At 71.1% G+C, this 57,404-nt stretch carries 50 protein-coding genes and 1 pseudogene; 27 read left to right on the top strand and 24 right to left on the bottom strand.

Going from position 1 to position 57,404, the window contains the following annotated elements; all coding sequences use genetic code 11:
* Window positions 1–476: 476 nt before the first annotated feature.
* Window positions 477–4,361 (bottom strand): type VII secretion protein EccCa, encoded by a 3,885-nt coding sequence (gene eccCa / locus AB0M02_RS46275; protein ID WP_364238910.1) that lies wholly within the window; start codon window positions 4,359–4,361, stop codon window positions 477–479.
* Between the two features lie 88 nt (window positions 4,362–4,449).
* Between eccCa and eccD the strand changes: the two genes are divergently transcribed.
* The 3 genes and pseudogenes from eccD to AB0M02_RS46260 all read left to right on the top strand — a co-directional run bounded on the left by eccD (window position 4,450) and on the right by AB0M02_RS46260 (window position 7,819).
* Window positions 4,450–5,838 (top strand): type VII secretion integral membrane protein EccD, encoded by a 1,389-nt coding sequence (gene eccD / locus AB0M02_RS46270; RefSeq protein ID WP_364238909.1) that lies wholly within the window; start codon window positions 4,450–4,452, stop codon window positions 5,836–5,838.
* A 6-nt stretch (window positions 5,839–5,844) separates the two neighbouring features.
* Complete coding sequence (gene eccB, locus AB0M02_RS46265) at window positions 5,845–7,143, top strand: type VII secretion protein EccB (protein ID WP_364238908.1); 1,299 nt, start codon at window positions 5,845–5,847, stop codon at window positions 7,141–7,143.
* Window positions 7,140–7,819, top strand: a pseudogene (locus tag AB0M02_RS46260) (SAM-dependent methyltransferase). The gene eccB and the pseudogene AB0M02_RS46260 overlap by 4 nt, the downstream one beginning before the upstream one ends.
* Window positions 7,820–8,065: 246 nt before the next feature.
* Here AB0M02_RS46260 and glnA (AB0M02_RS46255) read toward each other — a convergent pair.
* Window positions 8,066–9,490, bottom strand: coding sequence for a type I glutamate--ammonia ligase (gene glnA, locus AB0M02_RS46255; protein ID WP_364238907.1), 1,425 nt, complete (start codon window positions 9,488–9,490; stop codon window positions 8,066–8,068).
* Between the two features lie 191 nt (window positions 9,491–9,681).
* Between glnA (AB0M02_RS46255) and AB0M02_RS46250 the strand changes: the two genes are divergently transcribed.
* Entirely contained in the window at window positions 9,682–10,065 is a 384-nt protein-coding gene (locus AB0M02_RS46250; RefSeq protein ID WP_364238906.1) for an RDD family protein, read from the top strand.
* On the opposite strand, the gene AB0M02_RS46245 is transcribed toward AB0M02_RS46250, so the two are convergent.
* Together AB0M02_RS46245 and AB0M02_RS46240 are read right to left on the bottom strand one after the other, a co-directional pair.
* Window positions 10,046–11,875, bottom strand: a complete 1,830-nt coding sequence (locus AB0M02_RS46245; RefSeq protein WP_364238905.1) for a hypothetical protein — start codon at window positions 11,873–11,875, stop codon at window positions 10,046–10,048. The genes AB0M02_RS46250 and AB0M02_RS46245 overlap by 20 nt on opposite strands.
* 4 nt (window positions 11,876–11,879) lie before the next feature.
* Window positions 11,880–12,803 (bottom strand): hypothetical protein, encoded by a 924-nt coding sequence (locus tag AB0M02_RS46240; RefSeq protein ID WP_364238904.1) that lies wholly within the window; start codon window positions 12,801–12,803, stop codon window positions 11,880–11,882.
* 119 nt (window positions 12,804–12,922) lie between these two features.
* Between AB0M02_RS46240 and AB0M02_RS46235 the strand changes: the two genes are divergently transcribed.
* A complete protein-coding gene (locus AB0M02_RS46235; RefSeq protein ID WP_364238903.1) occupies window positions 12,923–13,264 on the top strand; it encodes a WXG100 family type VII secretion target in 342 nt (113 codons plus the stop codon).
* A gap of 10 nt (window positions 13,265–13,274) precedes the next feature.
* Window positions 13,275–13,559 (top strand): WXG100 family type VII secretion target, encoded by a 285-nt coding sequence (locus AB0M02_RS46230; RefSeq protein WP_364238902.1) that lies wholly within the window; start codon window positions 13,275–13,277, stop codon window positions 13,557–13,559.
* 6 nt (window positions 13,560–13,565) lie between these two features.
* On the opposite strand, the gene AB0M02_RS46225 is transcribed toward AB0M02_RS46230, so the two are convergent.
* Entirely contained in the window at window positions 13,566–15,647 is a 2,082-nt protein-coding gene (locus AB0M02_RS46225) for a tetratricopeptide repeat protein (RefSeq protein WP_364238901.1), read from the bottom strand.
* 127 nt (window positions 15,648–15,774) lie between these two features.
* Here AB0M02_RS46225 and AB0M02_RS46220 point away from each other — a divergent pair, with 127 nt between their 5' ends.
* The 5 genes from AB0M02_RS46220 to AB0M02_RS46200 are packed head-to-tail and all read left to right on the top strand — an operon-like array spanning window position 15,775 to window position 18,124.
* Window positions 15,775–16,107 (top strand): helix-turn-helix transcriptional regulator, encoded by a 333-nt coding sequence (locus AB0M02_RS46220; protein ID WP_364238900.1) that lies wholly within the window; start codon window positions 15,775–15,777, stop codon window positions 16,105–16,107.
* Between the two features lie 10 nt (window positions 16,108–16,117).
* Window positions 16,118–17,038, top strand: coding sequence for a hypothetical protein (locus tag AB0M02_RS46215; RefSeq protein ID WP_364238899.1), 921 nt, complete (start codon window positions 16,118–16,120; stop codon window positions 17,036–17,038).
* A gap of 24 nt (window positions 17,039–17,062) precedes the next feature.
* On the top strand, window positions 17,063–17,335 hold the full coding sequence (locus tag AB0M02_RS46210) for a type II toxin-antitoxin system prevent-host-death family antitoxin (RefSeq protein ID WP_364238898.1): 273 nt from the start codon (window positions 17,063–17,065) through the stop codon (window positions 17,333–17,335).
* Window positions 17,332–17,733: a type II toxin-antitoxin system VapC family toxin gene (locus tag AB0M02_RS46205; protein ID WP_364238897.1), complete on the top strand. Its 402-nt coding sequence runs from the start codon at window positions 17,332–17,334 to the stop codon at window positions 17,731–17,733. The genes AB0M02_RS46210 and AB0M02_RS46205 overlap by 4 nt, the downstream gene beginning before the upstream one ends.
* Window positions 17,734–17,761: 28 nt before the next feature.
* The gene (locus AB0M02_RS46200; protein ID WP_364238896.1) at window positions 17,762–18,124 is read left to right on the top strand and encodes an RIP homotypic interaction motif-containing protein; all 363 of its coding nucleotides are present in this window, start codon (window positions 17,762–17,764) and stop codon (window positions 18,122–18,124) included.
* A 1-nt stretch (window position 18,125) separates the two neighbouring features.
* Here AB0M02_RS46200 and AB0M02_RS46195 read toward each other — a convergent pair whose 3' ends face one another.
* On the bottom strand, window positions 18,126–18,758 hold the full coding sequence (locus AB0M02_RS46195; protein ID WP_364238895.1) for an ElyC/SanA/YdcF family protein: 633 nt from the start codon (window positions 18,756–18,758) through the stop codon (window positions 18,126–18,128).
* Between the two features lie 30 nt (window positions 18,759–18,788).
* Between AB0M02_RS46195 and AB0M02_RS46190 the strand changes: the two genes are divergently transcribed.
* The gene (locus tag AB0M02_RS46190; protein WP_364238894.1) at window positions 18,789–21,833 is read left to right on the top strand and encodes a BTAD domain-containing putative transcriptional regulator; all 3,045 of its coding nucleotides are present in this window, start codon (window positions 18,789–18,791) and stop codon (window positions 21,831–21,833) included.
* A 442-nt stretch (window positions 21,834–22,275) separates the two neighbouring features.
* Entirely contained in the window at window positions 22,276–23,022 is a 747-nt protein-coding gene (locus AB0M02_RS46185; protein ID WP_364238893.1) for a hypothetical protein, read from the top strand.
* A gap of 20 nt (window positions 23,023–23,042) precedes the next feature.
* Here AB0M02_RS46185 and AB0M02_RS46180 read toward each other — a convergent pair whose 3' ends face one another.
* From AB0M02_RS46180 to mptB, 5 genes are all read right to left on the bottom strand, one after another.
* Window positions 23,043–23,804: an ABC transporter permease gene (locus AB0M02_RS46180; protein WP_364238892.1), complete on the bottom strand. Its 762-nt coding sequence runs from the start codon at window positions 23,802–23,804 to the stop codon at window positions 23,043–23,045.
* Window positions 23,801–24,736 carry an ATP-binding cassette domain-containing protein gene (locus AB0M02_RS46175; RefSeq protein ID WP_364238891.1) on the bottom strand — a complete coding sequence of 312 codons (936 nt, stop codon included), beginning with the start codon at window positions 24,734–24,736 and terminating at the stop codon, window positions 23,801–23,803. The genes AB0M02_RS46180 and AB0M02_RS46175 overlap by 4 nt, the downstream gene beginning before the upstream one ends.
* A gap of 76 nt (window positions 24,737–24,812) precedes the next feature.
* Window positions 24,813–26,939, bottom strand: a complete 2,127-nt coding sequence (locus tag AB0M02_RS46170) for an esterase-like activity of phytase family protein (RefSeq protein WP_364238890.1) — start codon at window positions 26,937–26,939, stop codon at window positions 24,813–24,815.
* A gap of 9 nt (window positions 26,940–26,948) precedes the next feature.
* Entirely contained in the window at window positions 26,949–28,061 is a 1,113-nt protein-coding gene (locus AB0M02_RS46165; protein WP_364238889.1) for a glycosyltransferase 87 family protein, read from the bottom strand.
* Window positions 28,015–29,394 (bottom strand): polyprenol phosphomannose-dependent alpha 1,6 mannosyltransferase MptB, encoded by a 1,380-nt coding sequence (gene mptB / locus AB0M02_RS46160; RefSeq protein ID WP_364238888.1) that lies wholly within the window; start codon window positions 29,392–29,394, stop codon window positions 28,015–28,017. Before mptB ends, AB0M02_RS46165 begins: the two co-directional genes overlap by 47 nt.
* 57 nt (window positions 29,395–29,451) lie before the next feature.
* Here mptB and AB0M02_RS46155 point away from each other — a divergent pair, with 57 nt between their 5' ends.
* Window positions 29,452–31,182, top strand: a complete 1,731-nt coding sequence (locus AB0M02_RS46155) for a hypothetical protein (protein ID WP_364238887.1) — start codon at window positions 29,452–29,454, stop codon at window positions 31,180–31,182.
* Here the strand turns inward: AB0M02_RS46155 and AB0M02_RS46150 are convergent.
* Entirely contained in the window at window positions 31,179–31,388 is a 210-nt protein-coding gene (locus AB0M02_RS46150) for a hypothetical protein (RefSeq protein WP_364238886.1), read from the bottom strand. The genes AB0M02_RS46155 and AB0M02_RS46150 overlap by 4 nt on opposite strands.
* 83 nt (window positions 31,389–31,471) lie before the next feature.
* Between AB0M02_RS46150 and AB0M02_RS46145 the strand changes: the two genes are divergently transcribed.
* Both AB0M02_RS46145 and AB0M02_RS46140 read left to right on the top strand, forming a co-directional pair.
* Complete coding sequence (locus AB0M02_RS46145; protein ID WP_364238885.1) at window positions 31,472–31,909, top strand: MarR family transcriptional regulator; 438 nt, start codon at window positions 31,472–31,474, stop codon at window positions 31,907–31,909.
* 82 nt (window positions 31,910–31,991) lie between these two features.
* Window positions 31,992–33,164: a hypothetical protein gene (locus tag AB0M02_RS46140; RefSeq protein WP_364238884.1), complete on the top strand. Its 1,173-nt coding sequence runs from the start codon at window positions 31,992–31,994 to the stop codon at window positions 33,162–33,164.
* A 1-nt stretch (window position 33,165) separates the two neighbouring features.
* On the opposite strand, the gene AB0M02_RS46135 is transcribed toward AB0M02_RS46140, so the two are convergent.
* Both AB0M02_RS46135 and AB0M02_RS46130 read right to left on the bottom strand, forming a co-directional pair.
* The gene (locus AB0M02_RS46135) at window positions 33,166–36,177 is read right to left on the bottom strand and encodes a bifunctional [glutamine synthetase] adenylyltransferase/[glutamine synthetase]-adenylyl-L-tyrosine phosphorylase (protein ID WP_364238883.1); all 3,012 of its coding nucleotides are present in this window, start codon (window positions 36,175–36,177) and stop codon (window positions 33,166–33,168) included.
* Complete coding sequence (locus AB0M02_RS46130) at window positions 36,177–36,962, bottom strand: type 1 glutamine amidotransferase (RefSeq protein WP_364238882.1); 786 nt, start codon at window positions 36,960–36,962, stop codon at window positions 36,177–36,179. Before AB0M02_RS46130 ends, AB0M02_RS46135 begins: the two co-directional genes overlap by 1 nt.
* 54 nt (window positions 36,963–37,016) lie before the next feature.
* Between AB0M02_RS46130 and AB0M02_RS46125 the strand changes: the two genes are divergently transcribed.
* Together AB0M02_RS46125 and AB0M02_RS46120 are read left to right on the top strand one after the other, a co-directional pair.
* Window positions 37,017–37,352 (top strand): hypothetical protein, encoded by a 336-nt coding sequence (locus tag AB0M02_RS46125; RefSeq protein WP_364238881.1) that lies wholly within the window; start codon window positions 37,017–37,019, stop codon window positions 37,350–37,352.
* An 11-nt stretch (window positions 37,353–37,363) separates the two neighbouring features.
* A complete protein-coding gene (locus AB0M02_RS46120) occupies window positions 37,364–38,509 on the top strand; it encodes a low temperature requirement protein A (RefSeq protein ID WP_364238880.1) in 1,146 nt (381 codons plus the stop codon).
* Window positions 38,510–38,606: 97 nt separating this feature from the next.
* Here the strand turns inward: AB0M02_RS46120 and AB0M02_RS46115 are convergent, their stop codons facing one another.
* Window positions 38,607–39,032 carry a DUF350 domain-containing protein gene (locus AB0M02_RS46115; RefSeq protein ID WP_364238879.1) on the bottom strand — a complete coding sequence of 142 codons (426 nt, stop codon included), beginning with the start codon at window positions 39,030–39,032 and terminating at the stop codon, window positions 38,607–38,609.
* A 154-nt stretch (window positions 39,033–39,186) separates the two neighbouring features.
* Here AB0M02_RS46115 and AB0M02_RS46110 point away from each other — a divergent pair, with 154 nt between their 5' ends.
* Both AB0M02_RS46110 and AB0M02_RS46105 read left to right on the top strand, forming a co-directional pair.
* Entirely contained in the window at window positions 39,187–39,798 is a 612-nt protein-coding gene (locus tag AB0M02_RS46110; protein ID WP_364238878.1) for an RNA polymerase sigma factor, read from the top strand.
* Window positions 39,795–40,562: a hypothetical protein gene (locus AB0M02_RS46105; protein ID WP_364238877.1), complete on the top strand. Its 768-nt coding sequence runs from the start codon at window positions 39,795–39,797 to the stop codon at window positions 40,560–40,562. The genes AB0M02_RS46110 and AB0M02_RS46105 overlap by 4 nt, the downstream gene beginning before the upstream one ends.
* Window positions 40,563–40,729: 167 nt before the next feature.
* Here the strand turns inward: AB0M02_RS46105 and glnA (AB0M02_RS46100) are convergent, their stop codons facing one another.
* Window positions 40,730–42,082, bottom strand: a complete 1,353-nt coding sequence (gene glnA, locus AB0M02_RS46100; protein WP_364238876.1) for a type I glutamate--ammonia ligase — start codon at window positions 42,080–42,082, stop codon at window positions 40,730–40,732.
* Between the two features lie 113 nt (window positions 42,083–42,195).
* On the opposite strand from glnA (AB0M02_RS46100), the gene AB0M02_RS46095 reads away from it, so the two are divergent.
* Both AB0M02_RS46095 and panB read left to right on the top strand, forming a co-directional pair.
* Window positions 42,196–43,989 (top strand): NAD+ synthase, encoded by a 1,794-nt coding sequence (locus AB0M02_RS46095; protein ID WP_364238875.1) that lies wholly within the window; start codon window positions 42,196–42,198, stop codon window positions 43,987–43,989.
* 79 nt (window positions 43,990–44,068) lie between these two features.
* Window positions 44,069–44,899, top strand: a complete 831-nt coding sequence (gene panB, locus AB0M02_RS46090) for a 3-methyl-2-oxobutanoate hydroxymethyltransferase (RefSeq protein WP_364238874.1) — start codon at window positions 44,069–44,071, stop codon at window positions 44,897–44,899.
* 120 nt (window positions 44,900–45,019) lie between these two features.
* Here panB and AB0M02_RS46085 read toward each other — a convergent pair whose 3' ends face one another.
* Together AB0M02_RS46085 and AB0M02_RS46080 are read right to left on the bottom strand one after the other, a co-directional pair.
* A complete protein-coding gene (locus AB0M02_RS46085) occupies window positions 45,020–46,438 on the bottom strand; it encodes an RNB domain-containing ribonuclease (RefSeq protein ID WP_364238873.1) in 1,419 nt (472 codons plus the stop codon).
* 78 nt (window positions 46,439–46,516) lie between these two features.
* Window positions 46,517–47,191, bottom strand: coding sequence for a hypothetical protein (locus tag AB0M02_RS46080; RefSeq protein WP_364238872.1), 675 nt, complete (start codon window positions 47,189–47,191; stop codon window positions 46,517–46,519).
* Between the two features lie 58 nt (window positions 47,192–47,249).
* Here AB0M02_RS46080 and AB0M02_RS46075 point away from each other — a divergent pair, with 58 nt between their 5' ends.
* The 3 genes from AB0M02_RS46075 to AB0M02_RS46065 all read left to right on the top strand — a co-directional run bounded on the left by AB0M02_RS46075 (window position 47,250) and on the right by AB0M02_RS46065 (window position 50,429).
* Window positions 47,250–48,119, top strand: coding sequence for a hypothetical protein (locus tag AB0M02_RS46075; RefSeq protein WP_364238871.1), 870 nt, complete (start codon window positions 47,250–47,252; stop codon window positions 48,117–48,119).
* Window positions 48,120–48,554: 435 nt separating this feature from the next.
* Window positions 48,555–48,695: a hypothetical protein gene (locus tag AB0M02_RS46070; RefSeq protein WP_364238870.1), complete on the top strand. Its 141-nt coding sequence runs from the start codon at window positions 48,555–48,557 to the stop codon at window positions 48,693–48,695.
* 771 nt (window positions 48,696–49,466) lie between these two features.
* Window positions 49,467–50,429 (top strand): hypothetical protein, encoded by a 963-nt coding sequence (locus AB0M02_RS46065; RefSeq protein WP_364238869.1) that lies wholly within the window; start codon window positions 49,467–49,469, stop codon window positions 50,427–50,429.
* Here the strand turns inward: AB0M02_RS46065 and AB0M02_RS46060 are convergent.
* Both AB0M02_RS46060 and AB0M02_RS46055 read right to left on the bottom strand, forming a co-directional pair.
* Window positions 50,426–50,632 (bottom strand): hypothetical protein, encoded by a 207-nt coding sequence (locus tag AB0M02_RS46060; RefSeq protein ID WP_106316737.1) that lies wholly within the window; start codon window positions 50,630–50,632, stop codon window positions 50,426–50,428. The genes AB0M02_RS46065 and AB0M02_RS46060 overlap by 4 nt on opposite strands.
* 135 nt (window positions 50,633–50,767) lie before the next feature.
* A complete protein-coding gene (locus AB0M02_RS46055) occupies window positions 50,768–51,793 on the bottom strand; it encodes an aspartate-semialdehyde dehydrogenase (RefSeq protein WP_364238868.1) in 1,026 nt (341 codons plus the stop codon).
* A 102-nt stretch (window positions 51,794–51,895) separates the two neighbouring features.
* Here AB0M02_RS46055 and AB0M02_RS46050 point away from each other — a divergent pair, with 102 nt between their 5' ends.
* Window positions 51,896–52,684, top strand: a complete 789-nt coding sequence (locus AB0M02_RS46050; RefSeq protein ID WP_364238867.1) for a methyltransferase domain-containing protein — start codon at window positions 51,896–51,898, stop codon at window positions 52,682–52,684.
* A gap of 20 nt (window positions 52,685–52,704) precedes the next feature.
* Here AB0M02_RS46050 and AB0M02_RS46045 read toward each other — a convergent pair whose 3' ends face one another.
* From AB0M02_RS46045 to AB0M02_RS46030, 4 genes are read right to left on the bottom strand one after another with little or no spacing between them, the layout of a single operon-like run.
* Complete coding sequence (locus AB0M02_RS46045; protein ID WP_364238866.1) at window positions 52,705–53,292, bottom strand: M15 family metallopeptidase; 588 nt, start codon at window positions 53,290–53,292, stop codon at window positions 52,705–52,707.
* A gap of 52 nt (window positions 53,293–53,344) precedes the next feature.
* A complete protein-coding gene (locus AB0M02_RS46040) occupies window positions 53,345–54,442 on the bottom strand; it encodes an ABC transporter permease (protein ID WP_364238865.1) in 1,098 nt (365 codons plus the stop codon).
* Between the two features lie 41 nt (window positions 54,443–54,483).
* Complete coding sequence (locus AB0M02_RS46035; protein WP_364238864.1) at window positions 54,484–55,404, bottom strand: serine/threonine dehydratase; 921 nt, start codon at window positions 55,402–55,404, stop codon at window positions 54,484–54,486.
* 9 nt (window positions 55,405–55,413) lie between these two features.
* Window positions 55,414–56,472, bottom strand: a complete 1,059-nt coding sequence (locus AB0M02_RS46030) for a type I glyceraldehyde-3-phosphate dehydrogenase (RefSeq protein ID WP_364238863.1) — start codon at window positions 56,470–56,472, stop codon at window positions 55,414–55,416.
* 205 nt (window positions 56,473–56,677) lie between these two features.
* Here AB0M02_RS46030 and AB0M02_RS46025 point away from each other — a divergent pair, with 205 nt between their 5' ends.
* On the top strand, window positions 56,678–57,076 hold the full coding sequence (locus AB0M02_RS46025; RefSeq protein ID WP_364238862.1) for a toll/interleukin-1 receptor domain-containing protein: 399 nt from the start codon (window positions 56,678–56,680) through the stop codon (window positions 57,074–57,076).
* Window positions 57,077–57,404 lie beyond the last annotated feature (328 nt).

Here is a 57,404-nt window from a genome sequence, read left to right as displayed (position 1 = left end):
AAAGACAACCAGTACCTATGACCAGACAACCGCCTGGTCACACCGCACAACAACCGTCGCGGCTTGACACCTCAGCTCCTGGGGTGTCTGACCCCTCTCCCCCGCCCTCCCCGATCCTGGGCACCCGAACCGCCCAGAATCGGCTAGAACGCCCACGATCACCCGCAGCACCCCGCCGCCCTGCGCCGCCACCGCCAGCCCTCACGATGTTGGGCGCGTGGGCCGCCGCGCACCGGCCCGGGCGCCCACGATCACCCGCAGCACCCCGCCGCCCCGCGCCGCCACCGCCAGCCCTCACGATGTTGGGCATGTGGGCCGCCGCGCACCGGCCCGGGCGCCCACGGTCGCCCGCAGCCCGCGCAGCCGCCGCCGACTGCCGGTCAGCGAGTCGGCAGGGACCGGCGACTGCCGGTCAGCGAGTCGGCAGGGACCGGCGACTGCCGGTCAGCGAGTCGGCAGGGGCCGGCGACTGACGGTCAGCGAGTGGGTGGGGTCCAGGCGAGTTGGATCAAGCGGGCTCCGTGGCGGCGGGTGATCAGCCAGGCTCGGCCGGGGGGCAGGGGCTGCGGCTTCAGGGTGCCGAACAGTGGTCCCTCCTCCGGCGGCCCCGACATCATGATGCCGGGGGAGGCGAGTTCGCGGATTCGGCTGATCACCGGGTCGAAGAGGGCTCGGCCGGCGCCTCCGATGCGACGGGTGACGATGACGTGGAGGCCGATGTCGCGGGCCTGTGGGAGGAACTCCAGCAACGGCAGGAGTGGATTGGAAGCGGTGCCGGCGACCAGGTCGTAGTCGTCGACCAGTACGTAGAGGCGGGGCCCCTTCCACCAGCTGCGGTCCGCCAGCATCTCCGGCGTGACGTCGGGGCCGGGCAGGCGCTCGCGCATGGCGACGGCCACCTGGGTGATCAGGTCGGTGATCACCTGGTGGGAGCTGCCGTACCCGATGGTGTGCTCGGCCGGGACGCAGCCGAGCAGGCTGCGGCGCAGGTCGACGAGGAGCAGGCGGGCCTCGGTGGGGCTGTGGCTCGCCGTGATCGATTTTGCCAGTCCGCGCAGGAACGAGCTCTTGCCGCTCTCCACGTCGCCGAAGAGGAGCGCGTGCGGTTCCGCGTCGAAGTCGAGGTGTACCGGTTCCAGGTCGGTCTCGGCGATCCCGATCGGGATCCGTGAACCCTCGGCCGGCGGCAGCGCCTCGAACGGCAACTCGGCGGGGAGCAGGCGCACACGTGGGGCGGGCGGGCCGGTCCACTGCTCGGCGGCGTACTTGACCAGGTCGGTGACGGCGTCGGCGAGGTCGTCGACGCGCTGTTCGCGGTCGATGCGGGGCAGCGCGGCGAGGAAGTGGTGCCCGTCCGGGGTGAGGCCTCGGCCGGGTGCGCGGTCCGGCACGTTCACCGCCTCGCGGCGGTTGATCACCGAGTCGGTGGGTTCGCCGAGCCGCAGTTCGAGGCGGGTGCCGAAGACGTCGCGGATCTGCGGGCGGATGTCCAGCCAGCGGTTGGTGGCGGCCAGGATGTGTATGCCGAAGCCGAGCCCCCGGTTGGCCAGCTCATGCACGAGGGATTCGAGATCCTCGAACTCGGCGCGCAGCGTGGACCAGCCGTCGACGACCAGGAAGACGTCGCCGAACGGGTCCTCGGTGTAACGGCCCTGGGCCTTGGCCCGCCGGTACGCCGCCGCGCCCTCGACACCCTCGCGGGCGAACAGGTCCTCCCGGGCCCGCAGCAGCCCGTGCAGCTCGGCGATCGTCCGGCGCACCCGGTCGACGTCGCGCCGGGTCGCCACCCCGCCGACGTGCGGCAGGTCGGTGAGAGCGCTGAGCGGACCGCCACCGAAGTCCAGCCCGTAGAACTGCACCTCACGGGGAGTGTGGGTGAGCGCGAGGGCCGCGATGAGCGTACGCAAAAGGTTTGATTTTCCTGATTGAGCGGCGCCGACAACGACCGCGTTGCCCGCAGCACCGGAGAAATCCAGCCACAGCGGGTCGCGGCGCTGGTCGAACGGCCGGTCGACGATGCCACCCAGAGCATGCAGCGGCTCGGCAGCGGTCTCCGGCAGCATCTGCCCGAGTGTGGGCGCTCTGTCCAACGGCGGCAGCCACACCTCGTGCGCCGGCGAGCCCTGCCCCTCCATCTGCCGCACGAGCACTTCGAGCAGGGTGTCCCCGGTCTCCGTCTCCTCCACCTGCTCGACGGAGGTCTCCACACGCGGCGGCATCGAGTAGTAGGTCGTGTAGTCAAGAACCGGCGGCCCGCTGCGGATCTCCACGGAGATCCCGGCCCGGCGGACCGGCCCGGACACATAGGCCGCCTTCAGCCGGATGAGACCCTCGGTCCCGGTACGCAGATACCCGTGCCCCGGCGACCGAGGAAGCTCATAGGCGTCCGGCACCCCGAGCACCGCCCGGCTCTCCATCGACGAGAACGTCCGCAGCCCGAGACGGTACGACAGGTGCGACTCCAGCCCGCGCAACCTTCCCTCCTCCAGCTTCTGCGAGGCGAGCAGCAGGTGGATGCCGAGCGACCGCCCGACCCGTCCGATCTGGACGAACATGTCGATGAAGTCGGGGCGGGCGCTGAGCAGCTCGGAGAACTCGTCCACCACGAACAGCAGGCTGGGCAGCGGGGACAGCGGCACGCCCGCCGAACGCGCCCGCTCGTAATCGCGCTGCGAGGCGTAGTTGCCCGCCTTGCGCAGCAGCTCCTGCCGCCGGGTGAGCTCGCCCTGAATCGCGCCGAGCATCCGATCGACCAGCGGCAGCTCGTCCTCCAGGTTCGTGATCATCGCGGCGGTGTGCGGGAGCCGGTCGAGTGAGGCGAACGTGGCGCCGCCCTTGAAGTCGACCAGCACGAAGTTGAGGATCTCCGGGTGGTGGGTGAGCGCGAGCGCGACCACCAGCGTCCGCAGCAGCTCCGACTTGCCGGAGCCGGTCGCGCCGACGAGCAGCCCGTGCGGGCCCATGCCGTCCTGCGCCGACTCCTTCAGGTCGAGCTCGACCGGCCGCCCGTCCAGGCCCACGCCGATCGGCACGCGCAGCCGGTCCCGGTTCGGCCGGCCGGCCCAGAGGTCGGCGAGATCCACCAGGTACGGGTCGTCCTGCCCGAGCAGCGCGGTCAGCCCGGTGTCCTGCGAGATCGCCGGCTTGTCCCCCGCCGAGCCGGCCGAGAGCCGCAGCGGCGCCAGCTCCCGGGCCAGCACCTCGGCCTCCGGCAGGCTGAGCGCGTCGGCCCGGCCCACCTCGGTCGCACCGTCCATCGTGGTGCCGGTGACCGTGCCGTCCGGGCCGACCTCCAGCACCACCGAGCTGTCGTCGAGCAGTCGCGGCGGTGGCACCGACAGGTCGAGCAGCGTCACGCCGGCGACGCCGCCCTCGGTCATCAGGTGGTCGGAGCCGGCCGTCGACCCGCCGTCGATCACCACGAGCACGTGCGGGCCGGGCGGTGCACCGGACGGGTCGAACCGGGGCCGGTTGACCAGCACGTCGTCGAGCATCGCCTCGAGCGCCGGAACACTCGGCGCGACCAGGCGGACCGGGCCGACCGCGTCGGTCTTGCCGGGGTGCTGCGCGTGCGGCAGCCACTTCGCCCACTCCCAGCGTCCGCGCTGATGGTCCGGCACGCAGACACCGACCCGCAGGTCGTCGGGCGCGTGGAAGATCGCGGTCTGGGCGAGCAGGGCGCGAACCAGATCGGGCGCGGCACCGCCGCGCAGGTAGACGTGTGAGAAGTCGCGCAGGGCGACCGAGACCGGCAGGTCCGGCACCACCGAGTACGTGTTGACGAACTTGCGCAGCGCCTGCGCACAGAGCGGCTCCAACTCGTCGACCGGCCGGGTCTGCGGCGGGATCAGACGCGTCGCCACCTCCTGCGGGCCGACCGCGATCCGCACCACCGTGAAGTCGGCGTCACCGCGGCGCCGCTCCCAGAGCCGTCCGCTGTCGGTGAGGCTCCACAGTGTTGCGGGGTCGGGGTTGCGGTAGTACAGCGCCTCCCGCTGCTGCCTGATCGCGGCGCGGACCTGCACGCGGAGGCGGGCGAGATGCCGCAGGTACTGCCGGCGGGACTCGATCATCTCGCGCTTGCCGGGGCCGGTGGTGCTGGTCGCCATCATCGCGATCATGCCGAGGGTGGAGATCCCGTACATCGCACCGGCCACATAGGTGATCGGGCCGCCCCGCCCAGCGCCCATCATCAGGCCCATCGCCGCCGCGCCGGCACCCATCGGGAGGATCATCATCATCCGGGTCCAGCCCTTGCCACTCGGCGGCGGCACCTCGGGCGGCGGATCGAGCAGCACCTCGCCCGAGGGCATGCCGGGCGCCGGGCGCCGCGGAGGCCGCTTGATGATCGTGACAGTCACACTGGGCTCCCCGGTGGTGACGGATCGGTGACCATCATATCGGCGAATGCTGCTACTTTGGGGTCCAGTCGTCGCAGGGGGTGATCTTGTGACCACACCTGGTGGACCCGGTCTGGCCCGGGTGACCGTGGCCGCCCCGACCCGCCGGATGGATCTCGCTCTGCCCGACGACATGCTGGTCGCCGAGCTTCTGCCCCACCTGCTGCGGCATGCGGGCCCAGACCTGGGCGAGGGGGCCTGGGTGCTGCGTCGCGCTACCGGGGCCCGGCTCGAGCCAGGACGGAATTTAGCAACCCAAGGGGTACGCGACGGCGAGCTGCTGCATCTCGATCCGGCTCGTGAGGACTGGCCGGAGCTCGCGTACGACGACGTCGCCGAGGTGATAGCCAACGGCTCGCGCAGCGCGGCCCGGTCGTGGACACCCGCCGCGACCAGGATCTGCGGACTGGTCGTCACCGCGAGCGCGCTGCTGACCGGCATCGCCGGGCTGGTCGCCAACGGTTCACCGTGGAGGGTCACCGCCGTCATCGCGCTGGCCGTTGCCGTGGTGCTGGCCCTGCTCGGCATCCTGCTGTCGCGCGCCTTCCACGATCCGTCCGCGGGCTCGGTGGTCGCCGCCGCCGGGTTGCCGTACGCGTTCTTCGGCGGCGCGTGGCTGCTCACCGATCCGGAAGCCGGCTTCCTCGGCATCGGTGCGACCGGCGTGCTGCTGGGTGCCGTCGTGCTGCTCGTGCTCAGCGCGATCGGCTACTCGGGGGCGGGTGGGCTGACGCGGCTGTTCGTGGCCGGGCTGGCGGCGGGACTGACCGGGGTGCTGGCAGCGGTGCTGGATCTCGCCGGGTTGTCGTCCCCGGGAGCGGCGGCTGTGGTGCTCACCGTGGTCATCGGGCTGCTTCCGGCGTACCCGATGCTTGCCGGTCGTCTGGGTCGTCTGCCCTTCCCGGAGTTGCCGAACAAACCGGAGGACGTCCTCAAGGACACCCCGATGCCGCGACGCTCCGACGTCTTCGCGGCCGTCGCCCGAGCCGGCGAGGTGCTCACCGGCTTCCTGATCTCGGCAGCCGTGTGCAGCGCCGTCGCGATGACCTATCTCGCCGTGGCCGGGCCGAGCCTGTCCGCCGTACTTCTCATGATCGCGGCAATCGCCGCCCTGCTCCTGCGCGCCCGTCTGCTGCACACTCCCGCACAACGCGTCCCGCTCCTGGTGGCCGGCCTGGCGGGCCTGGCCGGCATCGGGTTCGGCGCGGTCGTCACCGGCGCCATCCCCGGCGTGGCCCTGCTCGCCGGCGCCCTGCTGGTGGCCGGCTTCGCCCTGCCCGCCGCCGTCGTCTTCAGCCGCAAACCACCCTCGCCCTACCTGGGCCGCGCCGCCGACATCCTCGACGTGGTGGCCATCATGGCCCTGATCCCCCTGGCCTGCGGCGTGATCGGCCTGTACGAGGACATCCGCGGCCTGTTCGCCGCGATCGGCGGGTGAGATCCGGTGACCTCCCGCCGCGACCAGCTGCAGAGCTACCAGTTCCGGAACCAGCGGGTGATCTCGGCGTTCGTGGCACGCGAGACCGATCCCACCCAGTCCCCTCAGCGCCGCGGCATCGGCTCGCTCTTCGCCGGCCTGATGGTCGCGGTCCTGATCGCCGCCGGCTTCGGCGTGTACGGCCTGCTCACCGGCACCGGCGGCGACGACTGGAAGACGGAGGGCGCCGTGGTCGTGGAGAAGGAGACCGGCGCAAGCTTCGTCCATCTCTCCGGCCGCCTGGTACCCACCCTCAACCTGGCCTCCGCCAAGCTGGCCTCCGGCCGCCCCGGCCCCCCGGTGTACCGCATCGCCGCCTCGTCACTGGCCGGCACCCCGCGCGGCGCCACCATCGGCATCCCCGGCGCCCCCGACTCCCTGCCGCCACCGGACCGCCAGGTCCGCCTGCCCTGGACCATGTGCACCGACCCGAACGCGGTCCTGCTGCTGGGCTCCCCCGGCCCGCCGGCCGACCCGCTCGGCGACCGCGGCCTGCTGGTCACCGACGGCGACCTGACCCACCTGGTGGTACAGGGCCTGCGCCACCGCATCCGCAACGCCCGGGTCACCGTCCCCGGCCTGTTCGGCGCCACCCAGCCGTCCGAGGTCTCCCCGTCCTGGCTGACCACGCTCCCCACCGGCGACGACATCGCCCCCATCGACGTCGACGGCCGCGGCGACGAGTCCGACGCCGTCCCCGGCCGCGACAACGGCGACATCCTGTTCACCGAAACCGCCAGCGGCCGCCAGTTCTACCTGGTCCTGAACGACGGCCTGGCCCCGGTCACGCCCCTCCAGCAGGCGGTCCTCAACGCCGCGTTCCCGTCCGAACCGTCGCCGGTCTCGGTCAACGACGTCGCCGGAAGCCCGACCAGCAACGCGGTGAAGGACAGCAACGCGCCGGCGACGGTCCCTGAGTTGGTTCCGCTGGAGCCCGGCTCACCGGCCTGCGCCACGACGAAAGCGGCAGCCGATCCGCCTGTCCTCACGGTCGGCGGCTCGCCATCCGTCTATGCGGCCGCCGTCCCGATTCCCGGCGATCCGCCACTCGCGGACGCGGTCCAGGTGCCGGGCGGAAGCTTCGCCCTGATCCGAGCCGCCGGCACGCTGCTCTTCATCACCGACCAGGGAATTCGCCATGAGGTGCCGACACCCGAGGCACTGCGCCTGCTCGGCTACGAGGACCGCAACGCGATCGAGGTCCCCCAGCCCCTGCTCAACGCCCTGCCCGAGGGCCCTCGCCTAGACCCAGCCGCCGTCTCCTGAGCCGTGCTCGCCTCTCACCACGGACGCTTGCGTCGAAGGATCCCGCGAGCACCCCACCACCCGCCGAGGCACTACTGAAGACATGCCCGGCACTCGTCACCGCGGGCCGTGAGGCGCGGCGATTCCTGGTCCGGGCGGTCCGCCACCTGGCCGAGGAGGGCGTTCGCCAGTTCGTCGACATCGGTACGGGCCTCTCGTGATGGTGCACGCCAGGGCGTTGCTGACCGGCACGGACGAGGGTGCCGTGGACTACGTCGAGGCGGACGTCCGGGACCCCGCCGGGATCGTCGCGGCGCTGGGTGCGACTTCGGTCGACCTGCACGAGCCGGTCGGGCTGGTGCTGTCCGCCGTGCTGCAGGAGTTTCCCGACAGGCAGGCCCACGACGTCGCCGGCAAGCTCATCGCCGCGCTGGCGCCCGGTTCCTGCGTGGTGCTGTCGCACCACACGGCCGACCCGGTCGACGACACCAGCCGGTCCATGCTCGCCCAGGTCACCGTCAACCGCGGGCTTCCGCTGTGGTTGCGCACCTGGGACCAGGTCGCGGTGTTCCTGGCCGGACTCGACCTGATCGGGCCCGGCCTCGTGTCCACCGTGCGGTGGCGGCCGGACTCGGCCGATGGCCGCCCGGACGAACGCGAGGCGATGTGCTGGGCCGCCGTGGCGAGGCTGCCGTGAACGGGACCGGGCGCCTCATGAGCGTCGCCGAGATCGCGCACCGGCTTGGAGTGGGGCGCACCTGGGCAGGCCGGCTGACCCCGCAGGGAAGGGTTCCCGGAACCGTTCGACGAGCTCGCATCCATGGCCAACTGCCGAGGACCGCACCCGCAAGGCCGCTGACTCGCTGATGAGCGAGACGTTTGCGGACTCCTTGCGGACTGGCGGTCCCCGGCAGGCGGTCTGACCAGGCTAGGAACAGATCAATTACACGTTGTAGTACATCTCGAACTCGTGCGGGGTCGGGCGCAGGCGGACCGGGTCCACCTCGTTCGCGCGCTTGTAGTCGACCCACGTCGAGATCAGGTCGTCGGTGAACACGCCGCCCGCGGTCAGGTAGTCGTGGTCGGTCTCCAGGGACGTCAGCACCTCGTCCAGGGAGCCCGGCACCTGCTTGACGCTGCCCCACTCCTCCGGCGGCAGGTCGTACAGGTCCTTGTCGATCGGGGCCGGGGGCTCGATCTTGTTCTTGATGCCGTCGAGGCCGGCCATCATCATCGCCGAGAACGCCAGGTACGGGTTCGACGACGGGTCCGGGACGCGGAACTCGACGCGCTTGGCCTTCGGGTTGCTGCCGGTCACCGGGATACGGGTGCAGGCGGAGCGGTTGCGCTGCGAGTAGACCAGGTTGACCGGGGCCTCGTAGCCGGGCACCAGACGACGGTACGAGTTGACCGTCGGGTTGGTGAACGCCAGCAGCGACGGCGCGTGGTGCAGCAGGCCGCCGATGTACCACCGAGCGGCGTCGGACAGGCCGGCGTAACCGGTCTCGTCGTAGAACAGCGGCTCGCCGCCCAGCCAGAGGCTCTGGTGGGTGTGCATGCCGGAGCCGTTGTCACCGAAGAGCGGCTTCGGCATGAACGTGACGGTCTTGCCCTCGGCCCGCGCGGTGTTCTTGATGATGTACTTGAACAGCTGCATCTGGTCGCCGGCGTGCAGCAGCGTCGAGAACTTGTAGTTGATCTCGGCCTGGCCGGCGGTGCCGACCTCGTGGTGCGAGCGCTCAACGGTGAAGCCGGTGTCGATCAGGCGGCGCACCATGATGTCGCGCAGGTCGGAGTAGTGGTCGACCGGCGACACCGGGAAGTAGCCACCCTTGTAGGTGGTCTTGTAGCCGAGGTTGCCACCCTCTTCCTCGCGGCCCGAGTTCCAGGCGCCCTCGATCGAGTCGATGTAGTAGAACGACTGGTGGGCGGAGGTCTCGTGGCGGATCGAGTCGAAGATGTAGAACTCCGCCTCGGCACCGAAGTAGGCGGTGTCGGCGATGCCGCTGGAGGCGAGGTACGCCTCGGCCTTCTTCGCCACGTTCCGCGGGTCACGCGAGTACGCCTCGCGGGTGAACGGGTCGTGGATGAAGAAGTTCAGCGCGAGGGTCTTCTGGATCCGGAACGGGTCCACGAACGCCGTCGCGACGTCGGGGAGCAGCATCATGTCGGACTCGTGGATGGCCTGGAACCCGCGGATCGAGGATCCGTCGAAGGCGAGGCCGTCGGTCACAACGCTGTCGTCGAACGACTCGACCGGGATGTTGAAGTGCTGCATCACACCCGGCAGGTCACAGAAACGTACGTCGACGAACTTGACGTCCTCGTCTTTGAGGTATCGCAGGAGTTCCTCGGGATTGGCGAACACACGTCCTCCTGGCACAGTTTTCCGATACCGGGCGGCATGGGCCGCCACCTGGCAAGGCTGGCTGCGACGTTATGGGTACGGAGTTGCCCCGGCGTATCCCGATTGTTTCCGCCGTGTTACGGAGCGCGCTGGGCAGGCACGCCGACAGCGCCAGCCGGTCCACCGCACCATATCGCGTACGCTCGGCAGACGTGGCTGCTTCCGTGAACGAGAAGACCGGTCTCGACCCCGCCGGTCTCGGCCCCCGGCTGGCCGCACTGCTGATCGACTGGGTTCTCTGCCTCCTCATCGCGAGCCTCTACGCCAGCCCGTTCGAGGTGGCCTGGCCGGCCGTCGTGGTGCTGATCCTGGCGAACACGTTCTTCCTCGGCCTGTTCGGCCAGACGCCGGGCATGCGCCTGCTGCGCATCCGCTGCGCCTCCTACCCGGACGGCGGCGTGCTGGGACTGGGCCGCGGCCTGGTCCGCGCCGCCCTCCTCGGCCTCTTCCTGCCCGCGATGATCATGGACAGCAACGGCCGTGGCCTGCACGACCGCGCGATCGGCTCGATGGTCGTCACGATTCCCCGCGACTGACCGCCGGCTTGCCGGGCGCCCGTGCCTCGAAGTCCGATATCGGCTCGTCCTTTCCCGTAGGCGGCGGCGACACCGCCGGGCTGCGCAGACTCTCCGGATCCGGTTCCGGCTGGGTGCGCCGCGGCGCGTCGATCACCCCGGGCCGAGCCTCCTCCCGCCCACTGAACCAATCGGCCCAGGCAGGCGCGGGGAGCTCTTTGCGCTCCGCCGGCGGCAATTTCTTGGGTACGGGAGAACGCGCCGATTCCGTCGGCGGATCGAATCCTGTCCCGGCTCCGGTCGCCTTGCTCCTCTTCCGATGGTCGCCGCCCCGGGCGCGCCCCCGCAGACTGCCCCGCCCACTCTGCGACGGCGGCACGTCGGCCCCGGCCCGCCGAATCTCCCGCCCACCGGCCTGCACCTCGGTCTCTCCGGCCCGCCGGATCTCCCGCCCCGTCGCCCGCACACCGGCCTCCCCGGCTTTGCCACTCGCCCGACCGCCGGCCGCCGGTGTGCCTGCGCTTGCCCGACCGCCGGCCACCGGTGCCGCGGCTTTCCCGGTGGGCCGGCGCAGCGAGCGTCCCGGCGGCGGAGCGCTGCCCGCCGGTGGTGCCGACGCTCCACTCCCACGGCCGAACCGGCTGATCTGACCGGGCACCGGCGGCCGCGCGGCGGGCGGCAGAAACGGCACACCGTTGGGCGGGGTCCCAGGAGGCAGGGCCCCAGGAGGCAGCGTCCCAGGAGGAGCGGCCGTCCCGGGCGGAATCGTTCCCGGCTGCGGCAAGGCCTGTCCCGGAGGCAGCGTCCCCGGAGGCAGCGTCCCTGGAGGAGCAGTCCCGGGCGGCAGGGTCCCAGGAGCGCCGCTCCCAGGAGGCAGGCTCCCCGGAGGGACGGCCCCGGGCGGCGCGCTCCCCGGAGGGACGATCCCGGGAGGCGGCGTTCCCGGCGGCACGGTCCCCGGAGGTACCTTCCCCGGCGGCAGCGTCCCGGGAGGCGCGGTCCCCGGAGGGAGCGCCCCAGGAGGCACGACGCCGGGAGGGACCGCGCCAGGAGCGTTGGAGCCGGGCTCGTGTGCGACCGGGCTGGTCACGAACTGCGGGCCCGGCGACGCCGGCAGGCTCGGCACCGGTGTGCTGAGGACCGCGTTCACCGGCTGCACCGGCGGACCCGCGCCGCCCGCCACCACCGCGATGTAGTCGAAGTACTGATCCCCGTACTTCAGCGCCAGCACCTGCGCCTCGTGCCGGTACCGCTCGACGACCTCCGCGCGGTCCGCCTCGATCTCCTCCCGCGCCGCCGCGTTCCAGCTCACGCCCCTGGTCAGGAACGCGCCGAGGTTCTCCGTGAAGCCGACCGCGCCGGCCTCCCGCATCTCCTGCTCGTACCGTTGGACCAGGCCGTCGACCTCGCGCCGCGCCTCCAGGCTGATGCCGACCAGGTGGCGCAGTGCCGTGATGTTGCGCTGTACCGCGTCGATCCAGACGTCCAGGTAGGTGAGCACCTCGCCCGGGCCCCGGCGCAGGAACGCGTCCCGCGCCGCCGGTGATCTCCACTGCTCGTCCTGAAGGACAGTGCTCTGCTGCACCACGGAGTGCCGTATCCCCTCCAAGAAAGAACGTGCGTTCTGCCATTGGTCGGCGAGCGCGGCCATCTGCTCCGGGTGCATGTTCCGAATCTTGGCGGCGACGACCTCCACGGTCAGCGGGTTGCCGGGCCCGGGCGGCGCGGTGAACGGCACCTGGGACACGGGGTGCGCGGCGTAGTGTTCCTGCCCGCTGTACGGGCTGTAGCCGTAGTTCGGGTCGGCGGTGGCGCCCCAGTACTCGCCCATCGGATCAGCCGTTCCCGCCGGGCCCGGGTGTGCGCGGGCCGACCTGCGCCCGGTTCACCGCTTCGAGCAGGCCACTCTTGTTTGGTTCGTACGTCGTCGTCGAGCTCGCGCCGGAGACCGGATCCACTTTCTCCTCGACGAGCCGGGTGGTCCGGCCGTCCTCATCGACACTCTCGGTAGTGCTTTCCCCGTACCCTTGCCTGGTCTCTGTCGTGCCGGTGAGCGTGCCGTCCGCGCCGAAGCTCTCCTCCCGCGTGATCCGGATCCCGTCGTCCTCGCGCACCGATGTGCGTGACGTGCTCGCCGAGATCGTCTCGCCGGCCCGGTCGAAGACCGTGGTCGTGACCGTCGTGGCACCGCCCGGCACCGTCACCGTGGAGATCTCCCGCCGCTCGCCGCCCGGCCCGAACGACGTCTGCACCGTCTGGTACGCCGAAACCGGCGTGACCGGCCCGTCCCGCCACTGCCCGCTCGCCGCGACCGGCCCCGAACCCACCGCCGTCGTCCCGGCCGGCGGCGGCGCGGCACCGAACGCGACCAGCACGTCGTTGAGCCCGGCGGCCGCGACCGCGTCCCCCGACCGGTATCGCTCCGCGATCGCCCGCGCCGCGGTACCCACGTTGCGCAGCGACTCACCCAGCTTGCTCATGTAGATGCCCAGCTCAGCCGCGTTCGCCATCAGCTGGGCCCGCACCGCGTCCGCCTCACCCAGCACGTCGCCCGTCCACGCCTTGCCCGGCGCTTCGCTCAGCGGCGCCAGGTACGCCGACCGCGCCCCGATGTCCGCCTGCTGATCCGTGAGCCGGCGCGCGTACTCCCCGAGCCCGTCGAGATCGACATCCACCGGCGGGCCCGCACCGAGCCACGGTGTGCCGGTGTTCGCCGCGGTCTGCTCCGCGTACGGATTCTCCGCACCCATGTCGATCACGCTCGCTTCCGTCCGGGTGCAGGTGTGTACCGCCGATTCCGGAAACCGGTTCGAACCGTCCGCACACAACCGGTGTACGAGGAGTCACAAACCCTTTTACGGGAACCGGGAGAAGGACCATGGCAGCAGGCCAGTTCCACGCCACACAGGAACAGCTGACCGCGATGGCGCGACGGTGCGGCGAGACCGGCCAGACCGTGTCGTCCGGCATGAACCAGCTGATGGGTCAGATTCAGACCCTCGGCGGCGGCGGTTTCCAGGGCACCGCCAACAACGCCCTGCAGGAAGTGTCGGTGCAGCTCAACGAAGGTCTACGAAAGATCATGAGCGCCCTCGACGAACTCGGCGGCAAAATGTCGACCGCAGCCTCCGCCTTCGCCACCAACGACGAGGACGCGGCACAGGCGATCCGGTCAGGCGCCGCTGTGGACAGTTCCGTAGTCAACATCCTGCGCGGCTGAGGAGAGTCCGATGCACATCACCTACGATTTCGGCCAGATCCATGACGTATCCGCTGCCATCAATGCGTTCCAGAACCAGATGGACCGGGAGCTGAACGAGTTGTACACGGCTTTCTCGGCGCTGTTCGCCCAGGATTGGACGGGCGCGGCGGGGGTGGCCTGTGACGAGGCCCGGCAGAAGTGGAACCAGGGGGCGAGTGAGATCAAGTCGGCGCTGGCGGGGGTGGGGGTCCGGCTGGCGGACTCGGCAACCCGCATGCAGCAGGTGGACCAGCAGATCGCCGGCACGATGTGAGAGGCCTCATCCGGCCGTCGGCGATCCGCCCGGCGGCCGGTCAGCATTCTCAGAGCCCTTGAGCACGTCGAGATTCTTGGCGATGCCACTGACGATCCAATGACTGTGCCCCAGTGCACGGGCGCCGTCGGCGAGCGCGCCCTCGAACTCAGCGATCGCCTCGTCCGCCCGGCCCAACGCGAGGTGCGCGATGGCGACGTTGTTCCGCGACATCAGCGTGTCGGGGTGGTCCGCACCGAGTATCCGTCGCCGGTCGGCCAACAACGTCTGGTGCGCCGCGAGCGCCTCTCCGGCCCGGCCCGCCGCCCCCAAGGCCGCGGCGAGGTTGCTCCGGGTCGTCAGGGTGTTCGGATGGTCGTCGCCCAGCACCCGCCGCTGATCGGCCAGCACCGCCTCGGCTCCGGCGATCGCTTCGGCCGTTCGTCCCGCCGTCTCGTAGGCCGATGCGAGATTGCCCCGGGTCATCAACGTATCGATGTGGTCCTCGCCCCGCACCCGCCGGAAAACGGCAAGCACCGCCTCGAGCTCGACGATGGCCTCGTCCACTCGCCCCGCCCGCCGGTAGGTGTCAGCGAGATTGTGCCGGGTCATCAACGTGGACGGGTGATCGTCGCCCAGCAGTTCTCGCAGACCGGATGCCGCCTTCTCGTACTCCACGATCGCGGCGTCCAACCGGTCGGCCCACACGTAGCAGACCGCGAGGTTGTGCCGCGCCGTCAGCGTCTGTCGATGATTGTCCCCGAGCATCCGCCGCCTACCGGCAAGCACCTTCTCGAACTCGGCGATCGCCGTGTCAGCTTGTCCCTGATACTGCCGGTAGGTCGCAGCCCGGTCAGCGAGATAGAGCATGTCGGCGACCTCGCTGTCCGCGAGGTCGCGGTTGAGACTGTCGATGTGTGGCAACAGTGACGCCCAGCGCGGCCAGCCCTTGACATTGTTGATCGGGTCCGCCGGGATGGCGCGCAGCAGCAGCTTCACCACCACCTGCTGAAGCTTCTGGACAGTGTCTTCGTCCTGGGCGTTTCGAGTGACCGCCTGGACCAGGCGGTGCACACTCACCATCCCCGCGCTCCGACTGACCATGCTGTAGGACGCGAGCAGGGCCAACGCATCGGCCACGTCGGCGGGGTCGTCCGTGAGCAGATCCAGAACGTCGTCGGGGAGGTCATCCGGGGCCAACCACGCCAGCACGGCCATCACATGCACGGCCAGCGGGTCCTGGCCGGCAACGGCGTCCATCGTGACCGTCCACACCGCTGTCACGCTCCGGCCGGCCGCTCCGCCGTATCCCACCTCGCTGGCCGCCCGCTCGAACTGCGTGGTCAACAGTGCCCGGTAGTCGTCGAAGTCCATCCCGTCGTGCTGGCTGACGTAGGCGGCGGCCTGGTCCAGCGCCAGCGGCAGATCTCCCAGCTCAGCAGCCAGCCGTCCGGCACCGTCCTGGTCGTCCAGGCCGGTCAACCGCAGCAGCAGATCGACACTGGCACCACGATCGAGCAACTCGAGCGGCAGCGGCTCCAGGCCCAGCCTCGCCCATCGGGCGGCGCCCAGGTCGCGCCGGGTCGTCACGACTATCTGCCCGTGGCCCTCGACGACCCCGAGCAGTTCGGCGATGTCGTCGACGTTCTCGACGTTGTCCAGAACAAGCAGCCAGCCATTGTTGGCCTGCAGCCAGCCGGTGGCCCATGCCTGCGCGTCCGCCAGCGTCGCCACCGGATGCAGCCGGCTCGTCAACGCCGCCAGCCCCAGCCCGATCGCCTCGACGCTGTCAGCGGTGATCCACCAGACCAGTGAGTAGCGACTCAGAAAAGCGCGTGCGTACTGGTTGACCAGCTCGCTCTTGCCGATGCCGCCGAGGCCGTGCACCGCGGCCTGGCCCACGACGACGCCGGACTCGCCGCTCAGCCGGTCGGCCAGCGCCTCCAGGTCACGGCCCACGAACACTTTGGACGCCGGCGGCAGGTTGTGCACGGTCCCGGAACCGGTCCGCTGCGGCGGCGGCACCGGCCCGGCATAGCCGACGTTCGTCTGCTTGTTGTGGTCGCCGATCTGGAAGCCGCTGCTGCCGGTGACCTCGGCGTCCGGCACTGGTGATCAACTCCTCGCGCGGGCTCCCAGGATCCCTCAGGCCGTCCACTCCGCGCTATATGAAAACCGTTGCGATGCTGAGCGCGGCCTCATACTGTGTGTCGCACAGTACTGAACGGAGCAATGGGTGACCATCGACGAGAACGGGCACGCCAAGCTGGAGGCTGACCTGCGGCGCGGCGTTCTGGTGCTCGCTGTTCTCTCCCGCCTGCGCACCCGGCAGTACGGCTATTCGCTGCGCCACGCACTCATCGACGCCGGGATGCCGGTCGAGGAGGGCACGCTCTATCCGCTGCTGCGCCGCTTGGAGACGCAGGGGCTGCTGGAGAGCGTCTGGGACACCGACGGCGCTTCGCCGCGTCGTTTCTACTGGCTCAGCCCCGACGGGCAGCGCCTTTTCGCGAGCATGCGTGACAGCTGGCGGCGCCAGGTCGGGGTGATGGACTCGCTGCTGGAGTGAGGGAAGTGTGATGGACGCTCAGGACGTCATCGAGAGCTACGTGCACGACGTGGCCAGGCAATTGCCGCCGCGCAAGCGCGACGACACGGCCTTCGAGCTGCGCGCGCTTCTGCGGGAGGAGTTGCGCTCCCGGTCCGAGGAAACCGGGCGTACGCCGGACGCGCACCTGGCCGTCGAGATGCTCCGCGCGCACGGCCGTCCCGCCGAGACCGCCGCCCGCTACCACCCGCCGTACACCTTGATCGCCCCCAGCGACACGTGGGCGTTCCTGGTCCTCGCGGTGGCCGGCGCCTTCGTGGCCGGCATCCTGTTCGCCCCCGGCCCCGGCGTCCCGTGGCGCGACGCCGCCGGCGACAACAGCATCCCGACCCTCGCCTGGATCGGCGCACTGGCCCTGGTCTTCAGCGGTCGCAGCCTGATTCTCCGTCGCCGCCCCACCGCCTTCGCCTGGAAACCCCACACCGTGCGCGCCTCCGACCGCGTCAACCGTCTGGCCATCACCGCCCAGATCCTCGCCTGGTCCGCGCTGCTCGCCCTCTACCTCGCGCCCGCCCGCCTCCTGTCCGACGACCGTCTCGCCTACAGCGACTCCTTCACCGAACCCATCCGCATGTCCTGGCTGGCCGTCATCCTCGCCCTCCTGATCGCCCTGCTCCTGCTGGTCGGCGCCCGAGGCCGCTGGCAGACCTGGACACGCTGGACCCACCTGACCCTGATCCTCGAAGCCGGCATCCAGATCGGCTGGCACACCCGCTACGGCGACGTCTTCGCCGACCCGCACACCGACACACTCCTGATCCCCTGGATGGCCGCACTCGGCGGCGCCCTCCTTCTCCTGGCCGGCTACCTCTGCTACCGCCAACTCACCCGAGTCCGCCCCGCACCTTCCGACCACCCCACCACCGGCAGACCAAACCCGGCGCCGATGTAGTACATGAAGTAGTACAGTGCGCTGGTGGAGCAGATTCCGATCCGGACCCTCAACCAGGACACCGCCGGAGTCCTGGCCCGCGTCGAGAGAGGCGAGACGTTGGAGATCACCAACCGAGGTCAGCCGATAGCCCGGATCGTTCCCATCGGGGCTGATCCGCTCGCCGATCTGATCGCTGACGGCGTGGTCGTGCCGCCTACGGTGACGGGTCCCGTCCCGATGCCTCAACACCAACCCGGCGACGGCCCTGAGTCCGGCGAACTTCTGTCCGCTCTGCGTGACGAGGAGCGCTGGTGATCTACCTCGACACGGCGGCCCTGGTGAAGCTCGTGCGCGTCGAGTCGGAGTCGGCGGCTCTGGTCCGGTGGCTCAACGACCGGGCGGGTCAGCCGCTCATCGCCTCCTGCCTCGTCGAGGTGGAACTGCCCAGGGCTTTGCGGCGCAGCCATCCGGGTGTGCTCGGTAGTGTCGCCGGCGTGCTCGGCCGGCTCCATCGCGTGGACATCAGCGCGGCGGTGCGGGCCAACGCGGCGGCCTACGTCGATCCGGCGTTGCGCACCCTCGACGCCATTCACGCCGCTACCGCGGAGTTCCTGGTCGCCTCCGGCAAGGACCTGACGGCGTTCGTCACCTACGACAAACGGCTGGCCGAGGTCGTCGCCCGGTCCGGCCTTCCGGTTGTCGCACCTGCCTGACCTCGCCCCGGCGGGCCATGATGGAGCCATGGGACGGTATTTGACTGCGGCCCTGGGCGGCGTCTTTCTGGTCGCCGGGGTGGGTGGCGTGATCGTCTTCCTCACGAGCGAGGGCCTCGATCGCGCCGAGAAATGGATCTCCATCAGCGTGGGGATCGGGTCGCTGCTGCTGGGGGCGTTCGGGGCGGTGCTCGCCTGGAAGAGCTGGCGGCACTCGATAGCGACCACGACGGCCGGAACGCCGCCACCGCACGGGCACCCGCAACCGGGTGGCGTGCCGCAAGCGGGTGGCACGGCACCGGCCGCTCCTGTTTCGCCGGAGGGCATCAACCTGAGCAATGCGAAGGGGGTTCAGATCGGCGACCACAACACCCAGAACAACAAGTTCTGAGTCAGTGGTAAGCGCGTTTGCCCAGTAACTCCGCCACGCGCCAGAGGCGTTCGGCTCGGTGGGTGGCGGTTTGGATTGCTGCAGTCGGGTCGGGTGGTAGGTGGGCGCTGATCAGTCGGCTCAGCGGGGTGGCCAGGGGGTTTTCGCGGGTTGGGCCGGGGACTACTACTCCTAGGAACGGGCGGCGGAGCAGGCGTGGGGCCAGCGTCAGGATGCGGCGAAGGTGGCCTCGCTGGGCGATTATCGCGACGGGGCGGTTGTCGCCGAAGTGGCCCTCGTACTCGGCGCGCAGCAGGTTGGTCACCGTGTCGACTGAGTGCCGCTCCACGCGGATGACGTGCTCAGGCACGCCGGCCGCTACCAGCCAGGCCCGCATCAGATCGGCCTCCGGAACACCCCGGAACACCTCACCGGAAGCCGCCGCGAACGGGGTGCCCTTGTGGTCGATCGGCGACTTGTAGCCGGCGCAGACGATCACGCCGGGCAGGGCCAAGGAGGCGGCGAGGCGGCAGCGGGCCTCACCGCCCGGAGTCAAGGCTGAGGCGGAGGCGTTGCGGCCGTGGCCCGGCACCAGGACGTGGGCTACGGACGCCAGTGTCAGGCCCGGTGTTCCGGGCAGTACCTCGAACCCCACGCGGTCGACGCTACGCGGCAGAATCGGGGCGTGGACATCGCGGTGCTGGGGCCCGTCGAGGTGCGTGCCGGCACCGGTGAGCGGATCCCGATTGTGGGCGCGCGGCTGCGTACCCTCATGATTTTGCTTGCCCTCGACGCCGGCCGCATCGTCTCCGCGGACCGGTTGATCGACGGCATCTGGGGTGACGACGCACCCTCGGGTGCGGGAAACGCGTTGCAGGCGCTGGTCTCCCGGCTTCGGCGCGCCGTGCCGGAGTTGCGCGTGGAGGCCTCGCCGCACGGATATCGGCTGGTCATCGACCCGGACCTGGTGGACGCGCACCGGTTCGCGCGGCTCGCCGCCGAGGCACCCGGCCGAGCGCTCGAACTATGGCGCGGCGAGCTGGAGTTTCCCGGCGCTGCCGAGGCCGACGCGGTACGCCTGACCCGGCTCCGAACGGCCGCGCACCGCGACTGGCTGGCCCGCGAGATGGCGCACCGCGACGTCGTGCCCGAGCTGGAAGCCCTGGTCGCGGCGCATCCGCTGGACGAGGCACTGATCGCGCTGCTGCTGCGGGCGCTGCGGCAGGCCGGAAGTCCGGGGCGGGCCCTGCAGGTCTTCGAGGACGCCCGGCGCCGCCTCGCCGACCAGCTGGGCGCGGATCCGTCGCCCGAGCTCGCCGCGCTGCACCTGGACCTGCTGCGTGCCGATGACCGGCGGGGAAACCTGCCGGCCGAGCTGAGCAGCTTCATCGGGCGGGACGCCGAGGTGCGAGCGGTTCGTGAGCTGACGACCCGGCACCGGCTGGTCACGCTGACCGGGCCCGGCGGTTCGGGCAAGACGCGTCTCTCCGTGGAGGTGGGAGCGGGGCTGCCCGGTGAGGTCTGGCGGGTCGAACTGGCCCCGGTCCGCGATCCCGCCGAGGTTGTCCAGGCGATCCTGACCGCGCTCCATCCGCGTACCCAGATGGTCCTCTCCCGGATCGAGCCGGCCACCCCGCTCAGCCGGCTGCGCGACGCCCTGAAGTCGCGGGATCTGCTGCTCATCCTCGACAACTGCGAGCACGTCATCACCGCGGCCGCCGAGACCGCCGACGTTCTCCTCCGCGCCGCGCCCGGCCTCCGCCTCATCGCGACGAGCCGCGAGCCCTTGGGTATTCCGGGCGAGCGGATCTTCCCGGTGGAACCCCTCGCGTCGCCCCCGCTGGGTGCGGACGCTGCGGCTGCGTCAGTTTTTCCATCGGTACGGTTGATGCTCGATCGATCCTCCGGACTCGCCCTGTCCGACGCGAACGTGGAACCCGTGGTGCGGATCTGCCAGGCTCTCGACGGCATGCCTCTCGCGATCGAGCTGGCCGCGGCCCGTCTGCGTACGCTGCCCGTCGCGGTCCTCGCCGACCGCCTGGCCGACCGGTTCCGCCTGCTCACCGGCGGCAGCCGGACCGCCCTGCCCCGGCATCAGACGCTGCGCGCGGTGGTGGACTGGAGCTGGGACCTGCTCACCGAACCGGAACGCCGCCTGTGGCGCGGACTGGCCGCCCTGCCCGGCGGAGCCGACGTGACCGCCGCCGAGCGGGTGTGCGCCGCCGACCCCGACCTGCTCGGCGCGCTGGTCGACAAGTCGCTGCTGGTGCTCGGCCCGGACGGGCGTTACCGGATGCTGGAGACGATCCGGGAGTACGGGCTGGAGCGCCTCGACGAGGCCGGCGAGACCGAGGACCTGCGGCGGAGTCTCGCGGACCACCTGCTGGAGCTGGCCCGGGAGGCCGAGCCGCACCTGCGCCGCGCCGAGCAGCTGTCCTGGCTGCGGCGGCTCTCCGCCGAACACGACAACCTGCACGCCGCGGTCCGTGGCGCGATCGCCGCCGGGGACAGCCGCACCGCCGCGGCGCTGGTCGCGAACCTCGGCTGGTACTGGTGGTTGCGCGGGCACCGGGTGGAGGGCTCGCTGCTGAGCTCGGACGTGGCGGCCATGGACACCGGCGGCGCGGACCGGTCCGAGCTGGCTCTCACGTACGCCTACGCCGCCCTCAACGGCGTCGAGGGCCCGACGGGGTTCGCCGAGGTCGAAGCGCTGTTCCTGCGCGCGGAGGAACTGGCACAGGGCACCACCTCCGGCCATCCCCTGCTCCGCCTGCTGACCCCGCTGGCGGCCGTCTTCTCGGGCCGCATCAGGGCCGGCGTGTTCGGCGGCGCCGACCGGCTCTTCGACGACCCGGATCCGTGGCTACGGGCGGTCGCCCAGATGGTCGTCGGGCACGTGCGGATCAACTTCGGGGAGAGCGCCGAGGCCGCCGAGGCGGACCTGAGCGAGTCGCTGGCCGGGTTCCGTGCCGTCGGTGAGCGCTGGGGCATCGGGTTCACGCTGAGCATCCTGGCCGACATGGCCGCGGCCCGCGGTGACTTCGCCCGTGCGGTCGAGTGGCAGCGGGAGGCGTTCGCGCTCGTCGAGGACGTCGGCATGCGCGAGGACCTGCCGCAGCTGGCCGTCAAACTGGCGCATCAGATGTGGATGAGCGGCGACCGGGCCGAGGCGCACCGGACGCTGACGGTGGCCCGCGAGCACGCCCGTCGCGCCGCCGTTCCCGAGGTGATGGCCACGGTGCACCACGGCGAGTCGGTGATCGCCCGCGCGGAGGGCCGGCTGGACGAGGCACGGGCCCACAACGACGAGGCGATCAGGCTGATCGAGACGTCGACGTTCGCGCCGCAGTTCGGGGCCCTGGCGCGATCGAACGGCGGCCTGATCGAGGGCGCGGCGGGTGATCTGGTTCGGGCGCGGGAGCTGCACCGGGAGGCGCTGGAGATCGCGGTCCGGACGAAGGACTCGCCGGTCATCGCGGAGGTGCTGGTCGGCTTCGCGGATCTCGTCCTGCGTGAGGGGGACACAGCGCGGGCGGCCGGGCTGCTGGGCGCGGCGGACTCGGTGCGCGGGTCGAAGGACCGGTCGGTCGGTGACGCGGAACGGATCGCCGGCGAAGCCCGCGCGGCACTGGGAGGCCCTGGCTTCGAGACGGCGTACCGACGAGGGGACGGGGTGACGGTGGCTACGGCGCTGGAGGCGGCGCTGGAAGGTCCGGTACGCCGCCAGTGAGGTGAGCCCTACCGGAACGTTTGCAGCTACGCCGTCTGCGAGGACTGCCCCGGCCACTGGAGGCTCGCCCAGGCCCTCGATCAGATCGAGAGGTGTCCTGACAGACGGAGGCCGGCGCCCCGCGCCCACCCTCCGATACGCAGCGGCAGGTCTACTCCTGCGGCCGCGCCGAGTGCGGCTGCTCGGTCTCGAGCGGGACCGTGTCCGTCATCGCCGTCGCCCCGCCGGATCGGTGACGGCCGGAGCCTGAGCGAGGATGCGCCGCACGGCGGCGCTCTGCTCCACGGCCTGCGCCCGTTCGGCGGCCCGCCGCGCCCAGATGATCCGGAGGTCACGGGGTGCCGTGAGGAGATGTACTACAACGTCTGATCCAGCTGTTTGAACGGCGGCCACTCCCGGCTTGGGCTGGGGATGACCGCCGTTCGGTCATAGCCTGGGTTTCGTGCAGCAACGTCTCCCACCGTCTGTCCTTCTTGGACTGGCGGCGCTGGCCGCGTCGACGTTTGCCGTCGGGCTCTTCCTTGAACAAGTGGCGCTCGGGTTCCTCCAACGACACCCGTACGTGGTCAATCTGCTGTCCGGTGCCACGGGTTTCTCCACCAGCGCTCTGGTGATCGCTCTCCTCTTCAACCGGGCCGTTGTCACCCATCGGGCAGAACAGTGGCGTGCCGCGACGTGGACCGCGGTGCGGGGCTGGCAGCAGCAGGTGAATGCCATGGAGCGGCTGGTCGAGGCGCCGGCCGGGGTCGAGGCCGATGGGGACACCATGGTCGGGCTCGGGTCGCTTCACGCCGACGTCCTTCATGCGTTGATCGCCGAGCGCGGCGGCCATGGTCTCCGCTTGCGTGAAGACCCTCCTCCGCTCCCGAACGAGCTGCCGTTCCGAAAGGCTGAGGACGAAACGACGTTTCTGCGGCACGCCAATTCACTGGTGGACAATTGGCTGGATCCACTCCTGGAAGCCCTCGACGTGGCCACGGAACCGGAAGTACTACAGGCGGCATACACCCTTCGCGCCTCAGTGCGCGATCCAGGTAGGCAGTCGTACCAGGTGGCTGATGCGGTGAGTGCGCTCGTCAAGCAACTGGAAAATCATCCCCACTACAGAGCATCAAGGCGTATGAGGCTGTCGGCTTGGGATCGCTTCACACTCGCGATCGATCGAAGACGTCTTCCCTTCCGCCGGTGAGAACGCCTGGCGGGTCCGCGCTAGACGCGGCGGCGGAAGGCTCTGACCGAGAGCGGGGCGAATACGCCGAGCAGAACCGCGGCCCAGATCAGTGACTGGGTGACCGGCCCGGCCACCGGGCCGCCGTTGAGCAGTCCCCGGACAGCGTCCGAGAGGATCGAAACGGGGTTGATCTTCACGAAGGCCTGGAGCCAGCCCGGCATTGTCTCGGTCGGGGCGAAGGCGCTGCTTGCGAACGTGAGCGGGAAGACCAGCAGGAAGCCGAAGAGCTGCACCTTCTCCGGCGAGGCGGCGACCATGGCGACCAGCACCGGCAGCCACGCCGTGGCGAAGGCGAAGAGAAGCAGCAGCCCGAACATGGCGGCCACCTCGAGCGGACCGGTGGTGATGCGGAAGCCGAGCAGGGCGCCGACGCCGAGCAGGAGCACGATCGCCCACGCCTGTTTGATCAGGTCGGCGACGATGCGGCCGGAGAGTGGCGCCCACCGGGAGATCGGCATCGCGCGCAGCCGGTCGAAGACGCCCTTGCTGATGTCGGTGTTCAGGCCGACGCCGGTGTTGAGGGTGGAGAAGAGCATGTTCTGGACGATGATCCCGGCCAGGCCGAACACCAGGTAGTCCGACGGGGAGCCGGCGATGGCACCGCCGAAGACGTACGTGAAGAGCAGCAGGAATATGACCGGCTGGAAGCTGAAGTCCATCAGCTCGAACGGGTTGTGCTTGAGCTGGACGAGTGTGCGCCACGCCAGCGTCCCGGTGTTGCGCAGGGCCAAGGTGCTCATGCGGCGGCTCCCGTCAGGTGGAGGAAGACCTCGTCGAGGCTGGGGCTGCGCAGCGCGAGTTCGGCGACGGTCAGCCCGGCGTCGTCGAGGCGGCGGACCAGTCGGGTGAGGGCACCGGGGTCGGCGACCGGTGCGACGACCAGGTCGCCGCGGACGTCGACCTCGCCGGACGCGATGTGGCGCACGACCGCGGTGATCTTCTCGAGTTCCGCGGGCTCGGCCGGGCGCAGGGTGACGGTCTGCGCCCCGGTACGGGCCTTGAGCTGGTCCGGGGTTCCGGTGGCGATGACCCGCCCGTGGTCGATCACCACGATCTCGGTCGCGAGTTGGTCGGCCTCGTCGAGGTACTGGGTGGTGAGCAACACCGTCACCCCGTCGGCGACGAGCCCGCGCACGATGTCCCAGACGTCGTTGCGGCTGCGCGGATCGAGGCCGGTGGTGGGCTCGTCGAGGTAGAGCATGCGCGGCCGGCCGACCAGACTGGCCGCCAGATCGAGGCGGCGCCGCATGCCACCGGAGTACCTGCCGGCTGCCCGGTCGGCGGCTTCGACCAGGTCGAAGCGGGCCAGCAGTTCCTTCGCGCGGGCCCGTGCGGACGGGCGGGAGAGGCCGAGCAGCCGGCCGATCATGATGAGGTTCTCGGTGCCGGTCAGGGTCTCGTCGACCGAGGCGTACTGGCCGGTGAGACCGATCAGGCCGCGGACCTGGTGTGCCTGGCGGACGACGTCGTAGCCGCCGACCGTGGCGTGCCCGGCGTCGGGGCGGAGCAGGGTGGAGAGCACCCGGACCGCGGTGGTCTTGCCGGCGCCGTTCGGGCCGAGCAGGCCGAGTACCGTGCCGGTTCGCACGGCCAGGTCGACGCCGTCCAGGGCGGTGGTGTCGCCGAAGCGCTTGACCAGCCCTTCGGCGACGATCGCAGATGTGGTGTCCATGCGGACACCGTGCGGGAGAGTGCTGACACGGCGCTGACGCGAACGCCGGCGCCGTGTCAGCAGACGTCAGGACGTGTCAGAGCAGCCGGCCGAGATCCAGGAAGACGGTCTCGCCGGTGGCGTCGTCGATGCCGTCGTTGTCGGTGACCGCGTACGTCCGGCCGTTCCCGGCGACCGCGAGGCCCTCCACCTTGTCCTGCACCCAGCCGTTGCCCGCCTGCAGCAGCGGCAGCAGGTCCTTGACCAGCTTCTTCGTGACGGTCGGCGTACCGCTCCAGGTGGCCGGAACGTCGAAGGTGTAGACCTTCTTGATCGCGGCGAGGGTGCCGCGCTGGTTGTCCCGCTCGATCACGGCGAACGTGTTGCCGTCGACCGCGACCAGTTCGGACAGCCCGGTCCAGCCGACCGGCGCGGCGTCGAGCGGGTAGAGCAGCCACGACCAGGTCTTGCTGACCGTGTCGTAGCGGCCGATCCGGGCGGTGTTCGCCGGGTCGCCCTTGATCGCGCGCTGGACGGCCACCCAGACGGACGTGCCGGACTCGGCGATGCCTTCCAGGCCGTTGCTGGTGATCGCGCCGGCGACGTCGGCGGGCAGGGCGATCTCTTCCTGCACCTCGGCGCGGGAGTTCAGGCGGACCAGCAGATTCGGCTCCTTGCCGGCGCCCGTCCCCTCGACGGCCAGCCAGTATCCACCGGCGCGGCGGACGACCAGGCCCTCGGCGTCGTAGCCGACCGGCTGACCGTTCTTGGTCACGGTGACCGCGGAGTCGATCACGCCGTCGGTGGAGAGGCCCAGGATCCGCGTCGGCGAGTACACCGAGTCGGTGACCGAGGCGAGGCGGTCACGGCGGCCGGGCACCGCCGAGAGCGCGGACAGGGCGCCCCACGGGATGTCGTTCTTCGAGACCAGCGACGTGTCCTCAAAAGAGCCCAGCCCGAAGACCTGAACAGTGCCGCGGATGCCGATCGAGGCGTCCTCCTCCTCGCTGGAGACGACGACGAGGCCACGGGACGGGACCGCGACGACACCCTCCGGGCCGTTGGTGGTGGGCAGCAACTGGCGGAACCGCGGCTTGACCGGGTTCGACACGTCGTAGACGGCGGTGAAGTTGCCGCGCTCGGAGTTCACGAACACGTACGGCACGCCCTTGATCCGCGCGAACGCCACGTTCTCCGGCTCGATGCCCTTGGCGTCGGAGCGCTTGTCCGGGTACTGCCCGTGCTCGACGGCGATGTGCTCCAGCGTGTTACCCGCGTCCCAGACCGCCTTGCCGGTCCGCTTGCTGAAGATCGACCAGCCGCGCGAGCCGCCCTCGTAGTCGCCCTCGTTGGCGGTGGCGAAGAGGTCGTCGGTGATCCAGGCGACGCCGTCCGGCTCCCGCTTCGCGGTGATCGAGCCGTCGAGCGAGATCTTGTCGTCGTCGAGGGTGTCGACGCCGTTGACCGTGACGGAACCGGCGTCAAAGCTCTTGATCACGCGGCGGGAGGCGAGGGAGACCACCGCGAGGTGGTTGTTCTCCTGCAACGAGACGACGGCCTCGTCCCGCGAGTTGATGCTCACGTACTCCGGCTCGGGGTCCGTCGGGGCGACCGCGGACAGCCCGGTCAGGTCAACCTTCGACACCTTCCAGGTGCGGGTGTCGACCACCGCGAGCCACCCGGCCGGCGCCTGCGGGATCGCGCCGTCGTTGACGTCCTCGTCCCGCTCGTTCTCGATCGCCACGGCGATGTAGCGGCCGCTCGGCGCGACCGCGACCGAGTCCGGCTGGCCACCGAGGTCCAGTTCGCGGACGACCGCGCGGGACTTCGCATCGATCACGACGAGCTTGCCGGACGGGTCGGTGAAGCTGGTCCGGGTGTTCACACCGGCGAGCAGCAGCCGGCCCAGGTGCGCCACCGAGGTGGGCTCGCCGCCCACGGCCAGGGTGCCGGCGGGCTTCGGGCGCGACGGGTTCGTGATGTCGACGAAGCCGAGGCGCTTGCCCGGACTGTCGGTGTAGACGACCGTACGGCCGTCCTCGGTCACGGTGGAGATCTCGGCCGCCGCGGTGTCGTCGATCGACGAGTTCAGGTATGCCGGGAACGTGGAGAGCCGGTGGAAGGAGTCGGCGCGGCCGTGCGCGGCCGCCGCGGTGGGCACGCTGCCGGCCGCGGCTAGGGCCACGACGGAGACAACCGCCGAGGTGGTACGGCGTAGAGACATGGGCTCTGCCTACGTGATGATCTTGACCGGTTCGTGGACATCAGACGAACGGCGGGTGCTGAGAGGTGTCCAGACCAGTAGAGCCAGGCTGAACCAGACATATAAGTTGCCGCCGACGAACTCCAGGGGCGGCCGGGGCCCCGTCTCCCACAGCCACGTGACGTGCGAGGTCATCACGACATATGCGGAGATGGCCAGCCATTTCCGGCCAAGGGCGAAACACTGTACGAGCGCCGGAATCAGCCAGACACAGTGATGGATCCAGGTCACCGGGCTGATCAGACAGCCCAGGACACCGGTCAGCGCCAGGCCGCCCACCACGTCCTCCGGCGCCCGCGCGACCCGCCACGCCCATCCCGCCAGCGTCGCCACGACGGCGGCCAGCCAGACCTTCGCCTCGATCGTGTCGATCGGGAGCCGCGCCAGCAGGCCGCGCTCGGACTGGTTGGAGAGGTAGTGGAGCAGCCCGACCCGGTTGGTGTCCCACAGCGCCGACGTCCAGAACTCCCGGGACTCGTCGACGAAGACGGCGCCGGCGAGCAGTGTCGCGGCGGCCGCCGTACCGATCGCGGTGGCCAGGGCCCGCCATCGCCGGGTCACCAGCAGATAGAGGATGAACACACCCGGCGTCAGCTTGATCGCCACTGCCAGGCCGATGCCCACACCCGCCCACTTACGGCCCCGGGCCACACCGAAGAGCATGTCGGCCGCCACCAGCGCGAGCAGCAGCGTGTTGACCTGTCCGAAGGTGATCGTTTCGCGGACCGGTTCGAAGGCGAGCGCCAGGCTGAGCGCGACGGCGTACGCGAACCACGGCGTCCACTCCCGCTCCCGGATCAGCGGACCGGCCAGCCACCACACGAGCATCGCTGTCGTGACCACGGTGCCGACGCAGGCGATGACCACGACCAGCGGGAACGGCAGGTACGCCATCGGCAGCATGACGATCCCGGCGAACGGCGGATAGGTGAAGCCGTACGGCGTACCGGCCCGCAGCCAGTCGTAGACCATGCCGCCGTCGCCGCGGAACCAGTACTCGATCGCCCCGTAGTAGACCTTCGAGTCGAAGAACTCGTTACGGATCCCGGCCAGGACGATCGTCACCACCGCGGCCGATGCCAAGCCGACGACTGTCGCGATTCGCTTCATGCAGCACTTTCCACACTAGATAGCCGGCGAGCAGGGTCACCACGACGGCGCCCTGAGCCCTGCTCGCGAGCGCCAGGTTGTACCCGTCCGGCAGGCAGAGGGCGGCGGCCAGCGCGCACGGCGCCACCAGCCAGAGGGTGTCACGCCGCAGCGTCGCGGCGAGGACGGCGAGCGGCCACAGGGCGTACCAGGGGTGGAACACCGGGGCCAGCAGCACGGTGGCGGCGAGCGCGAGACCCGCGTGGAGCAGCGGATCCCGGCCGCGGGCCCGCAGCCAGAGCAGCACCAGCACCACGACGAGCGCGATCAGGCCGAGGACCCGGGTCACGCCGACCGCGCCCGGCACGCCGAGCAGTTCCAGGGTCAGCCCGATCGCGGTGGGCGGCGCGGTCCACTGCACCGAGACACCACTCCCGGTCAGCCCGGTCACCCATCCCAGCCCCAGGCCCGAGCCGACCGAGACAGCCGCGAGCGCACCCGCCGCTCCCCCACCGACCCACGCCACCGCGCGCCAGAAATGGGGAAACAGGAGAATGGCGAAGGGCAGCACGACGATCGCGGTGGCCTTCACGCCCACGGCCAGGCCGAGCAGCACGCCCGCGAGCAGCATCCTCCGGGTGCTGAGTCCGGCAACGATCAGCGCGACCATCACCGCCTCGTTGTGCGCGCCGGAGATCAGGTGGATCAGGACCAGCGGGCAGGCGAGCACCAGGAACACCGCCCGCGCCGGCTCCACTCCGGCCCGCCGCGCGAGCACCGGCAGGCGCCAGCCGATCACCGCGACTCCGGCGACGGCGATCACCCGCAGCAGGGCGACGGTCCCGGTCAGCGAGCCGCCCAGCTTCGCGGCCACGGCGGCGAGCACGAGAAACACCGGACCATAGGGGGCCGGGGAGGCACGCCAGGTGGGTGCGACGGCGTCGGCCCAGGGGCACCCCAGAAGATCAACACCTCCGGCGTACGGGTCGAGCCCGGCTGCCTGCTGCCAGCCCTGACATGCGTACGAGTAGACGTCGTAACTGGCCAGCGGCAGGAACGGCAGCAGTGGCAGCGCCCAGATCGTGGCCGTCACATACGCCCACCGCAGCGACGGCACGTCCCGCCGGCCGGCCCACCAGGCGCCGATCAGCAGCAGTGTCCCGAACAGCCAGGCCAGCGGCATCAGCACGCCGTCCCGCCCGGCGAAAATGGTGCCCGGGGTCACGGTGAGTTCCCACGGACTGCTCGCACCGCCCCGCCAGGCCGCCACCGCGAGCAGCAGACTGCCTGCCAGCCCCACGTATCGGACGAGGAACGGACGGGGCATGGCGACGACCCTACCGTGACACGCTGCTACCGCCGCCCAGCCGGTACTGTCGTCGTGATGTGGGCACGGCACCGGCTGGAGTGGAGCACCGCGCTGGTGGCGGTCGCTCTCGGTGTCGCGTACCTCCTACTTCCGCCGATGGGCTCCGACCTCGCCGCGCAGACCGCCCGCGCCGACTTCTTCGCCGAGCACGGCCTCACCCCGATCGACCTGCGCTGGTACGCCGGGGTCGAACAGTTCGGCTACAGCCTCGTCTCCCAGCCGATCATGGCCGTCCTGGGAGTGCGCGTCACCGGCGCCCTCACGCTGATCGCCGGTCCGGTGCTGCTGGCGGTGCTGTTCCGTCGTACCGGCGCGCCCCGGCCGTGGCTGGGCGCGGCACTCGGCGTCGTCGGCTTCGCGGGCAATCTGATCAGCGGGCGAGTCACGTACGGAATAGGGGTTTGCCTCGGTCTTTGCGCCCTGACCCTGCTCACCTTCCCCAGGCTGCGCCGCCTCGCCGCGCTCGCCGCCCTCCTGGCCGGCGCGACCAGTCCCGTCGCCGGCCTGTTCACCGGCCTGGCCGGCGCCGCCCTGCTGATCGCCGGCCTCACCCGTGACGGCCTGCTGGTCACCGACCGCATCCGTGACGGCCTGCTGATCGCCGTGCCCGCCGCCGTCCCGCTCGCGGTGATCGCGCTGCTCTTCGGCGACGGCGGCTGGATGAACATCAGCCGCACCGACACCGTCCGCGCGATCGTCACCGGCCTGGTCGTCGCCGCCCTCGTCCCCCTCCGCCCGGTCCGAATCGGCGCCGTGCTGGCCTCGGCAGGGGTGCTCGCGGCCGCCCTGATCCACACGCCGGTGGGCCTGAACGCCACCCGCCTGGCCGTGATGTTCGCGCTGCCGCTCCTCGCCGCCTACGCCCGCTTCCCCGCGCTCCCCGCGCGCTCCGCACTCCCCACGCCCTCCGCGTTCCTCACGCTCTCCGCGCCCTCCGCTCTCCCCACGCCCTCCGCGCCCTCCGCTCTCCCCACGCCCTCCGCGCCGTCGATCTTGGGCGCGGAGAGCGGTCCGGACCGGCCTGCGCGCCCAAGGTCTGCGGGATGGCGCGGGAGTGCGGTGCTCACGGTGCTGCTGGCAGTGGTTTTCTGGTGGCAGCCGCCGGTGGTGATCGACGACGTGCGGGACATCGGCAACCCCACGGCGGCCGACAGCTACTTCGCGCCGCTGCGGCAACGCCTCGCCGCCGAGACGCTCACCGGGCGGGTGGAGATTCCGCCGACCCGCGCCTACTGGGAGTCCGCGCGGATGGGCGAGATCCCGCTCGCACGAGGCTGGCTGCGTCAGGCCGACATCGACCGGAACCCGCTGTTCTTCACCACGGTTCCCGGCGCCGCCGGCACCGGTGTGGCGCTGACCGCCGACAGCTACCGCGCGTGGCTGGCCGAGGAGGCGGTGCAGTTCGTCGCCGTACCGGACGCGGAACTCGCCTGGCCGGGGCGGGAGGAGGCACGGTTGGTCGCGGGCGGGCTCCCGTACCTCTCTCTGATCTGGACCGACGCTCACTGGCGCCTTTACGCGGTGGCCGATCCGCACCCGATCGTCGCCGCCCCGGCGACCCTCGTCCGGCAGGACGGCGCCACGATCGTGCTCGACGCACCCGCCGCGGGCGACCTGACCGTGCGCATCCGCCACCACCGCTCCCTGACCGCCTCCGGCGGCGCAACACTCACCGCCGACGGCGAATGGACCCGCCTGCGCGTCCCGTCGGCCGGCCGCTACACGCTCACCAGCAGCCTGTTCTAGGAGGCGCGGCGGGACTCGCGTTCGGCTCGCTTGCGTTCGCGCTGTTCGCGGGTGAAGCGCTTGCGGTTCTCCAGGTCGCGTTTCCACTGCTCGCGGGCGAACTCGTCGGCGCCGTGCACCGCGCCCCTGGTCTGCGCCGGGCCGATCATCGAGCGGAAGAACCAGTCGTGGAACGTCCGGTGGAACCACTGTGACAGCTTCGACACGACGCCGCCTCCGAAAGTTTGTGGGCCAATACTTGGTACACCAACTATTGGTAGGATAGCCGTCGACCTGAGGAGATGCGCGAGTGAGTGACCCCCTGGCTCTGGAGCAGCAGGTCTGCTTCGCCCTGTCGGTCGCCGCCCGCAGCGTCGTGGCGATCTATCGCCCGCTGCTGGAGCCGATGGGCCTCACCCACCCGCAATATCTGGTGATGCTCGCGCTCTGGCAGCACTCCCCGCTCTCCCAGCGCCGGCTCAGCGAGCTGCTCCAACTCGACCCGGGGACCCTCTCCCCGCTGCTCAAGCGCCTGGAGGCGATCGGTTACCTGCGCCGGGAGCGCGACCCGGCGGACGAGCGCAGCCTGGCGATCACCCTCACCGAGCGGGGCCGCGAGCTGCGGGCCGACGCCGAGCGGATCCCGCCGGCGGTGGTGGAGCGACTCGGCATGCCGGTCGAGGAGCTGCGGGCGGTGCACGAGGCGCTGACCCGCGTGATCGCCGCCGCCAACCAGCAGGTCCACTGATCGGCGGAATTCGACGGCCGGGACCGACCGGACGGGGGACGAACCCTGGCGATCAACCGGATTTCCGGCAAGGTTCGGTCCCATGCCGGGACCCGACAGACGGATGTGGATCTGCGCGCGCTGCGGCGAGACGAACGTCGTCATGCCGGACAGCTGCGCGGTGTGCGATCACCCCCGGGAGCCCGAACGCGAGATCGAGCCGACCCGCTGGGACCCGCCACTACCCGAACCGTGGGACCCGCCGCACGAGGCCACCACGCCATGGGCGGCACCACCGGCCCGGTCCCGGCCGCCGTCACTCGCACCCGGATTCCGCTCCGGCCCACCACCCGCCCCGCGGAACGCCCCGCCCGCCCTGTCCGGCCCACCACCACGCACACCGTCCGGCCAGCCGGCGCGGGAAGGCCTGCCGGCTCGGGAAGGCCTGCCGGCTCGGGAAGGCCTGCCGGCGCGGGAAGGCCTGCCGCCTCGCGAGGGCCAGCCGACGCAGGGAGACCAGCCTGCATGGGGAGGCCCGCCGGCCCCGGCGTGGGACGGCCTGCTTCCGCCCGCTCGGGCGGGCTCGCCCCGCATGGCGCTCTCCGGCCCGCCGGAGCCGGAGGTCACCTGGATTCCGGAGCCCGCCGACCCGCCCGAGCCGCACCGCCGCAGCCGCCTGGTGCCCGCACTGCCGATCGCCGTCCTGGTCGCCGCCCTGGCCGCCGCCGGACTCCTGGCCGGCCCCCGGCTGCTCAGATCAGCCGACGACACCCCGGCCACCCAGAGCCCAGCCGCTGAGAGAGCCGAAAGCCAGGCCACACCCGAACGGACCATCCCCGCGCCCCGGCCGAGCCTCACCGAGAGCACCACCGGCCTGGTAGAGGTCGACCCGTCCGTCACACACACCCGGGCCGGCGCCGTGGCCGCGATGTTCGACACCTACTTCACCGGGATCAACACGAAGGACTACGCCACTGTCGCGCAGGTCTTCGACCCCTCCGGCGAACTCGACCCGGGCGACCCCGAGCAGATGGCGGCGTTCTCCGACGGCACTGCCACCGCCCGCGACTCCGACGTGGTGCTGCGGGAACTCGCCGACCGCGGCGACGGCCGCCTCTACGCCAACGTGACGTTCCGCAGCGAGCAGGAGGCCGGCGACGGTCCGGAGGGACGACCGGACGAGACCTGCACACGGTGGCGGGTCGGATACACCCTGAAACGCGGCGACACCGGTTACCGGATAGTGCGCGGCGACGGCGTCTCGGAACCGTGCTGACTTAGGCGTCCAGGACACGTTCCATGGCGGCCCGGGAGCGGCGGGTCAGCCTCAGATAGCGGTCGACGAACTCGCCCGGATCTCCGCCGCCCAGCAGGAGGACCGTGCCGGCCAGTTCGGCGCCGTGCCGGGGCAGTTGGTCGGTGGGGCGGCCGCGGACCAGGGTGAGCGCGTTGCGCACCTCGGCGGCCAGGGTCCAGCCGGTGGTCATCGCCTCGGCGTCGGCCTGTTCCACGAGGCCGGCGGTGAGTTCGGCGTCGAGGGCCTCCAGGGTGCTGGTGCGGCGCAGGTCCGGGTGCTCGTGTGCGTACCGGAGCTGCAGCAGCTGGACCGCCCACTCGACGTCGGCCAGGCCGCCTCGGCCCAGCTTCGTGTGGGTGTTCGGGTCCGCGCCGCGTGGCATGCGCTCGGTCTCCACCCGGGCCTTGATCCGCCGGATCTCGATGACCTGCTCGCGGGTGAGGCCGCCGGACGGGTAGCGGACCTCGTCGGCCAGTTTCTCGAAGTCGGTGCCGAGCGAGGCGTCGCCGCAGATGAACCGGGCCCGCAGCAGGGCCTGCGACTCCCACACCTTCGACCAGCGGGCGTAGTACTGCTGGTACGCCTGGAGGCTGCGGACCAGCGGGCCCTGCCGTCCCTCCGGGCGCAGGTCGGCGTCGACGCCGAGGGCCGGGTCGGGTGCGGGGGCCTGGAGCAGGCGGCGCAGTTCCTCGGCGATCGCGAGGGCCGCGGAGCTCGCGGAGCTGTCCGAGCCGCCCTGAGGTTCGTAGACGAAGAGCACGTCGGCGTCGGAGGGGTAGCTCATCTCGTACCCGCCGAGGCGGCCCATCCCGATGACCGCGAAGCGCAGCCCGTCCGGCGCCGGTTTGGCCCGGCGCGCGATCCGCAGGGCCGCGCCCAGCGTCGCGTCGGTGACGTCGGAGAGGGCCACGCCGATCTCGTTGATGTCGAGCGGCCGGTCCGGTGCCAGGTCGCCGCCGTGGCGCAGGATGTCCGCGCAGGCCAGCCGGAACAGTTCACGGCGGCGCAGCGCGCGGACCGCGGCCGTCGCCTTCACCGGGTCCGGGTGCCGGTCGCCGGCCGCCGCGAAGCCGTCCAGCAGCGACTCGCGCGGGCGGGGCCGCAACTCGCTGTCGTCGGCGAGCAGGCGCAGTGCCTCCGGGTCGCGGGTGAGCAGGTCGGTCGCGTACCGGGACAGGCTCAGCACCCGGGCCAGGCGCCGGGCCACCGGGCCGCCGTCGCGCAGCAGCCGCAAATACCACGGGGTGCTGCCGAGCTTGTCCGACACGTGCCGGTAGTTGAGCAGGCCGCGGTCCGGCTCGGGCGAGTCGGAGAAGTCCTGCAGCAGCATCGGGAGCAGGGTCCGCTGGATGGCCGCGGTCCGGGTCACCCCGCCGGTCAGCGCCTCCAGGTGCCGCAGCGCACCGGCCGGGTCCTCGAATCCGAGGATCTCCAGTCGCTTGCGGGCCGACTCCGGTGTCATCCGCAGTTCCTCGGCGGGCACCCGGGCGACCGCCTCCAGCAGCGGCTGGTAGAGCAGCTTCACGTGCAGCCGGCGGACGTTGGCGGCATGACCGACCCAGTCCGACCGGAACGCCTCCACCGCGTCGCGGCCGGGCATCGCGGTGTAGCCGAGCGCGGCCGCGAGCCAGCGCACTCCGTCCGGATCGTCGGGCACCGTGTGCGTACGCTTGAGGTGTTGAAGTTGAAGCCGGTGTTCGACGCCGCGCAAGAAACGGTATCCGCGCAACAACGTCTCGCCGTCCTGTCGCCCCACGTAACCGCCGGCGACCAGGGCGCGCAGCGCCGGGAGCGTGCCCGGCGCGCGCAACGTCTCGTCCACCCGGCCGTGCACGAGCTGGAGCAGCTGCACCGCGAACTCGATGTCGCGCAGCCCGCCCGGCCCCCGCTTGATCTCGCGGTCCAGCTCCTTCGGCGGCACGTTGTCGATGATCTTGCGGCGCATGTCGCGGACGTCGGCGACCGCCTCCGGGCGCTCCGCGGCGTGCCAGACCAGCGGCGCCAGATCGGCGATCCACTCGTGCGCGAGGGCCAGGTCGCCGGCCGCCGGGCGTGCCTTGAGCAGTGCCTGGAACTCCCAGGTGCGCGCCCAGCGCCGGTAGTAGGCCTGGTGGCTGGCGAGCGTGCGGACCAGCGGGCCACGGCTGCCCTCGGGGCGCAGGGCGGCGTCCACCGGCCAGGCGACCTGCCCGCAGATCTCGATGAGCCGGGCGGCGACCGTGGTGCCCGCGCTCAGGTCGTCGTCACCCGCCGCCACGAAGATCACGTCCACGTCGGAGACGTAGTTCAGCTCGTTGCCGCCGCACTTGCCCATCGCGACGACCGCCAGGCGTGGCTCCGGCGTCGCGGCCGGCAGGCCGGCCACCGCCATCGCGTAGGCGGCGGCCAGGGTCTCATCGGCGAGACGGGAGAGGGCGGCCATGGTGGGTTCCAGCCCTCTGCCGCCGGTCAGGTCGGCTGCCGCGATGCGCAAGAGCGAGATACGGTACGCCCGGCGCAGCTCGGGCACGGTCAGCGGCTCGTCCCGCTCCTCTTCGACGGCGAGGCGGCCCTCCGCGTCCGGTGGCATCCCGCTCTTGCTGGTGGCCAGCGTCTGCCACTCGTCCGGGTTGGCCACCAGGTGGTCTCCGAGCGTCGACGACGCGCCCAGGACCGCGACCAGCCGCCGGCGCAGGCCGTGGTCGGTGTGCAGCGCGCCGAGCAACTCGTCGGTGGCGGCGTTGACAACCAATGGCCCGCCGGGCGCCGGCCGGTTCCCGTTGGCCCGCTCGGCGGCCCGGCCGGCCGCGTCGACCAGGCGGTGCAGCTGGCGCAGCGCCAGGTTCGGATCGGCGGCCTTGGAGAGCGCGTCGATCAGCCCGGCCGCGGCCTCGTCCGCCGGACCCTGCGCCTCGGTGTCCCACAGTCGCAGCCCTTCCGGCCCGAGCAGGTCGGTGGCACGGGCGCCGTTGTCGGCGAAGCCGTATCGGGCGAGCCGGGTGGGCCTGGTCATCACTGCCCCAGCAGTGGCAGGGTCCGGCCGGCACCGGTGTTCGGGATGTCGGCGTCGGGCAGCGTGCCGAGCGCCAGCGAGGCGAAGCGTACGGCGAACGGCTGCCACACCTCCTCCACGTCGGCGAGCACACCCTCCACCGCGGCGGCCACCACCTCCGCGTCGTAGCCCAGCTCGTCCAGCTCCTCGGAACCGATCCGGGTCCACTCGGCGAACATCGCGGCGTCGCACTCGATGTGGAACTGCAGTCCCCAGGCCCGGTCGCCGATCCGGAACGCCTGATGCGGATACCGGCTGGAGGCGGCGAGCAGCACCGCGTTCAGCGGCAGCTCGGTGATCTCGTCGCGGTGCCACTGCACCACGTCGGGCAGCAGTGGCACCCACTTGAACAGCGGGTCGTTGTCGGCGGCGTCCCGCTTGCCGACCAGACCCGGCCCGATCTCCGGCCCGGCGGTGCTGCGCTCCACCAGCCCGCCGTGCGCGGCGGCCAGCAACTGCCCGCCCAGGCAGACGCCGAGGGTCGGCACCCGGTGCCGGACCGCCTTGCGCAGCAGCCCCTCGAGCGCGGGGAACCAGGGCGCGCCGGGGGTGCCCGCGGCGTCCGGGTAGGCGCTCTGATCACCGCCGAGCACGATCAGCGCGAGGAAGCCGTCCAGGCTCTCCGGCAGGGCCTCCCCCGCGTACGGCCGCAGGACGGTCACCTCCAGCCCGGCCTCGGCCAGCCAGTCCCCGAGGCGTCGGAGGTCGTCGGTCGGATCGTTCTGAATGACTAGTGCGGTGCCCACGTGTCGAGGCTACCGAAGTCTTTATTCGCTCGACGGCGTCGCTACGGTCGAGGGATGACGACCTTGCGCGGCCGCCTTCAGGCGGCGCTGCCGACCGCCATGAAAGCCCGCGACAAGCCGGCCGTGGCCGCCCTGCGCTCGGCCCTGGCCGCGATCGAGAACGCGGCCGCCGTGGCGCCGCGGGACGCGCCGCTCGGGCTGCCCGCCACCGGGCTCGGTGTGACCGAGGTGGCCCGCCGCGAGCAGGACGAGGCCGAGATCGAGCGGATCGTGCGGGCCGAGATCGACGAGCGCCTCGCCGCCGCCGGGGAGTACGACGGGCTCGGCCGCCCCGACGAGGCCGCCCGGCTGCGCGCCGAGGCGCGCGCGCTCGAAACGCAGTTGTCCTAGGCTTCCGGGCCATGACACAGGAGTCCCCCGGCATCCGGGTGTCCACGCTGGAGCTGTTCTTCGATCTGGTCTTCGTCTTCACCGTCACCCAGCTCGCCGACACGCTCGCCGACGATCTGACGCTGCGCGGTGTCGGCGACGTGGTGCTGATCCTGCTCGTGGTCTGGTGGATGTATTCGGGGTATGCCTGGCTCACCAACGCCGTGGCGCCCACCAACACGACCCGGCGCACGCTGCTGCTGGCCGGGATGGCCGGCTTCCTGGTGATGGCGCTGGCCATCCCGGAGGCGTTCGGGGAGTACGGCTGGATCTTCGGCGCCAGCTACCTGGTCGTCAACGTGGTCCACTCCGTCCTGTTCCTGCAGGCCGGTCCGGGCGCCGTGCGGATGATGCGCACCCTCGGCCCGCTGAACCTGTTCGCCGCCGCCCTGGTGCTGGCCGGCGGGTTCCTCCCGGAGCCGTGGCGGCATCTGTGCTGGATCGCGGCGCCGCTGGTGCAGATCGCCGGCGGCTACCTGCACGCCATCGAGATGCACTCGATCACCGCGGGTCACTTCGTCGAGCGGCACAGCCTCGTCATGATCATCGCGATCGGCGAGTCGATCATCGCGATCGGGCTGGGCTTCCGCGACGTGCACCTGGACGGCGGGGCGATCCTGGTCGCGGTCCTCGGGCTCTGCATCGCGTACTACCTGTGGTGGTGCTACTTCGCCGGCGACGACAAGCGCTCCGAGGAGGTCCTGGCGAACGCCGCCGACCCGCGCCGGCGGAGCCGGCTGGCACTCAACGCCTGGGGGTACGCGCACGTGCCGATGCTGCTCGGCATCGTCGTGTCAGCGGTCGGCATCAAGAAGACCGTCGGGCACGCCTTCGAGCCGCTGCACTGGGGACCGGCCCTGGCGCTCGGCGGCGGTGTCGCGGTCTACCTGCTCGGGCACGCCGTCTTCCTGCGGCTGCTGCGGCTGCCGGGCATCGTGTTCCGGGTGACGGCCGCCGTCGGGGTGCTGGCGACGGTGCCGCTCGGGCACGTGCTCGCGGTGGCACAGCTGGCCGCCGTCCCGATCATCATGGCCGCGTGCGCGATCGCCGAGGACTACCCGCGCATCCGGCGACTCGGCCCGACCGCGATCGGCGACTTCGGGCGCACGTCGAGCTGAGCGCGCGCCGCGTGCGAGGACGCGCGCGCCGCGTACGAAAAAGGCAGCGTGCGCAGGCGCACCCAGGTCTTGGATGCGCCTGTCGCGGCGGGACCGGTCAGGAGATGCAGGCGCAGACGATCAGGGCCGCGCCGAAGTGCGAGGCCGCGCTGACCATCGCGCCACCGTGCCGCTCCGGGGTGCAGATGACCTCGCCGAGCTTGCCCGGGGTCATCCAGTCGAGAACCAGGAAGGCCAGGCCCATGATGCCGATGCCGACCAGCCCGAACAGCAGAGTCGACGCGACGCCCTGGCCGAACGACTCGTAACTCGTGAAGATCGCCGTGAAGACGATGGCCGCGATGCCGAGCTGGTTGGCGGCCAGCAGCAACGAGGCGTTCGGGTTGCGCTCGGTCCAGATCAGGTCCCGCAGCTTGCCCGGAGTGAGCAGGTCGATCAGCACGTACCCCACGGCCATGAGTCCGATGCCGATCAGGCCGAACACGATGCTGCGTCCGGCGCCTTCCAGCAGATCTTGCAGCACAGCGTCTCCCTTGTCGTGATGTTCAGGTCAAGACCGTATCGGAGTCGATCTACCACGTCGATCGGACGTTGACCTGTCACTCCGACGCGCTGTGACAGTTTGCGGCCCCGCGGCGCTGTAACAGTGGAACCCGCATACCCCTCGGAGGTCGTGGATGGTGCCACCGGAGGACCTCGAAACCCTCGTGCGCTCGGCGCAGACCGGTGACGAGGAGGCATTCCGGCAGCTCTACCGCCTGCAGCAACCCGCGCTGCTGCGCTATCTGCGGGTGCTGGTCGGCGACGACGCGGAGGACGTCGCCTCCGAGGCCTGGCTGCAGATCGCCCGCGACCTCGGTACGTTCCGCGGCGACGCGGAGGGCTTCCGCGGCTGGACCGCGACGATCGCCCGGCACCGGGCCATGGACCTGCTGCGCGCGCAGCGGCGCCGGCCGCAGACGGGCGCGCCGATCGAGCAGCTCATCGAGGTGAGCGCGGACGACGACACCGCGAATCGGGCCGTGGAGCTGATGAGCACCGACGCGGCGATCGCCCTCATCGCGTCGCTGCCGCCGGAGATGGCCGAGGCGGTGATGCTGCGGGTCGTGGTCGGGCTGGACGCCACCAGCACCGGGAAGATCCTCGGCCGGCGCGCCGGTGCGGTGCGGACGGCCGCCTACCGCGGTCTGCGGCAGCTCGCCCAGCGCCTGGGCAAGAAGGAACCCGAGCAGCCTCCGCCGGTGCCGGTGACAACTTCGCGGGTCGCGGCGCTGAAGGAGATGAGATGAGCAGCCACCAGGGACGGAGTGCCATGAACCGGAGGACCGCGGAGAGTCTGCTGCGCGGCGACCGGTCCGCGCTGCCGGCCGGTGACCCGCTGACACAGCTCCTGGCCGCGGCGAAGGCGCCCGCCACGGCCGGCGAGCTGGCGGGCGAGGACGCGGCGATGGCCGCGTTCCGGGCTGCCGTCGACTCCCCAGCCACACCCACCCGGAGAGTTTCGATGATCAAGTTGACCCTGGCCAAGCTGCTGACGGTGAAGGTCGCCGCGATCGCGTTCGCGACCACCGCGACCGTCGGCGGCGTGGCACTCGCCTCCGCGACCGGCGCCCTGCCGAACCCGATCACCTCGGACAAGCCCTCGGCGTCGGCTTCGCCGTCCAAGCACGCCAAGCCCACGCCGGCCGGCTCGGCGGCGCCGCGCCCGTCGCGCTCCGGGCTGCCGCCGCGGCTGGCCGAGCTCTGCCAGGAGTTCGCCGGCAAGAGCGGGGAGAACCGCCGCCGGGCACTCGACGAGGACAGGTTCGCCGAGCTCGTGGAGCGGGCCGGCCGCAAGGACCGGGACCACGTCTACCGGTTCTGCGTGGACTTCGGCAAGCCGGACGTCCACCCGAGCGGGCAGCCCGAGTGGGGCGCCAAGCCCGGTCCCAAGCCGAGCGGCAGCGCCAAGCCGGGCAACGTCCGGCCCAGCGACAAGGGCGGGCCGAGCGGCAGCGCCAAGCCGAGCGACCGGCCCGGCGGCGACGACGACAAGGGACAGCCGCAGGGCTGACACAGACAGGCATCCGGTGGATCGGATCCAGGGGAACGGGCGGTCCACCGGATGCCCCCGAGGTCGGCTGTGCCCGGGGAAGTGCCCCTCCCCGGCGAGGCAGCCGAACCAGTCAGGCGGCGGTGGTCCGTGAGCTCCCCGCTACGGACCCCGCCGCCTGGCGTATGTCAGAGGGCCCCGAGGTAGCGCTGCCGCTCGTACGGCGTGACCTCGCGGCGGAACTGCTCCCACTCGGCCCGCTTGTTCCGCAGGAAGAAGTCGAAGACGTGCTCGCCGAGCACCTCGGCGATCAGCTCCGAGCCGGCCATCACCTCGATCGCCTCGGACAGGTTCTCCGGCAGAGCGTCGTACCCGGCGGCCTTGCGCTCGGCCGGCGACAGCGACCAGACGTCGTCCTCGGCACCCGGGGGCAGCTCGTAGCCCTCCTCGATGCCCTTCAGGCCGGCGCCGAGCATGACGGCAAAAGCAAGGTACGGATTGGCGGCGGAGTCGATCGACCGGACCTCGACGCGCGCCGAGTTGGGCTTGCCGAACGCGGGCACCCGGACCAGCGCCGACCGGTTCAGGTGGCCCCAGCTCACGAACGCCGGCGACTCGGTGATCCGGTCCGGCAGCTGCAGCGGGAACAGCCGCTTGTACGAGTTCACCCACTGGTTGGTGACGGCCGTGTACTCCCGCGCGTGCACCAGCAGACCGGCGATGAACGCCCGCGCCGTCTTGGACAGCTTCTGCGGGTCCTCGCTGTCGTAGAACGCGTTGCGCTCACCCTCGAACAGCGACAGGTGGGTGTGCATGCCGGAGCCGGGCTGATCGGTGTACGGCTTCGGCATGAAGGTGGCCCGCACGCCCTGCGAGAGCGCCACCTCCTTGACCACGTGCCGGAACGTCATGATGTTGTCGGCGGTGGTCAGCGCGTCCGCGTAGCGCAGGTCGATCTCCTGCTGGCCGGGCGCGACCTCGTGGTGGCTGAACTCCACCGAGATGCCGATCCGCTCCAGCGCCAGCACGGCCTGGCGGCGGAAGTCGCGCGCCACGGCGTGGGTGGTGTGGTCGAAGTAGCCGCCGGTGTCCACCGGGATCGGCACCGAGCCGTCCGCCGGCCCGTCCTGGATCAGGAAGAACTCGACCTCGGGGTGGGTGTAGAAGGTGAAGCCCTTCTCGGCGGCCCGGGCCAGGGCACGGCGCAGCACGTGGCGCGGATCGGCCCAGGCGGCGTTGCCGTCGGGCAGCAGGATGTCGCAGAACATCCGGGCGCTCTCGCCGCTCACCCCGCCCTCGAACGGGAAGACCTGGAAGGTGGTCGGGTCCGGCATGGCGACCATGTCCGACTCGTAGACCCGGGCGAAGCCCTCGATCGCCGAGCCGTCGATGCCGATGCCCTCCTCGAAGGCGGACTCCAGCTCGGCCGGGGCCACCGACACGCTCTTCAGCGTGCCGAGGACGTCGGTGAACCAGAGCCGGACAAAACGGATGTCGCGCTCCTCGAGCGTGCGAAGCACGAACTCCTGCTGTCGGTCCACTTCCACCCCTTGTCCCGATGCCTGCCTATCGAGCCGAGAGTACGCTGGCCGTCCCCTGTGACGTCGGCCCGGGTCAGGATCCAAACGGCTCCCGCGGGGGAACAATGAGGGGCATGCCAACGCTGCGCATCGCCCTCGCTCAGGTGAACTCGACAGTCGGTGACATTCCCGGCAACGCGGCCACGGTGCGCCGCTGGTCGCGGGAGGCGGCCGACGCGGGCGCGCACCTGGTCGCCTTTCCCGAGATGATGCTGACCGGCTACCCCATCGAGGACCTGGTCTTCCGGAACTCGTTCGTGGAGGCGTCCCGGCAGGCGCTGCGCACGCTCGCCGCCGACCTGGCTGCCGACGGGCTGGGCGAACTGGCCGTCGTGGTGGGTTACGTGGACGCCGACGGACCGCCGGCGATCAGCTCGGACGCGGAGCCCGGCACCGGGCGGCGGGACGCCTCGGCACTGCTCCACCGGGGCGAGGTCGCGGCCACCTACTACAAGCACCACCTGCCCAACTACGGCGTCTTCGACGAGGACCGCTACTTCGAGCCGGGCGACACGCTCACCGTGGTGCGGCTCGGTGACGTGGACGTGGCGCTCACGGTCTGCGAGGACATCTGGCAGGCGGGTGGGCCGTTCACGGCGGCCCGGCGCGCCGGGGTGGGGCTGGTGGTGAACATCAACGCCTCGCCGTACGAGTTGAACAAGGACGACGTGCGGCTGCGCCTGGTGAAGCGGCGCGCGGTGGAGGCGGGCGCCGCGGTGGCGTTCGTCAACATGATCGGCGGCCAGGACGAGCTGGTGTTCGACGGCGACTCGATGATCGTGAGCGCGGAGGGTGAGCTGCTGGCGCGGACCGGGCAGTTCACCTCCGAGCTGCTCGTCCACGACCTGGATCTGCCGGTCGCCGACGCCTCCCCCAACGTGCCGGGCTCGACAGATGCGACGGCGCCTGATGTTGAGCAGACAATCGATGACGACATGTCAGTCACCCGAGTCATCATAAATGCCGAAATTTCGGACAGAGCCGACGACCGCGACGGCGGCATCGCCGAGAGGATCGCCGACGAGGAGGAGATCTGGTCGGCCCTCACCATGGGCCTGCGCGACTACGTCGACAAGAACCGCTTCCCCTCCGTCATCCTCGGCCTCTCCGGCGGCATCGACTCCGCCGTCGTCGCCGCGATCGCCGTCGACGCCCTCGGCCCGGACCGTGTCGTCGGCGTCTCCCTGCCCAGCGGCTACTCCTCCGAGCACTCCAAGGACGACGCCGCCGACCTGGCCAAGCGCACCGGCCTCGACTACCGGGTCCAGCCGATCCAGCCGATGGTCGACGCGTTCCTGGCCAACATGTCGCTCTCCGGCCTGTCCGTGGAGAACCTGCAGGCCCGGGTGCGTGGTGTGATCCTCATGGCGCTCTCCAACCAGGAGGGCCACCTGGTGCTCACCACCGGCAACAAGAGCGAGCTGGCAGTCGGCTACTCCACGCTCTACGGCGACTCGGTGGGCGGTTTCAACCCGCTCAAGGACGTACCGAAGACGATGGTGTGGCAACTCGCCCGCTGGCGGAACACCCGGCCCGGCTCGCCGATCCCGGAGAACTCGATCACCAAGCCGCCGAGCGCCGAGCTGCGGCCGGGACAGAAGGACTCCGACTCCCTGCCGGACTACGACATCCTCGACCCGATCATCAGGGGCTACGTGGACCGGGATCTCGGCCGGGACGAGCTGATCGCGGCGGGCAACGACCCGGCGCTGGTCGACCGCACACTCCGCATGATCGACATCGCGGAGTACAAGCGCCGCCAGTCTGCACCGGGCACGAAGATCTCCGGTAAGGCCTTCGGCCGGGACCGCCGGCTGCCTATTACAAACTCGTTTCGAGAAGGTGTGAAAACCTCCACTGCCCCCTGACCGACGAGCGGTTCCCGGTGCCACTATGTGCGCACCCGGGGACCGCATCCGCGCGGCCTCGAGGGAGGAGACAACGGAAATGTCGGAAATCACCACGCTGTATGGCGGCCCGCCGACGCGCCGGGTCCGCACCCGCGATCTCATCAACGCGAAGGTCCGCGGCGACCGGTGGCCGATGCTCACGTCCTACGACATGTACACGGCTTCGATCTTCGACCAGTCCGGCGTACCGGTGCTGCTCGTCGGCGACTCCGCCGCGAACAACGTCTACGGCTACGAGACCACCGTCCAGGTCACCGTCGACGAGATGCTGCCGCTGGTCAAGGCCGTCGTCCGCGCCACCACACACTCGCTGATCGTCGGCGACCTGCCGTTCGGCTCCTACGAGGAGGGCCCCACGCAGGCCCTGCGCACCGCCGTCCGCTTCATGAAGGAGGGCGGCTGCCACGCCGTGAAACTCGAGGGCGGCCGCCGCATGGTTCCGCAGATCGAGGCGATCACCGGCGCCGGCATCCCGGTCATGGCGCACGTCGGCTTCACACCGCAGCGCGAGCACACCATCGGCGGCTACCGCGTCCAGGGCCGTGAGAACGAGGGTGCCGAGGTCATCTCCGACGCCCGGGCGGTCGCCGACGCGGGCGCGTTCGCCGTGGTCCTCGAGATGGTGCCGGGCGAGGTCTCCAAGCAGATCACCAAGGAACTGCCGATTCCCACTGTGGGCATCGGCGCCGGCCCGGACACCGACGCCCAGGTGCTGGTCTGGCAGGACATGGCGGGCCTGCGCACCGGTAAGGCGCCGCGCTTCGTGAAGCGTTACGCCGATCTCGCGACCACGCTCACCGACGCGACGCGGCAATTCGCGGCAGAGGTCCGGAGCGGCGAGTTCCCGGCCGCGGAGCACACCTTCTAAAACCTTCTACGGTACGTGTCACCGGCCGCCCCGGCTCCGAGAGGACGCCGGGGCGTTGCCGTCCCCGGCCCTGTGCCGCCCGCGCCGGGCGGAGCTGCCGCGTCACCGGTTCGGCGCTTCTCAAGGATATTCGAACCGGACATTTCGGGTGGCGGGGTCGGCCTCGGTCAGGCGAGCCTCGACACGCCGGCCGAGCGGCAGGTCGCCGGAGCAGCGGGCACGCACCGCCGGGTCGTCCAGGGCGACCGTGCCGCGCGGCCGGCCGTTGCCCTCGTCCCGATCGAGAACGGCCACCTCGAACGTCTCGCCGACCCGGTGCTCCAGCAGCACCGCCTCGGCCAGATCGATCGCACCGCGGTCGGCGGCCGACGCGACCCGGTCGGTGGTGGACATGGCCTTCGGCAGGCGCGGCAGGGCTTGCGCGGCCCAGGTGGGGATTGTGCTTTTCGCGTACACCGAAAGGCAGATCTCCGTCGCATAGCGGTCAGCGAGCCTCCGCAGCGGAGCCGTGACGTGCGCATAGGGCGCGCCCACCCCGCCATGGCCGGCATCCGCGGGCGGAGGCGCGTCAGCGCCGAAGGCCGTGTAACCCGCACCGCGCAGCAGATCCGCCGCCTGATCGAGGAACGCCGCACCGCGCGGGCTCGCCGGGTCGACGCCCGCCACCACCTCGCCGACCGAGGCACCCTCGGCCCACGCCACACCGAGCGACTCCGCCGCGAGCCGCAGCTTCTCCACCGCCTCCGGCTTCGGCGCCGGCATCGTCCGCAGCAGGCCGACCCCCGCGTCCAGCATGATCCGCGCCGCGGCCATGCCGGTGAGCAGCGAGATCTGGGCGTTGTGCTCCTCCACCGGCAGCGGCGCCCGCAGCACCAGCCGCCAGCCGTCGCCGTCCCGCTCGACCTCCTGCGACGGCAGCGGCAGGTTCACCGCACCCCGCTCGGCCGCCCGGCGCGCCAGCAGTGTGCCGATCTCCGGGAGCAGCGCCACCGGCTCCTCCGCCGTGCCCGCGTCGACCTGCCGCTGCACCCCGGCGTAGTCCAGTTTCGCCCGGCTCCGCACCCGCGCCCGCTCCAGCTCGACGGCGACCGTGGCGCCGTCCGCGTCCAGGTCGACGGTCCACACGACGGCCGCCCGGTCACCGCCCGGCAGCAGGCTCACCGCGTCCTCGCTCAGCACCGGCGGATGCAGCGGGATCCGGCCGTCCGGCAGATAGACGGTCTGCCCCCGCACCCAGCTCTCCGCCTCGATCGCCCCGCCCGGGCGCACATAGGACGCGACGTCGGCGATCGCGTACCGCACCCGATACCCACCGCCGGCCCGCCGGCTCAGATGCATGGCCTGATCAAGATCCCGCGACGTGGCCGGATCGATCGTCACGAACGGCACATCGGTGCGATCAGCCACCGGCAACGACGTCTCCCGCGCAACCCGCTCCGCCTCGGCGAGCACCGCCTCCGGAAACTCACCCGGCAGATCCAGCTCCCGCCGCAGCACCGAGAAATCGATCTGCGGCGCCAACACCACTTTGATCGGCACGGGTCATTCCTACCAGCGCGAGGCGGGCCACGCCTTCCGGCACGACCCGCCCCAGCGACCTTTACCTCTTACGCACCGCTACCTCTTACGCACCGCGGCGCTCTTCGCGGGGGTCCGAGCGTTGGCCCCCGAACTACGCCCCACCCGAGTCGCCTTGGCCGCGTTCCCCTCGGCCCGCCCCGGCTTGGCCACCACCGACTTGTTGGCTCCCCGCGCGCCGGCCCCCCGCACAGCCGGAACCGCCGCCGACTTGTTCGCCACCCGCTTGGCCGGAACCGCCTTGCCCGCCGCGACCGCCTTGCCCGCCGTAGCCGCCCTGCTCGCCGTGACCGCTTTGTTCGCCGTGGCCGACTTGCTCGCCGTGGCCGACTTGCTCGCCGTGACCGCTTTGTTCGCCGTGGCCGACTTGCTCGCCGTGGCCGACTTGCTCGCCGTGGCCGACTTGCTCGCCGTGACCGACTTGCTCGCCACGCGCTTCGCCGGAGCCGCGTTGTTGGCCGGCGCCGACTTGCTGGCCGCGCGCTTCGCCGGCGCCGACTTGCTCGCTGCCCGTTTTGCCGGAGCTTGCTTGGTCGCCACCCGCTTAGCTGTGTTCAGGGCACGTTTGGCCGTGACCGACGCGGTACCCACCTCCGCCGCCATCTCGGTAACCGCAGCCTCAGCCGCCCGAGCCGCCTTGCCGACCGCACTCCTGGCCGCCTCAACAGCCACCTTGGCCCGAGCCGTCTTGACAACCGCCCGCTCCTCAGCCACCCGAACCGCCCGAGCCCCACCACGCCCGACCCCCGCAGCCCTGGCCCCGGTCGCCTTGGTGGCCGCCCTGGCCGCAGGCGCCTTCACGGCCCGCCCACCCGTCGCCTTGGCCGCCACCTTCTTCGCCGGCGTCTTGGTCGCTGTGGCCTTGGTCGCCTTAGCCACCTTCTTGGCCGTCACCTTCGCAGCCCCAGCCGCCTTGCGCGCCGTAGCCGTGCCCGCCGCCTTCTTGGCAACAGTCGACTTCGCCGCAGTAGCCTTGGCCACACCACCCCTGGCCCCGGCCGTCTTCACCGCCGCCGTCTTGGCCGCAGTCTTCGCCGCCTTGGTCGCCGCAGTCTTGGCAGCAGTCACCTTTGTGGCTTTTGCGGCCTTCGCAGCCGCAGCCTTCGGCGCCGCAACCTTGCCCGCCACAGCCTTCCTGGTCGTGGCTTTCGCCGCCGTCGGCTTGGCGGCAGTGGACTTGGTCGCCGCAGCCTTGGTTGCCGTGGCCTTGGTTGCCGTGGCCTTCTTCGCCGTCGACCTGGTCGCCCCGGCCTTCGTGGCGGCCGCCTTGCTCGCCGTGGACTTCGCCGCAGTTGCCTTGCTCGCCGTGGACTTCGCCGCGGTTGCCTTGCCGGCTGTTGCCTTGGTGCCGGCCATCTTCGCGGTCGTCGTCTTCGTTGCCGCCTTGGTAGCGGTCGACTTCGACGGTGCGGCCTTCATGCCGGCGGTCTTCGTGCCGGTCGGCTTCACCGGGGTTGCCTTTGTGGCCGCCGCGCGTGAGCCGACCGCCTTCGTCGCCGTAACCTTGGGCGCGCCGGCCTTCGAACCGACGGACTTGCGGGCTGTCGCCCTCTTCGCCGTTGTACCCGTCGACCTCGTGGCAGCCTGTTCCGCAGTCGTGGCCTTGGCGGCAGCTGCCTTCCGGGTCGCCGACGCCTTCTGAGCCGGCGCCTTCTGGGCCGCTGGTGCCTTTCGGGCCGCCTGCGCCTTCCGTGCCGCAGGTGCCTTCTTAGCCGCCGGTGCCTTCTCGGCCGCTGCCGTCTTCCGCGCCGCTGAGGCTTTCTGAGCCGGTGACGCCTTCTGAGCCGGTGACGCCTTCTGAGCCGGTGACGCCTTCTGAGCCGGTGACGCCTTCTGAGCCGGTGACGCCTTCTGAGCCGCTGATGCCGTCCGCGCCGCCGACGCCTTCTGAGGTGCTGGCGCCGTCCGCGCCGGCGCCTTCTGGGTCGCTGACGCCTTCCGCGCCGCTGGAGCCTTTCGGGCGGGCGTTCGCTTTGTGGTGGTAGCGCGTGCCCGGGAACGTCCAGCGCCGACGGCCATCGCCGCTCGGGCCTCTGATTCTGCTTCGTCGGCTACGGTCTCCGCCGCTCGGGCCGCGGTGCCTGCTGCCATCGCCGCGGTGCCGGCGGCCAGCGCCGCGCTCTCCGCCGCTTTCGCCGCCGCACCGGCCGCGTGCGCCGCGTCTCCCGCGGCCTCGGCGGCGCTCTCGGTTACTTCCGCGGCGGTCTCGGTCGCCTGAATCGCGGTCTCCGCCGCCCCGGATCCGATGCCCGCCGCCCTGGCTGCGGTCTGATCCACCCGGGGTGCCTTGATCACCTTGACCGGCGCGCGGCGAACCCCGGCGGCACCCGCGACCGTCTCCGCGGAGGCCGTCTCGATCGGTGCCGGTACTCCGGTGCTCCGACTGACCAGCATGGTGTCGGGTTCGGCGCGAGTCATGTCAGCACCGGGTACTCGTGCGACGCCCACCGCGACCGCCGGATCGCCCTCGTCGGCGGCGGGTCCGCTGAACACCAGCCCGAACTGGCCACCGGACTGGGTGTCGTCCTCGTCCTCGGCGCCGAGCGCTTCGAGGTCCGGCCGGTCCGCTCCCCACTGGTCCGAGTCCCGCTCGGGCTGGGCCGGACCGCGATCCGGCGGGAACCAGCCACCCACGAACGGCACGTCCGCGACCGAGCTGGCGTCTACCGCCCCGGTCTCGTCCACGTCGTCGGTGGAGATCGTGATGTGTGACTTCGGCACATTACTCATGGCCGCCGCCACCCGCCGCGACCGCCCGGCCGGAACCGCGCTCCTCGCCGCCGCAGCCCCGGAACGAGCCCTAGGCGCAGCAGCCTTACCCGCCGCCCTCGGCGCAGCAGCCTTGCCCGCCGTCCTCGGCGCAGCAGCCTTACCCGCGGCCTTCGACACGGCGGCGCCACCCCGCACGCCGGCCACCTTGGCAGACCCACGGCCCGCCTGTGCCGGCACAACTGCTTTGCCCGCCCGAGCAGCCTTACCCACCACGGCCTTGCTCGCCGCAGTCTTCACCGTGGCCCTACTCGGCGCGGCCTTCGTCGCCCTGGCCTTCGCCGCCGTCACCTTCGACGCGGCCTTACTCGTCGCGGCCTTGCTCGTCGCAGCCTTGCGAACCACGGCCTTGGTCGGCACAGCAGCCTTGGTCGAGGTCCTGCCCACCTTCGCCGCCGCGGTCCGCGTCCCAGCCGTCTTGGAGGCGACCGTCTTCGCAGCCTTCGTCGCCTTCGCGGGAACCGGAGCCGTCACCGACGGGGCTGCCTTCGACCGCGTCGTCTTCGTAGCCGCCGCCACGCGCTTGCCCGTCGCCTTCGCGGGTCCCGCCGGCGTGCGCGGCTTCACCACCGCACCGGCCCGCTTGCTAGCCGATCGCGTCGCGGCGACGGGTTCGACAGTCCTACCCCGAGCGATCCTAGGAGCGGGCGCCGCCTTCTTCGCCGCCGCCGTCTTCGAGGTCACGCCCCGAACGGCCTTCGCAGCCGGAACAGTCTTCGCCGCAACAGCCTTACCCGCGCCGCGAGCCGGTGCCTTGGACGCCGCCGACTTGGAGACGGTCGCCCTGGATGCCGCCGCCTTGGACGCCGCCGATTTGGAGACGGTCACCCTGGATGCCGCCGCCTTGGACGTCGCTCTCGAGCCGGCCACCTTGGACACGACAGGTTTGGACACGGGCTTCGCCGCCGCCGCCGCCCTGGACGTGACGGAAGCCTTGGCGGGAGCGCCCCGGCCACCGTTCTTCGGCGCGGCGGACTTGCGGGCGGGGGTGGTCGTGGACGCGCGTCCGCTCGTACCCAATGATGTGTTTTTAGTCTTTGAGGCCGCGCCGGAGGCAGCGGGTCTCGCCGAAGCCCTCTTGGAAGCGGGCATCGAGGCAGCGGGCATCGAGGTGTTCCTCCTTGCGAATGACTGCGGGCACGTCCGCGCCTGGAGATGGCCGGAATCCAGCACCGGGCGTTAGCTGGCCTCCCCTGTCCAGCGGGCGTCCTCGGCATCCCACTCGGCATTGCGCTTCTCGACGGTCTCGAGTGCCCGCGTCGCTTCGTCAGCCGTGGCGTAGGGACCGAGCCGGTACTGAGCCGGGCACACGTCGTCCCCGCTCTCCACCCGGTGGTCGCGGAGGCACCAGAAGTACCCTGCTCCGCCGAGCCCACTGTCGTTCATTCCATCACTGTGCCGCTAAAACCGGCCAAGCGCTACCGATTCGGGCAAAAACTCCCAGATTTCCATTGTGGAACAGTCTAGAAACGACAAAACCGCCCCGGCCGATACGGCCGGGGCGGTGGTGAAACGGAAGGATCAGGCGAGTTCGGCGGCGACCAGCTCGGCGATCTGCACGGCGTTGAGGGCCGCACCCTTGCGCAGGTTGTCGTTCGAGATGAAGAACGCCAGGCCGTTCTCGGCGGTGGAGTCGGCGCGGAACCGGCCCACGTAGGACGGGTCGCGGCCGGCCGCCTGCAGCGGGGTCGGCACGTCGGAGAGCTCCACACCGGGCGCGGTGGCGAGCAGCTCGCGGGCCTGCTCGGGCGAGATCGGCCGGGCGAAGCGAGCGTTGACCTGGATCGAGTGACCGGTGAAGACCGGAACACGTACGCAAGTGCCGGAGACCAGCAGGTCCGGAAGGTCCAGGATCTTGCGGCTCTCGTTGCGGAGCTTCTGCTCCTCGTCGGTCTCCGCGCTGCCGTCGTCGACGAACGAGCCGGCCTGCGGGATGACGTTGAACGCGATCGGCTTCGGGAAGACGCGGGACTCGGGGAACTCCACGGCGGACCCGTCGTGGGTCAGCTCGGTCGCGCGGTCCGCCACCTTCTTGATCTGCTCGTCGAGCTCGGCCACACCGGCCAGGCCCGCGCCGCCGACCGCCTGGTAGGTGGTGGCGATGAAGGAGACCAGGCCGGCCGCGTCGTGCAGCGGGCGCAGCACCGGCATCGCGGCCATCGTGGTGCAGTTCGGGTTGGCGATGATGCCCTTGGGGCGAGTCTTCGCGGCGTCCGGGTTCACCTCGGCCACGACGAGCGGGACGCCGGGGTCCATCCGCCAGGCGGAGGAGTTGTCGACGACGACCGCGCCGGCCTCGGCGACGCGAGGACCATACTCCTTCGAGCCGCCCTTGCCGGCGGAGAAGAGCACGATGTCCAGGCCGCGGTAGTCGGCCGTGGCGGCGTCCTCGACGGTCACCTCGCCGTCACCCCACGGGAGGGTGCGGCCCGCGCTGCGAGCGGATGCGAAGAGCCGGAGCTCAGAAACAGGGAACTGGCGCTCGGCCAGGATGCGGCGCATGACGCCACCGACCTGTCCCGTCGCGCCGACGATGCCGATCCTCATGGGCACCAAAATACGGCCTGAACTGCGAACCAAGAAATCTTGTTGTTCAAGATGTGGGAACAGTGTCTCACATTTGAGGAACAGGGGTCTAGCTTCGAGGACATGGCGACGTACACACACGGGCACCACGAGTCGGTCTTGCGCTCACACCGGTGGCGCACCGCAGAGAATTCGGCGGCGTACCTGTTGCCGCATCTTTCCTCCGGAATCTCCCTGCTGGACGTCGGATGCGGTCCGGGCACCATCACCGCCGACCTGGCGAACCTGGTCGCACCGGGCCGGGTCACCGCGCTGGAGCAGACGCCGGACGCCCTCGAGCTGGCTCGGACACAGATAGATCTGGCGAACGTGGACTTCGCCGTCGGTGACGTGCACGCGCTCGACTTCCCCGACGACACCTTCGACGTGGTGCACGCCCACCAGGTGCTGCAGCACGTCGCCGACCCGGTCGCCGCGCTGCGCGAGATGCGCCGGGTGGCCAGGCCGGGTGGCGTGGTCGCCGCGCGGGACAGCGACTACGCGGCCTTCACCTGGTTCCCGGTGCTGCCCGAGCTGGACGAGTGGCTGGCGCTGTATCAGCGGGTGGCCCGCGGCAACGGCGGCGAGCCGGACGCCGGGCGGCGGATGCTGTCGTGGGCCCGAGCGGCCGGTTTCACCGACGTGACCGCGACCGCCAGCGTGTGGTGCTTCGCGGACGCGGAGGACCGCGAGTGGTGGGGCGGCATGTGGGAGCAGCGGGTCCTCGAGTCGGAGATGGCGGCCACCGCCCTGCGGACCGGGGCGGCGACCGAGGCGGATCTCCGGCGGATCTCGGCCGGGTGGCGGCGCTGGGCCGACGACGAGGACGGCTGGCTGATCATCCCGCACGGGGAGATCGTCTGCAGGGCCTAGTCCTGTCCCACGGGTCAGGGCTAGGAGGGCGGGCGGAACGCCCAGTGCCACGACTCACGGGGCACGTTCTCGACGAAGCCGTAGTCCCCGGCGTGCTTGCGCATCCAGTTCAGCGCCTTGCCGTTCAGATCGAGGTCGGTCGCCATGCCCCACCCGTGCTCACTGGTGCCGGGCTTGGCGGCCAGACCGCCCTGTGAGTAGAGACCCTTGCGGCGGGCCAGGTCGACCTGCTCGGCGTACGGGCGGTACGAGTCGGTGATCCCGATCGTCACGCCGCCCCGCTTGGCGTCCTCGATCATCCGGTTCAGGTTCTCGGCGGCCGGCGCCCACAGCTTGTGGTTGGTGTTGCCGACCTGCGCGAGGGCGGTCTCCGGGATCCGGCCGTTGCCGTACGCGGCCAGGTCGACCGGGATGCCCTTGGCGTTCAGCTTGTAGGACTGGTCCGCCGAGGCAACGGCACTCCTCAACTGGCTCGCGAAGCTGGCGCCGCTGGCAGAGGTGGAACCGGCGCTGCTGGTGGTGCTCGTCGTCGTGGCCTGCCGCGTCTGCAGCGCGATGATCCGGCTCTGGATGTCGGCGATGCGTGCGTTCACTCCCTCGATTCCCACGCCATCTCGTTCGGCGTGCCCGGGGAAAACTGAGGCCGGAGGACGGAAAACTCTAAGCCGCCACGGTCGCCGGTTGAGACAGGTGCAGATCGAGCTCGGATGTCCGATTACGCCTGTTCGGCATGATGTTGGTGACGAGCACGATCAGGCAGCCGATCGACGCGTACAGGGCGAGCACGGTCAGGTGGCCACCGATCGGGGCGTCCGGGAAGTAGAGGTTGTCGCGGACCGCCTGCACGCCCGCACCGGTGGGCAGGTGCTCGCCGAGCCGCCGCCCGAACGTGGGAAGGAACTCCGGCAGGATGCTGGCACCGGAGATCACCGTGCCGATCGTGAAATAGAAGGCGCCGACGAGCGCTCCGGCGGGCCCGATCAGGGCGACCGCGCCGGCCGTCGAGCCGGTCACCGCGAGCGAGATCAGCGAGAAGATGCAGAGCATCTCCATATGTGCGGCACCCTCACCGACACCGAACCAGGTCATCGACCAGAGGACCGCGGCGGCGGAGCCGACCGCATAGACGATCAGAGTGGCCAGGTGGGCGACACCACGCTTCCAAGATCTTCGGGTACGCGGAATCAAGCGCCCGAGTCCCATCGAGGCGATCGTCCCGCCCAACGAGAGTGCCTGCGTCAGAAAACCGAGTGAGACGCCGTTCACGTCGTCCGCCGGCAACGGCACCACATCGGTGACCCGGGGCGCCGCGACCAGTTCCCGGGCCTGACCGACGGTGATCTCGTCGAGCTGCTGGAGCCGGCTGTCCTTCTGCTGCTGCAGGACGCTGTTGTAGGTGGAGCGCAGCAGCGACGCGGCCGACGCACCGGCGGCGCTCGCCACGTAGAGCATCGGCTGCGCCCCGGTGAGGTCGACGCCGCCGTACACCTCGCGTTCCCGGATCGCGCGGGTGAGCGCGTCCGCCGAGGTGTAGTCGTCGACCTTGAACGCGCCGCCCTCCTCCAGCATCGCCGTGACCTGGGCGCGTTGCTCACTCCCGGCGATCAGGCCGACCGGCAGGTCGTGCGGTGCCGCCCGGTGTCCCATGCCCAGGTAGTACGCGGTGAGCAGCAGCTGCACCAGCACCCCGACGACGCAGACGGCGAGGGCGAAGCGCCGGAACTGGCGTACCGAACTGATCTGGTTCTCCTCGGCCACGGTTTCGAGCCTCGCCGACTCGGCCGCGGATTGCGGGCGATTCAGCCCAGATCGGCCGGATTCGTGTTGGCTCCGCAGAGCAGGACGACGACCCGCTCCCCCGGCTCCGGCCGGTACGCACCGCAGAGCAGCGCCGCCTGGGCCGCCGCGGTGCCGTGCTCGACCACGATCCGGTAGTCGTCCCAGAGACGGCTCCGGGCGTCCACGATCGCCTCGTCGGGCACCAGCACCGACGTTATCCCGGCGTCGGCGGCCAGCTCGTACGCGATCCGCCCGGCCCGCCGGGCACCGAGCGAGTCCGCCGCCACTCCGGACACCGGCACGTCCACCGGCTCACCCGCCTCCAGCGCCGCGTTGAGCGCCCGCGACGTCGCCGGCTCCACCGCCACGATCCGCGCCCGGTCCCGCAGTGCCGCGATCACACCCGCGACCAGTCCGCCGCCGCCGACCGCCACGAGCACGGTGTCGAACCCGCTCGGGATCTGCTCGATCAGCTCCAGCCCGAGGGTGCCGTTGCCCGCGACCATCGCCGGGTCGTCGTACGCGTGGCAGAACAGCGCACCCGTCTCCTCGGCCCGTACGGTCGCCGCCGCGTACGCCTCCGCGTACTCGTTCCCGGCCTGCACCACCCGCGCGCCCAGCTTGCCGAGCTTCGCCACCTTGACCGGCGGTGCCGTGACCGGGACGTAGACCTCGGCCGCCACACCAAGCTCCCGCGCCGCGAAAGCGGCCGCCAGGCCCGCGTTGCCACCGGAGGCCGCGATGATCCCGGCGGGCGGCAGAGCACCGCGCTCGGCACCCGCGAGGATCTGGTTCACCATGCCACGGGTCTTGAACGACCCGGCGTGCTGCAGGTACTCGAGCTTGAACCATAGGTCCGGCCCCGCGGCCGCGACCGGGGTCCGCCGGATCCGCCCGTCGATGCGACGAGCCGCGTCCTCCACCTCGGTTGACTTGATCATTGAACGAGCCTAGGCGACGGACCAGCTCACCCGGCTGGAAGGGACGGGTAACCGCTCGCCCACCATGCGCGCGAGATCGAGTAATCGGTTGGAGAAGCCCCACTCGTTGTCGAACCAGCCGCGCACCTTCACGCCGCCGTCGGCGGTGGCCTGCGTGCCGGACGGGTCGAACAGGCAGGAGGCCGGATTGTTCTTCACGTCGATCGACACGGTGGGGTCCGGGTCGTACGCCAGGATCCCCCGCAGCGGCCCGGCCGCCGCCTCCGCCATGGCCCGGTTGACGTCCTCGGCGGTCACCGGCCGGTCGGTCAGGCCGGAGAGCTCGGCGAGCGAGCCGACCGGCGTCGGTACGCAGTAGTAGCTGTACCGCATCTCGCCGATCTCCGGCAGCGCCACCCGCACCAGGTCACCGACCACGTAGTTGTGCGGGATGATGCTCTCCGCGGTGGCCCGGCCGAGCCGCGGGTCGTCACGCGACGTGCCGACCACCGAGTCCTGCACCCGCTGCCAGCCCTGGGTGGCCAGCATCACCGAGGTGTTCACCGAGCGCAGGCCGAATCGGTCGAGCAGCACCTTGGCCATCACGGTGAGGGCGTTGACCCCGCACGAGGCCGGCGAGACCACGTCGTGCGCGGCCGGGTTGTAGCTCAGATGGTTGGCACCGAAGACGAGGAACGCGTCCGGGTCGTCGGCCGAGGCACTGATCACGACCTTGCGCGCGCCGCCGTGGGTGATGTGGGTACGCGCCGTCGTGCCGGCCCGGAACCGCCCGGTGGCCTCGATGACCACGTCCACGCCCTCGTCGGCCCAGGGGATCCGTTCCGGGCGTTCCTGGCGATAGGCCCGGATCGCGTGGTCGTTCACCACCAGGTAATCCCCGCGAGCGGTCACGGTGCCCGGGAAGGCGCCCCGAATGCTGTCGCGGCGCAGGCCGTACGCCAGTTTCTCCGGCGAGGCGATGTCGTTCACCGCGGCGATCTCCACACCCGGATTGGGCACGGACGCGACGATCCGGGTCAAACTTCGGCCGATACGCCCGAGTCCGTTGATCCCGATCGTGACAGTCATCGAGCGCTCCTCGACTCCGGATGCTTTGTCAGCATTTCCCCCGTGACCAGGTCGCCCCGTTTCCGCAAGGGTCCACCCCCCGTCACGACTTCGACACTATGAGTTGTGCAAGTTGCACGTCAACGGACGACATTCTCACACCACCCCAGTGATCGGCATCGAAGCCCGGAAGGCACTGTGGACGACCTTCCGGCATGCTGTGGACGTGCCCATATTCGTCTCTCACGCTGTCCCGGACGGGCCATGGGCACAGTGGATCGCCCGGGAACTCCGGGCCGCCGGCCACACCGTCCATGTCGACCCGGTGGACGCCGACTTCGCCCAGCGGATACCAACCGCGCTTTCCGGCAGTGACCCTGTCATCGTGTTGTTCTCCGCCGAACACCCCGGCACCGACGCCGACTGGGCCCGGGCACTGGAGCCACCCACACCCACCGAACGCCTGATCGTTCTCGGTCTCGACGGCGTCATCCCTCCGCCCCGGCTGTGCGTGGCGACATTCCGGACATTGCACGGTCTGGAGGAAGAGGATGCCCTGGATCTGCTGCTGAGTCTCGTCGGTGGGCCCCGGACTCACCCGAACGGGTGGACAACCGGCCGGTAAGGATTCGAATCGGCACGGGGTTGGTAAGCCGCGGCGTGCAGATTGACGACGGTGCACGGGTTCGCCGCCGCCTTGCACAGCTGGCCGGCCCGGCGGCGGATGGCGGCACCTTCGCCGCCGGGTCACCCAACATCCGCACGTTCCACCGCGGGGCCGCCCACTCCCGCGCGTTTCCGCCGTCGAGCCTGCCCACTCCCGCGTGTTTCCGCCGTCGAGCCAGTCCACTCCCGCGCGTTTCCGCCGTCGAGCCAGTCCACTCCCGCGCGTTTCCGCCGTCGAGCCAGTCCACTCCCGCGCGTTTCCGCCGTCGAGCCAGTCCACTCCCGCG

The organism is Actinoplanes sp. NPDC051861, from assembly GCF_040681145.1.
Taxonomy (GTDB): Bacteria; Actinomycetota; Actinomycetes; order Mycobacteriales; family Micromonosporaceae; genus Actinoplanes.
This window is presented reverse-complemented; position numbering and strand designations above follow the sequence as displayed.

Excerpts from the sequence above, each read along its gene's own strand:
- AB0M02_RS46245 (WP_364238905.1), bottom strand. The coding sequence starts at position 11,875 with ATGGGCGAGTACTGGGGCGCCACCGCCGACCCGAACTACGGCTACAGC.
- AB0M02_RS46235 (WP_364238903.1), top strand. The coding sequence starts at position 12,923 with ATGGCAGCAGGCCAGTTCCACGCCACACAGGAACAGCTGACCGCGATG.
- AB0M02_RS46230 (WP_364238902.1), top strand. The coding sequence starts at position 13,275 with ATGCACATCACCTACGATTTCGGCCAGATCCATGACGTATCCGCTGCC.
- AB0M02_RS46215 (WP_364238899.1), top strand. The coding sequence starts at position 16,118 with ATGGACGCTCAGGACGTCATCGAGAGCTACGTGCACGACGTGGCCAGG.
- AB0M02_RS46200 (WP_364238896.1), top strand. The coding sequence starts at position 17,762 with ATGGGACGGTATTTGACTGCGGCCCTGGGCGGCGTCTTTCTGGTCGCC.
- AB0M02_RS46180 (WP_364238892.1), bottom strand. The coding sequence starts at position 23,804 with ATGAGCACCTTGGCCCTGCGCAACACCGGGACGCTGGCGTGGCGCACA.
- AB0M02_RS46175 (WP_364238891.1), bottom strand. The coding sequence starts at position 24,736 with ATGGACACCACATCTGCGATCGTCGCCGAAGGGCTGGTCAAGCGCTTC.
- AB0M02_RS46170 (WP_364238890.1), bottom strand. The coding sequence starts at position 26,939 with ATGTCTCTACGCCGTACCACCTCGGCGGTTGTCTCCGTCGTGGCCCTA.
- mptB (WP_364238888.1), bottom strand. The coding sequence starts at position 29,394 with ATGCCCCGTCCGTTCCTCGTCCGATACGTGGGGCTGGCAGGCAGTCTG.
- AB0M02_RS46155 (WP_364238887.1), top strand. The coding sequence starts at position 29,452 with ATGTGGGCACGGCACCGGCTGGAGTGGAGCACCGCGCTGGTGGCGGTC.
- AB0M02_RS46140 (WP_364238884.1), top strand. The coding sequence starts at position 31,992 with ATGCCGGGACCCGACAGACGGATGTGGATCTGCGCGCGCTGCGGCGAG.
- AB0M02_RS46135 (WP_364238883.1), bottom strand. The coding sequence starts at position 36,177 with ATGACCAGGCCCACCCGGCTCGCCCGATACGGCTTCGCCGACAACGGC.
- AB0M02_RS46125 (WP_364238881.1), top strand. The coding sequence starts at position 37,017 with ATGACGACCTTGCGCGGCCGCCTTCAGGCGGCGCTGCCGACCGCCATG.
- AB0M02_RS46120 (WP_364238880.1), top strand. The coding sequence starts at position 37,364 with ATGACACAGGAGTCCCCCGGCATCCGGGTGTCCACGCTGGAGCTGTTC.
- AB0M02_RS46110 (WP_364238878.1), top strand. The coding sequence starts at position 39,187 with ATGGTGCCACCGGAGGACCTCGAAACCCTCGTGCGCTCGGCGCAGACC.
- AB0M02_RS46105 (WP_364238877.1), top strand. The coding sequence starts at position 39,795 with ATGAGCAGCCACCAGGGACGGAGTGCCATGAACCGGAGGACCGCGGAG.
- AB0M02_RS46095 (WP_364238875.1), top strand. The coding sequence starts at position 42,196 with ATGCCAACGCTGCGCATCGCCCTCGCTCAGGTGAACTCGACAGTCGGT.
- panB (WP_364238874.1), top strand. The coding sequence starts at position 44,069 with ATGTCGGAAATCACCACGCTGTATGGCGGCCCGCCGACGCGCCGGGTC.
- AB0M02_RS46060 (WP_106316737.1), bottom strand. The coding sequence starts at position 50,632 with ATGAACGACAGTGGGCTCGGCGGAGCAGGGTACTTCTGGTGCCTCCGC.
- AB0M02_RS46055 (WP_364238868.1), bottom strand. The coding sequence starts at position 51,793 with ATGAGGATCGGCATCGTCGGCGCGACGGGACAGGTCGGTGGCGTCATG.
- AB0M02_RS46050 (WP_364238867.1), top strand. The coding sequence starts at position 51,896 with ATGGCGACGTACACACACGGGCACCACGAGTCGGTCTTGCGCTCACAC.
- AB0M02_RS46035 (WP_364238864.1), bottom strand. The coding sequence starts at position 55,404 with ATGATCAAGTCAACCGAGGTGGAGGACGCGGCTCGTCGCATCGACGGG.
- AB0M02_RS46030 (WP_364238863.1), bottom strand. The coding sequence starts at position 56,472 with ATGACTGTCACGATCGGGATCAACGGACTCGGGCGTATCGGCCGAAGT.